We start from the raw sequence: 57,671 nt of genomic DNA on the forward strand, positions 1-57,671 counted from the left end.
CTGCGCCTGGCCGACGGCGTGGCCACCGACCTGGACGTGGCCGAAGCCGCCGCCCAGGTCGCGGCCATCGAAGCGCGCCTGCCGGATTTGCAACAGCGCCAGGACCAGTTGATCAACGCCCTCAGCCTGTTGATGGGTGAGCCGCCGCAAGCCCTGCATGCGCAATTGTCCAAGGATGCTGCCGTGCCGCAGACCCAACGCCAGGTCGCCATCGGCCTGCCCTCGGAACTCGCCGAGCGCCGCCCGGACATCCGCCAGGCCGAGGCCCGCCTGCACGCCGCGACCGCCAGCATCGGTGTGGCCAAGGGCGACTTTTACCCGCGCATCACCTTGTCCGGCAGCCTCGGCTCCCAGGCCATGCAACTGTCGGATTTCGGCTCCTGGGGCTCCCGTGCGTTTGCCTTCGGCCCGCAATTGAGCCTGCCGCTGTTCAACGGCGGGCGCCTGCAAGGCATGTTGAACCTGCGCGAAGCCCAGCAACAGGAAGCGGCGCTGGCCTATCAGCAAACCGTGCTGCGCGCCTGGCATGAGATCGACGATCAACTGACCCGCTACAACGCCAGCCAACTACGCCGCGACAGCCTGGCCGAAGCCGTGCGCCAGAACCAGATCGCCCTGACCACCGCGCAGCATCAGTACGTCGAGGGCGTGGTGGATTTCGTCAACGTACTCACGGTGCAAAGTGCACTGCTGGCCACGCAGGAGCAGTGGGTGGAGAGTTCTACCGGGGTGTCGTTGGCGATGGTGGGGTTGTATAAAGCGCTGGGTGGGGGCTGGGAGTCGGTGTATCCGCTGGTGCAGGCTCAGCGCTGAAAATTGGACTATCCGATGTAGGACTGTTCGTGATTTTTGCTGCAATCATCTTTGGTAAGCCATGATCGTTAAACTTTCAGGCCGATTATTTCCTGTGAGCTTTTCTGATGTCGGTATCGAAAATCCGCGAAGCCTAGCCCCAGGGCTGATCCTCTGCGCCTTCTTGCCTTGCGTACCTGTTTCTTCTAAGACTGCAAAAGCATGAAGGTGACATCGTCTTCTGTTGAGCAACCGTCCAGGGTTTGCCCTGCAATGGCTTTGAGCTGGTCTGCGGCTGACAGTTCGGCCCAAAATCCATCTGTTGCCAGAATCCAAGTCGTCCCCCTAACCGTTTCCACGGAGTTAACCGCTGGCTCATGGGGCCTGCGATAACTCATGCAGTTGAGCAGTGTTTTGCGGGAGGAGCTTTCGGCGATGACTGCGTGGCTCAGGTCTCCTTTCCAGTTGGGGCCGCAATGGGGTGAAGTTAGCCAAATCATGCGCTGATCTTTTCCCAGATAGCCAAGGCAACAGTCACCAGCGTGGATCGTAATGGCCGTTTGACCCATCACCAGCAACACAAGGTAGCTGGTGGAGGCCAATGGAAAACCTGGGCAAAGGTTTGAGTGCGCCTCTCCCAGTGCGTGGAGTACCCATTCAGTCGCTTTGTCTGGGCATGATGTAACTGTCGGTTCTGCGCGAGAAAACGACTCAAGCAGATAATGAGTCAAGGCTCGCGCCAATTCGCCACTGGCTGGCTTGGAAGTGCCATCAGCGATCACGTGGAGATACGCTCCTGTGCTTTGAGCCGAACCGATGACATCGCGGTTTTCGGTTCTTTCAGTTCCTTGCTGACTGAGGCTCAACTGTAGGATCAAGCGGTCACTCCCAATCCCACGAGCGTCTTCAGGCGCTCGTAAATCAACGTTTCCCGATCAGCGTCCTGAGCGCTGCTTTGGATGACGTCCTGAAACGCTGACAGTCTTATCAATGCGGTGAATTGATTGCTCACGAAATGTCGGAGCTCAAAAGGCGCTCGCTTCACTTCTTCGATAAGTTCTTCCCTGCCGTCCAGCAAAGCGATGATGTCTTCGATGTCATTGGACATCAGTACGTCGTCATGACCTCGGCCCTGATACGCCTGAAGTTTTGCGGCGAGAAACCATGGTGCCGCAAATATCTTGATACGTGTTCCTTTGGGGAGTGTGTAGTCGATGGAGTTTTCTAGCCCGCCGACAAACCACGTATTTGAAAACCCCAATACTTTTGCATCGGTCGGCATGAAATCCACTTTCAAACCGCCGAGTCGTAAACGACAGGTGACGGAGTCCTGGCCGGTATTTTTGAAGCCTCTGGGTTTCAGGTTTTCTTCCAACCGATACCAGTCAGGCGTGCCTGTCAGATGAATGACCAGGTCCACGTCATCCGTGCCGCGAATTGATTCAAGGGTGTATTCGTCGGTGATGAGTAAAACAGTGGTGCATCCGCCGACAAAAGCGACTTGTTCACGCAGCTCATCACCCAACGCCTCAGCGACCTCTTCAAGCATTTGCAGCATCATGGTTCTGTTGGACGTCACAAGATCCACTCCCGCAGCATGGCATCGGCCACCTTGGCTTCGCGCGGCCCGCCAATGCGGATGGCATCGACGAGTGCCAGGAAATGATAAAGCAGCTCATCTTTTTTCACTGCGCCGGGGACGGTCTTATACAAAGGCGTTATTTCTTGGCCTTTGCTCTTTCCATATGCGTCCGGCCAGACGGGAATAAGGTCGCCGCCGCTCATTACTTTTCCCGCCAGGACTGGCGCGGCGAAGGCTGTCGGAATACCGCGAACGATAGGGCCTGGTTTAACCGGGAAAATATAGCGAATGCTGTACGTGACTAAATCAAGCAGTGCCTTGCTTCTTACCAGAGGAATTCCGTCGGTGTGGCTCGTATAGATCAAGCCAATTTCCCTGCAACGATTCAGGGATGAGGAAACCTCTGTTTTGCTTAGGCCCAACGCTGAGGACAGCGATCTCACAGAATAGGTTTGTGAGCTGTGTCCTTCAAAGTCTTCGTCTATTCCATCCCAGCCCCGCCAGTCATCAATTGACGAAAGTTGAACAGTTTCGAAGTTTTGAATGTAATCCGGAAGATTTTGAAACCCGAGGCTCGCGCTCTCTTTTTCCACAGAGAACACTCGTTTTTTTACGCGCTCCCCTTTGGCCTGTAGTCCCAGGCTGATCAGTTTGAACAGGATGACGATGTCTTGACTTTTCATGGGGCTCCAAAAGCGAATGTCCTCTGTCCGCGGACAGAGGACACTTTCTTGCATAGAATTGACACCCCTGTCAACGGTTTTGCAAAAACACCACATACCCCCGAAACCACTCACTCCCCTGCAAATACCCAGGCGCCTCCCACTCCCCACCCTGGATCAAACCGATCTTGAACGGCAGCCCCATCCGGTTCATCCGTGGCAAATACGCCGCGTAATCCGGGATGCTCTGGCGTCCCTGGTACGTCTGCACCACCACTTCGTCCACCACGCCCTTGAGCTGGGCGATGGCGGCGGGGTCGGCGTTGCTGCTCCAGTCCATCAGGCCGGTGATGCTCAGGCGCAGCTCAAAGGGCAGGCGTTGGCGCAGGTCGCGCAGGAAGTCGGCGTATTCGTGCAGGTATTGGGTGCGGGCGTCGAAGTCGATCTGGATGCCGACCACGGGGTTGCCTGCGTCGCGCCAACGTTGTACCTGGCCGAGCAGCTGGGTGTAGATCTGTTCGGGCCAGTGCAGGGTGTGGGCGCGGTAGACCACCCAGACTTCGCCGCGGGTGAGGCGCGGTACGCTGATGCCTTGGGCGATCAGTTGCACACCGCGCTGGGGCGCGCGGCGGGTGGAGTTGATCTGGCCCTGGAGGATGTACAGGGTCTTGGCCTGCTTGAGTACCGGCTGTGGCGTGACGCCGCTCCACAGCCAGAAGGCGTCATAGTCACGGGCATCGACGGCGCCGAATGCCGGGCTTGCCAGCAACAGCAGGCCCAGCCACAGGCGTTTCACCAGTAGTACTGCAGCGATTTGCCCCACTGGGTGTCGGCGAAACCACTTTTCAGCTGGCGGAACCAGGCTTTGCGCACGGCGGGTTCGACGTCCTGGCCGCCGCAACTGTTGTAGCCGGCCGGCGCGTAGCAGTTGATGGCGCGGAACAGCGCGTAGGCCTTGTCGTTTTTGGGCGCCTTGGCGTTGCCGATGACCTGCTTGTAACCGTCGAGCCGCGAGAAGGTTTCACCCTTGAAGTCTGAGGCGGTGCTGCCCAGGCTGCCGGCCGCGCGGGCCTGCTCCAGAGGCATGCCGTCCAGGCCGTTGCGCAGGATGAATTCGCCGAAGCAGTTCAGGGCCTGGGGGTTCTTCGCCTCGGTCTGCAAGGTCGCTGCGGTTTGCGCGATGCTCGGGCAGGCGTAGCCGGATTCGGCCTTGTCGCCGTTCCACTGGAACAGCTTAAGCGTCTGGCTGGCGCTGTAGACATAACCCAGGCTGGTGCCCAGCTTGTCCTCGGGGGCCTGGGCCGGCAGTTGCTTGAGGTCCTCGGCGAACGTGGCGAACTGGCCGTGCAGCAAGTCTTTGTAGAGCAGCACGAATTGCGCGGTCTGGCGTTCCAGCGGATCGCTGGCCTGGGCGATCTGCTGGCGCAGCAATTCAGGCCCGGCGACGTTGCGCAGCAGGATGTAGCGCACCTGCCTGGCACTGATCGGCGAATCGCTGGCGAACACCTTGGCCAACTGGCCGCTGCGCTCGTAGTTCATGGCCAGTGCCAACTCCAGCTGGTCGCGTTGCAGCGGCAGTTTTGCCAGTGGCAACAGTTGCAGCCACAAGGCCTCGGCGCCTTTCCAGTCTTGCTTGGCTTCCAGGGCCAGGGCGCGCAGGGTCTGCTGGCTGAAGGCGAAGTAGTTCAGGTTCGACGGCACGCTCTGCGGCAACTGCTTCAAGGCGGCGTCCGGTTGATGCTCGATGTACAGCGCGCACACTGCCAGCAAGTACTCATAGAGCGCTGGCTCGCTGGCGAACGCGGCCTTTTGCTTCTCGAGGTCTGCGCGGCTGAGGGCCGGCTGGTTGCCGCCGCGCATCACCATCAGGTCGCTGACGAGCTGGATCATCGGGGTCTTGACGGTATCGCTGTTGACCATCAACAGCTTGAGGTCGGCTTCTTCTACCAGCTCATCCTCAGACACATTGCGCTGCTCGTCGGTGGCCGTCAGTGCCCAGGCGAACGCGTCGGCGAGCTTGGTGTTGTCGTCGGCCAGCCAGTACACCCGGCGCAGCAGCCCGTGGGCCGAGGCCGCGTATTCGCCCTGTGGATAAGTCTTCAGGTAGGCGTTGAAGCCCTGCTCGGCCGTGGCCAGTGCGGGCTTATCCACACGGTCCAGGTGCGGCACGCCGTCTTCGTCATAGGTGTCGGCCTGGGCCTGGTTGAGCGCTGTGCGGGCGGTCATGTACAGCGCGGCTTCCTTCAACCACGGCGATTGGGCATTGCCGATGCCAGCAAAGCCTTGCGCGGCCTCGGCGAAGCGGCCGCTGTAGAAATCAGCGGCGGCTTGCAGGTAGGTGCGAAACAGTTGGCCGTCGGCGGACTGGATCTGCTGCGGCTCGGCGATCACCGGGCCATCCCAGGTGCAGGTGGTGAGCAGTTGCAGTCGCGCTTTGGCCAGCAGCGCGCGCTCGGTCGCCGGTATGTCGGCCTTGACCACTTGGCGGATAAACGCCGTGGCGCTGTCATCGTCGTTGCTGCGGCAGCGGCTGCCCTCGCCACTGAGGAACGCTTCGCCGGCGGTTTTATACTCCTCGCGCTTGACCCCCAGGGAAGTCAGCAGGGTGTCGAGCTCGGCGGTAGGCGAATCGTCCGAGTCGGGCTCAGTCTCTGCGCTGGAGGCAGCGGCCAGGCGATACACCGGAAACGGCACCGGGCCGAAACCCTGGGACAGGTCATCTTCGCTCAGCGCCTTGGGCGCCAACGGCGCGGCCTTTTTGTCAGCCAGCAGCAGGCGCAGGTTGGCCCGGCTGTCATTGCCTGGGCTGAGGAACGGCAGGTTGTTGCACGGGTCCAGGCTGTCACGCGAGACCCGCCAGTCGGGGTAGCACGAATCGTCGGAGCTGGCCTGGGCCTGTAGGGAAATACCGGCCAGCAGAGCCAGTGCCAGGGGTGACAGAAAACCGATGCGCATGACGTGTCCTTGATCCTGAATCCTTGGGGGTGGCAATCATAGCGTGATCCGACAAAAGCATCGGTGAAGCCCTACACAAATTACTGACTTATCCGATTGGGGCGGTGGCAATTTAACCATGCTGACATAGACTGCAATCATGGTCAGGGAGGATCGTATGGAGCGGTTACGAAGAGGGACGTTGAGTTTTATCTGCCTGATGGGCGTTGCGCCGATGGTCATGGCGGACGATCCGTTGTTGGACCACCCGCTTGCGGCGTCGACCAGCGCCTCCAGTGACGCCCGGGGTGTGCTGCGCGCTCGCGACCAGGCGGTGCTGGCCAGCGAATTGTCGGGGCGCATTGTTGAACTGCCTTTCAGCGAAGGCGAGTCGTTCAAGAAGGGCGACACCCTGGCGCGTTTCGATTGCTCGGCCTATCAGGCTCAATTGAACGCCGCCCAGGCTGCCAGCCGGGGTGCCAGTGAAGAACTGGCCCACAACAAACAACTGGCGGCGCTCAACTCCGTCGGGCGTTTTGAAGTGGCCCGCGCCGAAGCCAAGCTCACTGAAACCCAGGCCCAATCCCAGGTTTACCAAGTGCAGGTCAAGCGCTGCAGCGTGCTGGCGCCGTATGACGGCCAAGTGGTGCAGCGCAAGGTCCAACGCTATGAAAGCGTCTCGGCGGGGGCGCCGTTGCTGGAAATAGTCGACAACCACAGCCTGGAAATTCACCTGCTGGTGCCGTCGCGCTGGATGGGCAAACTCAAGCCGGGCCAGACGTTCAATTTCACCCCCGATGAAACCGGCCAGGCGTTCACCGCCACGGTCAAACGCCTCGGCGCGCGCATCGATGAGGGGAGCCAGACGCTGCTGCTGGTCGCCACCTTACCCAATGCCAGCGGGCTGCTGGCGGGCATGAGTGGCACGGCCCATTTTGCGCAATTGCAATGAACGCACCGATGCCGGGCCACGCTGAGCGCGTATTTGCGCAGTTTCTCGACCTTGAACGCCAGACCCGTGCCGCGCGTACTATCGAGCAACTGGCCTACAGCCTGGTCAACGACAGCCAGCCCCTGTTCGGCTATCGCCACACCGCGCTGTTGATCGCCGGCAAAGTGAGGGCGGTGACGGCGGTGAGCAGCGTCGATTCGAATGCGCCGTTCGTGGCGTTTGTCGAGCAGGCGGTGGCGCAGTTGCACAAACTGGCGTTGAGCCAGACTGCGCGGGTGGTCCTGGCTGAGCAATTAAGTGGCGGGGTGCAAGCCGATTGGCAGAGCCTGTCCGCCGGGCACGTGTTCTGGCTGCCGTTGATGGATCCCCAGGGCCGGGTGTTCGGCGGCCTGTGGCTGGCGCGGGATACCCCGTGGAGCCCGGCCGAACAAGTGCTGCTGGCGCATTTTGGCGACACCTGCAGCCATGCCTGGCACGCGTTGCAGCCACGCCAGCCGTGGCGCCTGCGCCTGACCCGTAAACGCTGGATAGCGGTGCTGGTGGCGTTGTTGCTGATGCTGTTGATCCCGGTGCGCCAATCGGTGCTGGCGCCCGCCGAAGTGGTGCCGCAGGCCGGGCAAGTGGTGGCGGCGCCGCTGGATGGCGTCATCGCCGAGTTTTTGGTCAAGCCCAATCAGTCGGTAAAAACCGGCGACTTGTTGCTGCGCTTCGAAAGCACCACGCTGACGGCGCAGGCCGATGTGGCGGCGCGTGCTCTGGGTGTCGCTGAAGCGGAGCTCAAGGCCAATTCCCAGCGCGCCTTTGCCGATGCCGAATCCAGTTCGAAGATCGACCTGCTGGCGGCCCGCGTCGAGCAAAAACGCGCCGAACGCGACTATGCGCGTGAACTGCTCAAACGCAGCGAAGTGCGTGCCGAGCGCGACGGTATCGCTGTATTCGCTGATGCTGACCGCTGGACCGGCAAACCGGTGCAGACCGGCGAGCGCTTGTTGCAGATTGCCAACCCTGCCCAGGCGGAATTGCGCATTGAGCTGGCGGTGGGCGATGCCATTGCCTTGGCGCCCAATGCCCAGGTAGCGCTGTTCCTCGACAGTGACCCACTGCAACGCCATCTCGCCACCCTGCAACGTGCCGCCTATGAAGCGCAGCCCACGCCGGGCGGGCAATTGGCCTATCGCCTCGATGCACAATTCGATGGCGCGCCACCGCGTATCGGCCTGCGCGGTACGGCGAAGCTGTATGGCGGCCGCGCGCCGCTGGCCCTGTACCTGCTGCGTCGGCCGTTGGCGGGCCTGCGCCAGAGCGTCGGCCTCTGATGAACCTGCCCACACTGCGCGAAGACCTGCAACTGTCCAGTGCCGGCGCGGCGCTGGACGGTTCGCCACGCTGGACCCTGGCCGACCCGGTGCGCGGGCGCTATTTCAAACTCGGCGCCACCGCCATTCGTTTGCTGCGGCACTGGTCCCTGGGCGATCCAGAGAAAGTCCTGCAAGCCGCCAACCGTGAACCGGGTTTGCCCCTGGGCATCAGCGAAGTGGAGGAGCTGCTGAGCTTTTTGCGCGCCCATGACCTGATCACCGGCCTTGATCCGCAGCAGCGCGCCAGTTACCTCTATAAAGCGGCCGCACAAAAGCAGAGCCTGTGGCAGGTGTTGCTGCATCAGTACCTGTTTTTCCGCATTCCGCTGTGGCGTCCGGACGCTTTTCTCAACCGGACATGGCCCTGGCTGGCGCGCTTCGGTCCGGGCTTGCTGCGGTACGGCCTGCCGGCAGTTCTGGGCCTGGGCGTGTTTTTGGTCGCGCGCGACTGGCAGCGCTTTCTGGCGACGTTCCCGCACTTGTTCAGCCTCGGCGGCGCCTTGGCGTTTGGGGTGGTGTTGTGCTTCGCCAAGTTGTGCCATGAGTTCGGCCATGCCTATATGGCCAAACGCGCTGGCTGTCGGGTTCAGAGCATGGGTGTGGCGTTCATGGTGCTGTTGCCGATGTTCTACACCGATGTGAGCGACGCCTGGCGGGTCAATGATCGCCGTGCGCGGTTGATGATCGGTGCCGGCGGGGTGATGGCCGAGTTGCTGCTGGCTTGTATCGCCTTGCTTGCCTGGGCGCTGCTGCCGGATGGCCCGGCGCGCACCGCGGCGTTCATGTTGGCCAGTGCCACGTGGCTGACGACATTGGCGATCAACCTCAACCCGTTCATGCGTTTTGATGGCTACTTCTTGATCAGCGATTTATGGGGGGTGGATAACCTGCAAGGCCGCGCCTTTGCCCTGTGCCGTTGGCGCCTGCGTGAACTGTTGTTCGGGTATGGCGAGCCGGCGCCGGAGCCGTGGTCGCCGACGATGCAACGACGCTTGTTGGCGTGGGGCTACCTGGCATGGCTGTGGCGGGCGGCGCTGTTTCTGGGGATTGCCCTGGCGGTGTATCACCTGTTCTTCAAACTGCTCGGGATCTTCCTGATGCTGGTGGAGTTGGTCTGGTTCATCTTCCTGCCGATCTTCAAGGAATGGCGCGAATGGTGGAGTCGTCGCAGCCAGGCCCATGCGCCGCGTGTGCTGTTGAGCAGCCTGGGGTTGGTGTTGATCGGGCTGGCGCTGGTGGTGCCGTGGCGCAGCGCCGTCGAGCTGCCGGCCATGCTCGAAGCCGGGCGCGCCAGCGCGTTGCACGCGCCGGTGGCCGCGCGGGTCAAGCAGTTGCGGGTGGCGGATGGGCAAACCGTCACCCAGGGCCAGGTCTTGTACGAACTGGAGTCACCGGATTTGGACGCGCGGCAAAGCATCGTGCGCCGTGAAGTGGAGATTTTGCAGCTGCAGATGCGCCGCCAGGCCGGGCGCAGTGAAACGGCTGCGGATGCCGGGATCAACGATCAGCGTCTGTCCCAGGCCCTGGCCGAATACCGTGGGCTGGCCGCCCAGCGCGAACGCCTGCTGTTGCGCGCGCCCCATGCTGGCAGGGTGCGCGATGTGCTGCCGCAATTGAGCGTGGGCCGTTGGCTGTCGCCCAAGGACTCACTGGCCCAAGTGGTGGAAGAGGGCGCACGCCTGCGCGGTTACCTGGCCGAGGCCGAACTGTGGCGGGTGGCGCCGGGTTCCACTGGACGGTTTATCGCCGATGACCCGATGCACGTGGCCATCCCGGTGGTATTGACCGACATCGACGCCAACGGCGTGGCCTATCTGGACCAGGAGGCACTGACCTCCGATCACCATGGGCCAATTGCCGTGCGCCGCGACGAAAATCAGCGACCGGAGCCGGTACAGGCTCAATACGGTGCGCGACTGAAAAGCGTTGAAACGATCCCTACCCCCCATCAACCGCTGCGCGGAGTGGTGATGCTGCAAGGGCGCAGTGAGTCGGTACTGGGCGTGGCCTGGCGACGGGCGGCAGCGCTGGGGGTACGGGAAAGTGGGTTCTGACAAGCGTCAGGAGGACGCCAGCCGCGTAGCGGTAAGCCGCATAAACCGTTGAAACCCCATGTGCGCCGGGCCTTTGCGCAACATCCCGAAGAGTGTGGGCAGGCAGGATGGTCAGGTGACCCCCAGCCGGTAACACAACGCCTGGCGGGTGCAAAACAGCAAGCGAAACCGAGGCTTTTGTCCTAGAGTGGCGCTTGTTTGCGCATGCGCAGGGTTTGCCTTGAAAAGAGGCAGTTTCAGAGGAATTGAGGTGCGACGGTCCGTGGTAGAACAAGACGACAAAGTTGGGGTTTTTCCCGCAGTCAGTCGCCTCTCGGCTGCCTGGGCGGGTGCCGGTTGGCTCAGCCGGCTATGGTGGGTGCCGATTCTGGCGCTGGCCATGGCCGTACGTTTTTATGGCCTGACAGCAGCGGCGATCTGGGGTGACGAAGGTTCGAGCCTGCTGCTCAGCGAATACGCGGTAGACGACCTGTGGTTCCACGCGGCCCATGATGTGCACCCCCCGTTGTATTTTTTCATGCTGCGCGGCTGGATCGGCCTGTTTGGCGACGGCATCTGGTCGATTCGCGGCATGAGCGCGATTCCCGGCGTGGTCGCGGTGGGCCTGGGTATCTGGCTGACGCGGCTACTGTCCACCTATCGTGCCGCCGTGCTGGCGGGTGTGCTGCTGGCGCTGTACCCCACTGCCGTGCGATACAGCCAGGAAGTGCGTATGTACTCGCTGCTGGCCGTGTGGCTGCTGGCTGCGACGCTGGCGCTGGTGTATTGGGTACGCCGCCCCGAGCGCACGCGCTACCTGGCGGCCTATGTGCTGCTGATGGCGGCCGGTTTCTATACCCATTACTTCATGGCCTTGTGTGTAATGGTGCATTGGGCCTACCTGGGGTTGTTGTACTCGTCCCAGGCACCTGGCCGACGGTTGCTCCTGCGCCCAGCGTGGTGGTGCGCCAATGTCCTGATTGTGGTGCTGTACTTGCCCTGGTTGCCCAACCTGGTGGACCTGGTGCAGCACGTCGAACAGCTCAAGACCGGGGGGGATATCGGCTGGGAAGACCCGGTCACGCTGATCTCCGTCCCGTCGATGATCTGGCAGTTCATGCTCCAGGACGAGGGCATCGGTTTCTGGGCACCATTGTTCTGGTCGTTCCCGCTGCTACTGATCGCCGTCGTGGGGGTGACCGCCTGGCGTGATCGCGAAGCCCATCGGCCGGCCTGCCTGCTGGCGCTATTCTTCCTGCTGCCGCTGTTGCTGGTGTATGCGGTATCGTTTATTTCCCCGGTGTTCATCGAGCGCTACCTCACGGCGTATGCCCTTGGCTTGCCGATCATGGTGGCCCTGGCCATCGACCGCCTGCCCAAACGCCTGTCACGCTGGGGCGCCGCGTTCCTGGTGCTGTTTATCAGCGTGGAACTGCTGGGGCTGAAGAGCAATGCAACCGTGGACGACCGCGATAATTTCAACGTGCCGGTGGAGTTCGTCAACCGTAACTATCAGGAAGGCGACCGCATCGTCCTTAGCGACATGCTGTGGTACTTGAGCTACGTGTATTACGACCAGACTGACGCCCAATTGCAGCTCTATACCCCGCCCAAACCGGATGGCACGTCGACCCGGCCTAACGCGTATGGCTTCGGTACGCTGGTGGACCAGGACGGCGGGCGTATCTACCTCGATAGTCTGTCGGCTTTACCGGCGGATACGCGCCGCGTCTGGCTGATCAGCAGCACTGATTTGCCGGACGATTTCGCGCCGATTCCCACCGATTGGCGCGAACTTTTGCGCCAGGATGGCGGTGGAGCCAGGGCACGCCTGTTCGTGCTTTGCCGCGGGCCAGAGCCTTCGCAGCCGGAGGGCTGTCGCTAATCGCGAATTGGCATTGAGAAAATGCCGAAATAGTGGCAAATGAACACTAGTTGACCCTGCAATCCTCTACTACGCTTCCACCATAAATGGATTTGTCCTACAAAGTGGTGAAAGGATTGCAGTATCACTTTATCTCCGGTCTGCCGCGTTCCGGCTCGACCTTGCTCTCTGCAATCCTGTTGCAGAACCCACGCTTTCGCGCCGGCATGAGCAGTCCCATAGGGTCGTTGTTCAATGGTGTGCTGGCGCAGTGCAGCGCCGGCAGCGAGTTTGGCTCGGTCATTGATCCGGACACCCGCCGCCGCCTGTTGCGCGGCTTGTTCGATGCTTATTACGGCGACAAACCCTCCACCCCGGTGGTGTTCGACACCAACCGCCAGTGGTGCGCGCGCATGCCCGCCCTGCATGACCTGTTTCCCCAGGCCAAGGTCATTGCCTGTGTGCGCAACGTGGCGTGGATCATGGACAGCCTGGAACGCCTCTATCGCGCCAATCCGTTCGAGAACACCAAGCTGTTCAACGACGACATCGAGCGCAACACCGTATACAGCCGTGTCGAAACCCTGGGCCAGCGCAATCGCCTCGTGGGCTATGCCTGGTCGGCCCTCAAAGAGGCGTACTACGGTGAAAACGCCGGGTCCATGTTGATCGTCGACTACGACCTGCTATCCCAGGCGCCCGAGCGCGTGATGCGGCTGGTCTACGAATTTATCGAGCAGCCGTGGTTCGAGCATGACTTCGACAACCTCAGCTATGACGCGCCGGACTTCGACGAGGCTCTGGGCGTCAGCGGGTTGCATCGGGTCAAGCCCAAGGTCGCTTTGCAGCCTCGGCGTACGATCCTGCCGCCGGACCTCTTCGAGCAGTTTGCGCATATGGATTTCTGGCGGGATGGCAGCCTGAGCGCCGCCAATGTAATTCGCACCAAAGCCGATGCCGCGATCGGCTGATCGCGGTTTTTTTCATTGCGGGTATCAGCATTCGACAAACGGGTGAGCAGCATGTGGTGGAGCAAAGGTAAGGCACGGCAGACAACAACAGGCGCCAACCCCCTGGCGACGCCGATGATCATGTTCCTGGAACCGCGCATGTTGTTTGACGGCGCGGTGGCCGCCACTGTGGCCGATGCCGCCCAGGCGGACAGCCATGCCACTGCCGACGCGGCCGCCAAGGCGCCGACGACCGAGCATGCCACCGCCAGCAAAGACACCCATGGGCAAACCGACGCGCCGGCCACACCCGCGCCGGTTGCCGTACCGGGGCAGACCGTAGTGTTCGTCGACGCCCGGGTCAAAGACTCCGCCGACTTGCTCAAGGGCGTCGCCCCCGGCACCGAGGTGGTGCAGCTGGACGCCAGCAAAGACGGTCTGCAGCAGATTGCCGATTATCTGGGCAGCCACCAGGGCGTGAGCTCGGTGCAGATCCTCGCCCACGGCAACACCGGCGATTTGTGGCTGGGCAGCACCTATTTGTCGGCCGACAACATCGCGGCCCGCAGCGAAGTGCTGGCGCAGATCGGCCAGGACATGAATGTGGGCGGCGACATTCTGATCTACGCGTGCAACACGGCAGGGGACAGCAAAGGGCTCAACTTCGTCGACTCCCTGGCGCAATTGACCGGCCGTGATATTGCCGCGTCCAGCAACCGCACCGGCGAGGGTGGCGATTGGACGTTGGAAATTGCCACCGGCTCCATCGAGAGCCATACCGCGTTGTCGTACCAGGCGATGTCGGCGTACCAGTACGGGTTGGCCACGATCACGGTGGTCAACAACGGTGACAGTGGCGTCGGCTCATTGCGCCAGGCTCTGAGCGATTCGGTGTCCGGCGATACCGTCACGTTCAGTACCACCATGACGGTTAACCTCAACTCGCAATTGGTCATCAGCAAAAACGTCACCATCGCCGGTGATCTGAACCAAGACGGTGTGGCGGATGTGACCCTCAGCGGGCAGTACAAGACTCAGGTGCTGAGGGTGGGGAGCGGTGTGACGGCGACGCTGGATGGCTTGGTCATCACCCAAGGCCTGGCGGCGGGTAATGGCGCAGCGGCGGGTGTCGACGGCACAGCGGCAATGGGCGGCGGTATTGTCAACCTCGGCAACCTGACCTTGAACAATGTCAGGGTGACCAGCAACGCGGCCTCGGGCGGTGGCGGGGGCGGTGGGGTCACCGCGCCCTATGTTGGCGGCGCGGTGGGTGGTGGCGGCGGCGGCGGCGGTGCTCTTGGCGGCCAGGCCGGCGGCCATGGCGGCACTTCGGGCTTCGGTACCGGCGTTTATGGTGGGACGTCCGGTAGCGCCAACACCGGTGGCAATGGTGGCGGCTACAACCCGAACTATATGGGCGGCCGTGGTGGCAGCAGCAGCGGCGGCGCGGGTGGCGTGGGGGCCGCCAACTACAGCAATGGCGGTGCCGGCGGCACCGCAAACAACGGCACTATTTCCATTGGCGGCGGCGGTGGCGGTTCCGGGTGGGACAAGCCTGGCCGGGCAGGGGCTTCGGCCAGTGGCGGTATCTACAACGCCAGCTCCGGCACCCTGACGGTCGTCGGCACTTCGGTGATCTCCAATAACATCGCGGCCGGCGGAGGTGGCGGTGGTGGCGGTGGCCTGGGGGGTTCAGCAGACTCGGGCGGCGCGGCGGGCAAAGGCGTTGGTGCGATCTGGAACAAAGGCACGCTGTTGATGACGGCCGCCAACTTTGCGGCCATGAGCGGCAACGTCGGTGGCAGCGGTTCCGGTGGCCCGGCGTTGGGTGGAGGCAGCACGGGTGCCTCCGTGGCTGCCGTGAACAATATCTTCAACGACGGCGGTACAGTGAACACCGCCTACGCACCGACGCCGTCCGCGACCATCGTAGTGGCAAACGCTGCCCAGCACATTGGCAGCACTTCGCAGGTGACCATTACCTTCAACCTGGCCGTCACCGGTTTCACCAACGCCGACCTGACGGTCTCCAACGGCACCTTGAGCAGCGTCATCTCCAATGATGGCGGCCTCACCTGGACGGCGACGTTCACCCCAGATGCGAGCGTGACCAGCGCGAGCAACCATATCGTGCTGGACAATACCGGTGTCACCGGCGTGTCGAATGGTCTGGCGGGCAGCGGTACCTCCACCTCCAATAACTACGCCGTCGATACGGTACGGCCGACGGCGACAGTCGCCGTGGCCAGCCCCGGGCTGAACCTCGGTGGCTCCTCCGTGGTGAACATCACCTTCAGCGAAGCGGTGACCGGATTCAGCCTGGCCGACATGACGGCCTCCAACGGCACCCTGAGCAGCCTGACCACCAGCGATAACATCCACTGGACCGCCACCTTCACGCCGACGGCTGGCGTCACCAGCGGCACCAACGTCATTACCCTGGACAACACGCTCTACACCGACACCTCGACCAACGTGGGCACCGGTACTACCACGTCCAATAACTACACCATCGACACCGTGCGCCCGACCGCAAGCGTGGTAATAGCCAACCCTGCGCTGAACATCGGCGGTACTTCCCTGGTCACCATCACGTTCAGCGAAGCGGTCACCGGCTTCACCAATGCCGACCTGACGATTGCCAACGGTACCCTGACATCGGTGACCAGCAACGATGGCGGTATCACCTGGACAGGCACGTTCACCCCGAGCGCCAGCCTCACCGACGCCACCAACCTCATCACCTTGAACAACGCCGGCATCGCCGACCTGGCGGGCAACGCCGGCAGCGGTACGACCGACTCCAACAACTACACCATCGATACCGCGCGGCCGACTGCGACCATCGTCGTTGCCAACCCTGCGCTGAAAATCGGCGACACGTCGCTGGTGACATTCACGTTCAGCGAAGCGGTCACCGGCTTTACCAACGCCGACCTGAGCGTCGCCAACGGTACGTTGAGCGCGGTGACCAGCAACGATGGCGGTATCACCTGGACAGGCACATTCACCCCGAGCGCCAGCCTCACCGACGCCACCAACCTCATCACTTTGAACAACACCGGGATCGCCGACCTGGCGGGCAATGCCGGCAGCGGTACGACCGATTCCAACAACTACGCCATCGATACCGCGCGGCCGACCGCGACCATCGTCGTTGCCGACTCGGCGCTGAAAATCGGCGACACGTCGCTGGTGACATTCACCTTCAGCGAAGCGGTCAGCGGCTTCACCAATGCCGACCTGACGATTGCCAACGGCACATTGAGCGCGGTGAATAGCAACGATGGCGGTATCACCTGGACAGGCACGTTCACCCCGAGCGCCAGCCTCACCGACACCACCAACCTCATCACCCTGGATAACACCGGCATCGCCGACCTGGCGGGTAATGCCGGCAGCGGTACGACCGACTCTAACAACTACGCCATCGATACCGTGCGGCCCACCGCGACCATCGTCGTCGCCGACCCTGTGCTGAGCATCGGCGGCACGTCGCTGGTGACATTCACGTTCAGCGAAGCAGTCACCGGCTTTACCAACGCCGACCTGAGCGTCGCCAACGGTACGTTGAGCGCGGTGACCAGCAACGATGGCGGTATCACCTGGACAGGCACATTCACCCCGAGCGCCAGCATCACCGACGCCACCAACCTCATCACCTTGAACAACACCGGCATCGCCGACCTGGCAGGCAACGCCGGCAGCGGTACGACCGACTCCAACAACTACACCATCGATACCGCGCGGCCCACCGCGACCATCGTCGTCGCCGACCCGGCGCTGAAAATCGGCGAAACGTCGCTGGTGACATTCACGTTCAGCGAAGCAGTCACCGGCTTTACCAACGCCGACCTGAGCGTCGCCAACGGTACGTTGAGCGCGGTGACCAGCAACGATGGCGGTATCACCTGGACAGGCACGTTCACCCCGAGCGCCAGCCTCACCGACGCCACCAACCTCATCACCCTGGATAACACCGGCATCGCCGACATGGCGGGCAATGCCGGCAGCGGTACGACCGATTCCAACAACTACGCCATCGATACCGTACGGCCCACCGCGACCATTGTCGTCGCCGACCCGGCGCTGAACATCGGCGGCACTTCCCTGGTCACCATCACCTTCAGCGAAGCGGTCAGTGGCTTCACCAATGCCGACCTGACGATTGCCAACGGCACATTGAGCGCGGTGAGCAGCAACGATGGCGGTATCACCTGGACAGGCACGTTCACCCCGAGCGCCAGTATCACCGACACCACCAACCTCATCACCCTGGATAACACCGGCATCGCCGACCTGGCGGGCAATGCCGGCACGGGTACCACCGACTCGAACAACTACGCCATCGATACCGTGCGGCCCACTGCGACCATCGTCGTCGCCGACCCGGTGCTGAACATCGGCGGCACGTCACTGGTCACCATCACCTTCAGCGAAGCGGTCAGCGGCTTCACCAATGCCGACCTGAGCGTCGCCAACGGCACATTGAGCGCGGTGACCAGCAACGATGGCGGTATCACCTGGACAGGCACGTTCACCCCGAGTGCCAGCATCGCCGACGCCACCAACCTCATCACCTTGAACAACACCGGCATCGCCGACCTGGCGGGCAACGCCGGCAGCGGTACGACCGACTCCAACAACTACACCATCGATACCGCGCAGCCGACCGCGACCATCGTCGTTGCCGACCCGGCGCTGAACATCGGCGGCACGTCCCTGGTCACCATCACGTTCAGCGAAGCGGTCAGCGGCTTCACCAACGCCGACCTGAGCGTCGCCAACGGTACGTTGAGCGCGGTGAGCAGCAACGACGGCGGTATCACCTGGACGGCGACTTTCACGCCGACCAGCAACGTCACCGACGCCACCAACCTCATCACGCTGAACAACACGGGCGTCAACGACCTGGCCGGTAACGTCGGTACGGGCACTACCGATTCGAACAACTACGCCATCGATACCCAGCGCCCAACCGCCACCCTTGTGGTTACCGATTCAGCCCTCGGCATCGGCCAGACCTCACTGGTGACCATCACCTTCAGCGAGGCGGTCACCGGCTTTACCAATGCCGACCTGACGATTGCCAACGGCACATTGAGCGCGGTGAGCAGCAACGATGGTGGCATCACCTGGACCGCGACGCTGACCCCCGTGAACGGGGTGACTCATGCAAACAACGTCATCACCCTGGATAACACCGGTGTCACCGATTTGGCGGGCAATGCCGGCAGCGGTACCACCGACTCGAACAACTACGCCGTCGACAGCCAGCGGCCGACCGCGACCATCGTGCTCGCTGATACGGCGTTGGTCGCCGGTGAAACGTCGCTGGTGACCATCACGTTCAGCGAGGCGGTCACCGGTTTCACCAACAGTGACCTGAACGTGCCCAATGGCACCCTCACGGCGGTGAGCAGTGCCGATGGCGGGGTGACCTGGACTGCCACCTTTACTCCGACCGCTGGTATCAAGGACACCACCAACCTGATCACCCTGAACAACACGGGCATCGCCGACCTGGCAGGTAACGTCGGCACAGGCACCACCAACTCGGTCAATTTCACCGTCGACACCGTACGCCCAACCGCGACCATCGTGGTGGCGGACAATGCGTTAAATATCGGCGAGACCTCATTGGTCACCATCACGTTCAGCGAAGCGGTCAGTGGCTTCACCAACGCCGACCTGACGATTGCCAACGGCACCTTGACGACTGTGAGCAGCAGCGACGGCGGTGTTACCTGGACGGCGACTTTCACGCCGACCAGCAACGTCACCGACGCCACCAACCTGATTACCCTCGACAACAGCGGCGTTCAGAACGGCTCGGGCAATACCGGCAGCGGCAGCACCGATTCCAACAACTACGCCATCGATACCCAGCGGCCGACGGCAACCATAGTCGTTACCAACGACAGCCTGAACATCGGTGCCACTTCGCTGGTGACCATCACCTTCAGCGAGGCCGTCACCGGGTTTGATCTTTCGGACCTGAGTGTCGCCAATGCCGTGCTGTCCAACCTGGCGAGCAATGATGGCGGCAAAACCTGGACCGCGACCCTGACGCCGACCGCCGCCATCACCGATGCGACCAACCTGATCGTGCTGGATGCCGGCCAGGTTAACGACACGGCGGGTAACGTTGGCACCGGCATCGCGATCTCGAATAACTACGCGATCGATGGCGAGCGCCCTACCGCGACCATCAGTATCGCCAACCCGAACTTGACCGTCGGCCAGACGACTACCGTGACGTTCACCTTCAGCGAGAAAGTCAGCGGCTTTAATCTGGATGCCCTGAGCGTGGCCAACGGCAGCTTGTCCAACCTGGTTACCGGTGACGGTGGCAAGACCTGGACTGCGACCTTGACGCCAACGGCCAACCTCAATGACCCGAGCAATTTCATCACCCTCGATAACCGCTTGGTGAATGACCTGTCGGGCAACGCGGGCAGCGGCTATGCCAACTCCAACAACTATGCGATCAACACGGTAGCGCTGACCGGCGACCCATTGTTCCGCGTCACCGATCCGGCACCGCCTCAAGGCGCACCGAACCCACCCTTGCAACCGATCGTGTTTGGCCGGCCGACGGGCGTCCTCGGTTTACCCGTCGGCTTCCCGCCGTTGTTCGAGCAACGTGAGTTGGGGGCGGGCTTGCCGCCGGTGGGCAGCATCTTTCTGCGCAACGGTGCCTTGGCTCCCAGCTATATCGCCCAGGTATTCGGCACCGATAGGGCCGGTGACAGCAGCGCCAGCGGCTTTTTGGGCTTGGGCGGCGGCGATGGCGGGGTGTTTGGTTCAAGCACCTTGTCGAGCCTGTTCAATCGCGAAACCCACGGTGACGATAGCCCCCTCAAGGCGTCCGACAACCCATCGATCAAAGGCCCGGGCGATCCGGTCCAGGGGGCGCGCGGCATGTTTGGCGCGCCGAGCCTCGGCCAGCAATTGCAGCAGCTCAAAGACACAGAACAGCGCCAAGTGATGGACCTGGCGCACGCACTGCAACAAGTCGGCATCAGCGAAATGCAGGCTTGAACACACTTAACTCCAGGCGTAGTAACAGGGGCATTACAAGGATGAAGACACGTCATAAGTTGTTCGGTGCCAGTGTGCTGGCGCTGGCGATCAGCGGTTGTGCAGTCACCAGCGAACCGATTGAGCGCAGGGTCAGCGAGCAGCGAGCCCGCAACGACCTGCACGGCATGTACAAGGATCAGGAGCCGTTGAGCGGCGCGTTGACGCTGCACCAGGCCATGGCTCGCGCCGTCAAATACAACCTCGAAGGTCGTTTGAAGGTGATGGAAGAGGCCCTGGCCAAACGCCAATCGGATCTCTCCAGCTTCGACATGCTGCCGCGCATGGCCTTGTCCGCAGGCTATGCCGGACGCAATAACACCAACGCTTCCAGCAGCCAGAGCGTGCTCACCGGTACCCAGTCCCTGGAGCCGTCGACCTCCCAGGACCGCGATCGTCGCGTGGCGGACCTGACCATGGTGTGGAACGTACTCGACTTTGGTGTCAGCTACATCAGCGCCAAGCAGCAGGGTGACCAGCGCCTGATCATCCAGGAACGTCGGCGCAAGGTCATCAACACCATCGTCCAGGACGTGCGCTCGGCCTACTGGCGAGCCGTGGCGGCCGAGCGCTTGCTGACCCAGATCGATAGCCTGATGGCGCGGGTCGACAAAGCCCAGGTCGATAGCCAAAGCATGAGCGAGCAGCGCATCGGCGACCCGGTCCAGGCCCTTGGCTACCAACGCTCGCTGATCGAAGCCACACGCCAATTACAGGAACAGCGCCGTGCCTTGTCCCTGGCCAAGACCGAGCTGGCGACCCTGATCAACTTGCCCATGGGGACTGAGTTGAGGCTGGCCACGCCGGACGACTACACCGTGCCCCAGCTCAAGGTCAACCTGGCCAGCCTGGAACAGGAAGCCCTGGCCAATCGGCCGGAATTGCGCGAGCAGGATTACCAGAGCCGCATCAGCGCCGCCGAAACCCGCAAGGCCATGTTGCGCCTGCTGCCGGGCCTGGAGTTCTCCGCCGGTGGCCACTACGACAGCAACTCGTTCCTGGTGGACAATCGCTGGGCCGACTACGGCGCCAAAATCACCTGGAACCTGTTTAACGTGATGTCCGCGCCCGCCGCCATCGACGTGGCCAAGGCCGGTGAAGAAGTCGCCACCGCAAGGCGCCAGGCCATGTCTATCGCGGTGCTGGCGCAGATCTATGTGGCCAACGCCAACTTCCAGGACGCCGTGCGCCAGTTCAAGATCAGCGAGCAACTGGCCAATATTGACGGGCAAATCCTCACCCAGCTGCGCAATCGACACGAAGCGGCTGGCCTGGGCGAACTCGACCTGATCCAGGGCGAGCTCAGTACCTTGCAAGCCGACCTGCGCCGCGACCTGGCTTACGCCGACCTGCGCAACGCCTACGGCCAGATCTTCGCCAGCGCCGGTCTCGACTCGCTGCCGGAGCAACTGGACTCCGACCGCGTGCAAAGCATCGCCACCGCCCTGGCCAGCCGTGAATCGGCCTGGGCCGCCGGCAACATCAGCGCACCGGTGCCGCGTGCCGTCGCCCAATAACCTGGTAGCGCCCACGGCGAGCATCACCCGCCGTCAACGCGAGGCGCGCAATGGCCATCGGGGTGTGGCGATCCTGCTCACCGGCCTGCCCGCCTCGGGCAAGTCGACCCTGGCCCAGGGCCTCCAGGCCGCGTTCTTCGAACAAGGCCGCCAGAGCATCGTGCTCGACGGCGACGCCTTGCGCGTCGGGCTCAACAAAGACCTGGGCTTTGCCGACGGCGACCGTCTGGAAAACATCCGCCGCGCCAGCGAACTGGCGGCGCTGCTGGTGGACAACGGGCAAATCGTGATCCTGGCGATGATTGCGCCCCTGGTGCAATTGCGCGCGGTCTTCGCCCAACGCCTGGGGGCCGATTATCGGGAAGTGTGGTGCAGTGCCTCGCTGGCGGTTTGTGAGCGGCGCGACCCCAAAGGTCATTACGCCCGCGCCCGCAGGGGTGAGCTACCGGGGTTTACCGGCATTGGTTCGCCCTACGAGCCACCGCCCCACGCTTCGCTGGTACTGGACACCGGCGTGCTGTCGACACAACAGAGCGTCGAACGGTTGTTGGCCTGGCTGGCGCCTGAACTAGACTCTGGGGAATTGTCTTCTTAGGAGCCCGCCATGGAATCGCCTGTGCACAGCTTGCCGTCACTGTTCAAACAGCTTGGGCTGGCCGATGACCGGGTCAGTATCGAACAGTTTGTGGCGGCTCATTCACCGCTTAAGCCGGAGCTGCATCTGGCGGATGCGTTTTTTTGGACGGACAGCCAGAGAGCGTTTTTGCGCGATGAAATCTGCGAGGACGCGGATTGGGCGGAAGTGGTGGATGAGTTGAATCTGATGTTGCGGAGTGGGCGAGGGGGGTAAAAAAATCTTTTGAAAGTTGTCTGAAGCCGACACCGATCCAAATGTGGGAGGGGGGCAATCCCCCTCCCACATGGCTTATGCGATTGCTGAACATCCGACCCTCCCACCACCTATCCGCTAAATTGTTTCAAAACTTGACGCAATTTGATCTCTCCGCCATATTGATAGTTAGCAAACTAACAGTATGCGAACTATCCAGTGCCTCAATCCCTCGAACAACTCCAGATGAACCTCAGCAGCAGCATGGTGGTGGGCGCCCGTAACTGGCGCAAAATCTGCCAGAACACGCTGGTGAGCTACGGTATTTCAGAAGCCTGCGCCGTGCCGTTGCTGATGATCGGTCGCCTGGGCGATGGTGTGCACCAAGTGAAAGTCGCCCAGGCGTCAGGGATGGAAAGCCCGTCGCTGGTGCGCCTGCTCGATCAGTTGTGCAGCAGCGGCTATGTGTGCCGCACCGAAGACGTCCACGATCGCCGTGCCAAGGCCCTGAGCCTGACCGAGCGCGGTCGCGAGCTGGTGCAGGCGGTGGAGGTGCAACTGGTGCGCCTGCGGCGCGAAGTGCTGGCCGAGATTGCCCCTGCGGACATGGAGGCTGCGTTGCGTGTACTGCGTGCTTTTGAAGCGGCCCATCAACACCCTGCCGGTGTGACATCTTGAGCGGTTTTTTCACCGGCCTGCCGCCGGCGAAGGACTGGTTCTACGGCGTACGCACTTTCGCGGCGTCGATGATCGCGCTGTACATCGCCATGCTCATGCAAATGCCGCGTCCCTATTGGGCAATGGCCACGGTGTATATCGTCTCCAGCCCGTTTGTCGGCCCCACCAGTTCCAAGGCGCTTTACCGTGCCATTGGTACCTTCATGGGCGCGGCGGCGGCGGTGGTGTTCGTGCCGATGTTCGTACAGTCACCCTACCTGCTGGTGGTGGTGATTGCCTTGTGGACGGGCACCTTGTTGTTTCTCTCCATGCACCTGCGTACTGCCAACAACTACGCGCTGATGCTGGCCGGCTACACCTTGCCGCTGATCGCCCTGCCGGTGGTGGATAACCCGCTCGCGGTGTGGGACGTGGCTGAAGCGCGCACCGAGGAAATATTCCTCGGCATCGCGGTCGCCGCGGTGGTCGGCGCGATGTTCTGGCCCCGGCGCCTGATGCCGGTGTTCGATGGCTCGGTCGCCAAGTGGTTCAGCGATGCGCAGGTCTACAGCCAGCGCTTTCTCACCCGCAACATAACGCCGGAAGAAGTCAGCACTTTGCGCGGTGGCATGGTCGCCACCTTCAACACCCTCGAATTGATGATCGGCCAGTTGCCCCATGAAGGCGCGCGCCCGCAGACGGTACGCAACACCAAGGAACTGCGCGGGCGGATGATTCATCTGCTGCCGGTGGTGGATGCGCTCGACGATGCGCTGTACGCCATCGAGCACCGAGCGCCGGAGTTTCTCGCCGCGCTCGCGCCGTTGCTGGAGGCGACGGAACAATGGTTGCTAAGTACCACCGAGTCCGCGCCGTTGGACCGCTGGCGCGCCCTGCGCGACCAGGTCGACGCCCTGCAACCCCACGGTGAAGCGCTGGACGACCGCCATACGCTGCTGTTTTCCAACGCCCTGTACCGCCTGGGCGAGTGGATCGACCTGTGGCAAGACTGTCGCAGCCTGCAAGCGGCCATCCAGTGTGAAAGCCAGGACACCTGGCGCGCCGTCTACCGCCACTGGCGCCTGGGCCGGCTGACGCCATTCCTCGACCGTGGGCTGATGCTCTATTCGGCGTTCTCCACTGTGACCGCGATCATCGTCGCCTCGGTGCTGTGGATACTGCTGGGCTGGACCGACGGCGGCAGTGCGGTGATCCTGGCCGCCGTCGCCTGCAGCTTCTTCGCCTCGATGGACGACCCGGCACCGCAGATCTACCGGTTCTTTTTCTGGACCGCCATGTCGGTGCTGTTCGCCAGCCTGTACCTGTTCCTGGTGTTGCCCAACCTGCACGATTTCCCGATGCTGGTGCTGGCGTTCGCCGTGCCCTTTATCTGCATCGGCACACTCACGGTACAGCCACGTTTTTACCTGGGCATGCTGTTGACGCTGGTGAATACCTCATCGTTCATCAGTATCCAGGGTGCCTACGACGCGGACTTCCTCAACTTCGCCAACGTCAACCTGGCCGGGCCCGTGGGCCTGCTGTTCGCCTTTGTATGGACCCTGGTTTCCCGGCCCTTCGGCGCCGAACTGGCGGCCAAGCGCCTGACCCGTTTCAGCTGGAACGACATCGTCGGCATGACCGAGCCCTCGACCCTGAACGAGCAACGTTACCTGGCCGCGCAAATGCTCGACCGCCTGATGCAGCACCTGCCGCGCCTGGCCATCATCGGCCAGGACACCGGCATCGCCCTGCGTGATCTGCGCGTGGCGCTGAACCTGCTCGACCTGCTGGCCTATTCGCCGCGCATCCTCGGCGTGCCTCGGGTGCTGCTCAACCAGGTGGTGGACGGCGTGGGTGGTTACTTCAAGGCCTGCCTCAAGGCGGGTGAACGCTTGCCCGCGCCCAGCGGTCTGCTGATGACCCTCGACCGCACACGTCGAGCCCTCAACGGGCAAGGCCTGCAAGACGAAGACGACACCCGCCTGCATCTGTTGCATGCACTGGCTGGCCTGCGCCTGGCGCTGTTGCCCGGCGTGGAATTTATTGGTGGCACGGAGATGGAAGCGCCGTTGCCCGATGGAGCGCCTCTATGATCGGTGATCTGGATATCAGCGGGGTGTTCCTGCCCACGTTGCTGGTGCTGATGGGCATTGCCTACGTGTTGTTCCTGGTGGTGCACGGGTTGCTGACGCGCATTCACTTTTATCGCCTGGTCTGGCACCGGGCATTATTCAATGTGGGGCTCTACGCGCTGTTGCTGGGCGCGGTGGACTCACTCAGTCGATACCTGATGACATGAAAAAACCTTTTTTGACCATCGGCCGTGTAGTCCTGACGTTATTGATCGTGACCTTTGCGGTCGTCGTCGTGTGGCGCATGGTCATGTACTACATGTTTGCCCCTTGGACCCGTGACGGCCACATCCGCGCCGACATCGTGCAGATCGCCCCGGACGTGTCCGGGCTGATCCAGCGGGTCGACGTGCGTGACAACCAGTTGGTCAGCAAAGGCCAGGTGCTGTTCGCCGTCGACCAGGACCGTTTCAAGCTGGCGCTGCGCCAGGCCCAGGCTGCCGTGGCCGACCGCCAGGAAACCCTGGCCCAGGCCCAGCGCGAGTACAAGCGTAACCGGGGCCTGGGCAACCTGGTGCCCAGCGAGCAGCTGGAAGAAAGCCAGTCCCGTGTCGCCCGTGCCCAATCGGCCCTGGCCGAGGCGCAAGTCACGGTGGATTCGGCCCAACTCAACCTCGACCGCTCGGTGATCCGCAGCCCGGTCGATGGCTACGTCAACGACCGCGCGCCGCGTACCCAGGAGTTCGTCACCGCCGGCCGCCCGGTGTTGTCGGTGGTGGACAGTAACTCGTTCCATATCGACGGCTACTTCGAAGAGACCAAGCTCGACGGTATCCACGTCGGCATGGGCGTCGACATCCGCGTGATCGGCGATAACGCGCGCCTGCACGGCCACGTGCAGAGCATTGTTGCCGGGATCGAGGACCGAGACCGCAGCAGCGGCTCCAACCTGCTGCCTAACGTCAACCCGGCATTCAGCTGGGTGCGCCTGGCCCAGCGGATTCCGGTGCGTATTGCGTTCGATGACGTGCCGGCGGACTTCCGCATGATCGCCGGGCGCACGGCGACGGTGTCGATCATCGGCGACAAGCCCGCGGCCAAGGCGCAGCAGGGAGAACAACCATGAAACCGGCGGCGCTGTTGGCCACCGCGGGGCTGGGTGTATTGCTGTCGGCGTGCCAGGTGGTCGGCCCGGATTACCAACTGCCGGACAAGGCCGCCATCAACCGTGGTGACCTGCAAGGGCAACTGTTGGGGGAGGGCAACAACGTGGTGTCGGCGCCGGTGCCGGCGGACTGGTGGAAGCTGTACCAAGACCCGCGCCTGGATGAGTTGGTGCGCCAGGCCATGGCCTCCAACACCGACCTGCGCGTGGCTGCCGCCAACCTGCAGCGTTCGCGTTATCAGACCCAACAGGCTGAGTCCGCCGGCGGCTGGAGTGCCGGCGCCAAGGCCGAGGTGCAGCGCCTGCAGGAATCCGGCGAAGCGTTTTTGCAGGCAGACAAAGTGCCGGTGGATAACATCGGCAGCGTAGGCATTACCACCTCGTATCAATTCGATCTGTTCGGCACCTTGCAACGTGGCATCGAAAGCGCCCAGGCCAGCGCCGATGCGGCCCAGGCCGCCGTGGATATTGCGCGCATCACCCTGGTGGCCGATGTGGTGCGCTCCTACACCCAGGTCTGCGCGGCCAACGAAGAGCTGGCGATTGCCAACGAGTCCCTGGACCTGCAAGCCCAGAGTACCCAGCTGACCCAACGCCTGCGCGACGCGGGCCGTGGCGATGAAACCCAGGTCACCCGTTCGCAAACCGAGTACAAATCCTTGCGCGCCGACATGCCGCGCTACGAAGCGGCGCGCCAGGCCGGGCTGTTCCGCCTGTCGATGCTGCTGGCCAAGCCCGTGGACCAACTGCCGGCGGGTACCGGCACCTGCGCCCAGCTGCCGCACATCGCTCAATTGTTACCGGTGGGCGATGGTGCGGCACTGCTTAAGCGTCGCCCCGACGTGCGCCAGGCCGAACGCCAACTGGCCGCCGCCACCGCGCGTATCGGCGTGGCCACCGGCGCGTTGTACCCGGACATCGCCATCGGCGCCACGGTGGGCACCGTGGGCCTGCTCGACAACCTCGGCCAGCCCGCGACCAACCGCTGGGGCTTCGGCCCGATGATCAGCTGGACGGTGCCGACCAACGGCGCCCGTGCGCGCATCCACGAGGCCGAAGCCGCGACCCAGGGCGCCCTGGCGCATTTCGACGGCGTGGTGCTCAACGCCATCCGTGAAACCCAGACCGGCCTGGCGCAATACACCGCCGTCTTGCAGCGGCGCGAGGCGTTGGCTGACGCCGAGCACTCTGCCCAAGAGGCTGCGGACCAGACCCACCGGTTCTTCAAGGCCGGCCGCGAATCGTTCCTCGCCGACCTGCAAGCCACCCGCACCTACACCGCGATGCGCGCGCAACTGGCGGCGGCGAACACCCAGGTTGCCATGAGCCAGATCGATCTGTTCCTGGCCCTGGGCGGCGGCTGGGAAAGCGGACGAACGCAAGCCTCACAGGCCAGCAAACCCTGAGCGAATGACTATGCTTTGTCAGGTGGAGCGCGGTGACGCTCCCCTGACACTGCTCGCGTTTGCTCATGGGGATTCCAATAATGAAAAACCCTTATGCTCCCGCTTTCTGGTGCGTGCTTTTCGCACTGGTGTTGTTATCGGCCGCGTATTTCTACGGCGTCATGCTCGCCCATCAACTCGACAAGGCCATGGTGTTTCTCGACAGTGCCTGCCTGGTCATCGGCACCTTGTCCATCGGCGTGGTGGCCTGGGCGTCCTACCAGAACCAACGAGTGAAGAAAAAACTCCTCGAACAGGGCAAGACCCGGGTTGCAATCTGGGACACCAAGGTCGCCCTGCGCCGTGTCGAAACCGTGTTCGACCGCTATTTCTGGGGCAGCTACTGGCAGCCCGGGCGTACTTTCCAGGAAGTCATGGGGGACCTCACCGGCACGCCTCTGGAAAAAAGCCTCGAAATCCTGAAGAAACAATGTGTGCTGCTCGACCGGCAGGTAGACGAGGGTAGGCACTGGCTGAATAACGCGCGGGAATTGTCCGATGTCGCCACGCAGATGGCCCGGGAGCGCTATCAGTTGGACTTCTGCGACCCCAAGTCCGACACCCCCGGCAATGCGGTGATTCACCGTGAATTCGAGGTGCTGGTGTACACCTGGACAGCGCGCCTGAAGAGTTTTGACCACCAGTTGGATGAAATCGAGTTGGAGTACTCGTGAACCAAGTGCCGACCTTACCCCTCTGAAAAGCTGGGCCGTTCGCGGCCGCCAGTGCTAATCTTCCCCCCGCTTTTCGGCGGGCTTGAGCCAACCTCACTCGGGGTTCAAGGAAGACAGCCCACTTCTCACAGGATTTGATCAGGTCACTTCATGAATAAGCCAGCAGTCGTTCTTTTGGGTTTTGTGGTCGCCGTTGGCGTCGTCAGTGCAGGCGGCGCCTGGTACACCGGTAAACAGTTGGAGCCGGTGCTGCAAACGGCGGTGCAGGACGCCAACAAGGAACTGCAGCGCTCCATGGCCGGCGTCGACGGCACCGTGGCCCTGGAGCTGGTGTCCCTGGAGCGTGGCGTGTTCAGCAGCACCGCGCACTACCGCCTGAAGGGCCAAGGCTCGGTGTTTGGCGAAGAAAACCCCAACCCCGAATTGCTCTTCGTCGACCATATCGAACACGGCCCGCTGCCGATCTCGCGCCTGGTCACGCTCAAATGGCTGCCGGTCATGGCCACCAGTCACTACGAACTGGAAAAGAACGCCACCACCGAGAAATGGTTCGCCGCCGCCAAAGACGTGTCGCCGCTTAAAGGCGTGGCCAATATCGGCTACAGCCGCTCGGTCAACGGCAACATCGAATTGCTGCCCCTGGCATTCAAGGACGACAAGTCTTCGGTGAGCTTCTCCGGCGCCAACATGAATTTCGACAGCACCGCCGAAGGCCAGAAGGTCAAGGCCGACGGCTTCATGAACAGCCTCAAAATCGCAGCGGTCGATGCCAAGGGTGACGCCTTCGAGGCCGAACTGGCTGGCCTGACCATCGCCAGCAACCTGGAAAAATCCACCTTTGGCTTCTACACCGGGCAAAACACCGTTGAGCTGACCGACAGCAAGTTCACCTTCGGCCCGCAGAAAGCCGTGCTGACCGTCAAAGGCTTCGAGCAGAAAGACTCCAGCGAAACCAAGGACAACAACCTGGCCGGCCGTGTCGACTACAAGATCGACGAGATCGGTTACCAGGGCAAACCCGTGGGCTCGGCGGCCATGGCCCTGAGCATGAAGAATGTCGACATCCCGGCCATGCTGGCGCTGACCAAGCTCTACCAGGACAAGATGCAGCCGGTGCAAGCCGCTGCCGCAGCGGGCCAACCCACACCTGAGCTGCAACTGAGCGAAGCCGAGCAGGCCCTGGCCGAGGCGAACGTCAACCAGGTACTGGCCGCCAAGCCCCATCTCGCGTTGGAAAACCTGTCCCTGAAAACCACCCACGGCGAAAGCAAATTCAACCTGGTGCTGGACCTGGCCAAGCCTTCCTCCATGGAGCTGCCACCGGTTGAGCTGGGCAAGCAGATGGTCTCGCAGCTGGATGCCAACCTGACCTTGTCCAAGCCGATGATCGCCGACGTTTCCGCGTTGCAGGCGCAGTTGGGTGGCGTGACCGATCCTCAAGCCATCGAGCAGCAATCCCAGATGGCGTCCGAGATGGTCAGCGGCATGGCGGTTGGCACTCAGCTCGCCACCCTGGTAGGCAGCGACGTGGTGTCCAAGCTGCACTACGCCAACAATGAAGTGACCTTCAACGGCCAGAAAATGACCGTCGAACAATTCATCGGGTTTGTGATGGCAAAAGTCGGTGCGATGAGCGGCGCGCAGTAAGTATTTTTTACACCAGCCTGAAATAAACAGTGTGGGAGCGGGAGTGCCCGCGGCAGGGAGTCAAGCAGCCGGCGTAGATGCCGGTTGATACCTCCTTTTCGCAGGTAAGTCCGCTCCCACATTCACATTTACGCCGGGCATGGCAATTCTGAACAATTGTTCTGAATTGACCTTTTTCGTACGCACCTCGGCGATAGTTGCGACAGGAAAGCTAGGCCGGGTCATAAGACGCCGACAACCTGAAGCAAATCGCTCAGGACCACCTATCGTTAAAGCTTTCCGTGTGTAAGGAAGCTCACGATATGTTGCGAAACCTCCCTCTCAGTGCATCAGGCCGGTTGCGACTGCTCATCGGGGTCGCCTTGTGCAGCCAATTGCTGATGCCCACCCTCGCCATGGCCGATCCGGCCTATGACGCCCTGATCATCCAGGCGCGCAACGGCAACTTCAGCCCCGCCCTCACCCAACTGCGTCAATTGTCCTCCGAGCGCCAGACGCCGGGCCAGGTCAGCGACCACCTGGTGATCGCCGGTTGGGCCGGCCAGGACGCCGAAGTGCTGCAGGTGTACGAGGCTCAGGGGCAACATCGCAACCTGACCACCCAGGCATTGGCCACCGTCGCCCGCACTTATCGCAACCAGCGGCAGTGGGCACCGGCCGAAGCGGTGTATCGCCAAGCGCTGCTGCGTGAACCGAACAATATCGACCTGCAACTGGGCCTGGCCCTGGCCCAGGCCGACGGCGGCCAAGCCAGTGAGGCCGTGCAACGCATCCGCGCGCTGGTGGCCGCCAAACCCGACGACCCCACCCGACGCATGGCCCTGGGTTACGCGTTGGCTCGCGCGGGGCTGAATTACGACGCGTTGTTTGAGTTCGACCAGGCTTTTATCCGCGCCAGCGACAAACCTGACGTCGCCCGCGAGTACATCGTCGCCCTGCAAAAGGCCCGTCTGCCTGAACCCGCCTTGCGCCTGTCGGCCCAACGCCCCGGCCTGCTCGACGCGGTAACCCAGCGTCGCCTGGAGGGCGACCTTGCCGCTGAACGCGTGCGCATGGCCGAGTTCGCCACTCGCTCCGAACAAGAACGCTACGTCATCGCAGACCGTGCGCTTCAGGACTACGACAAGCTACTCACACGCTGGACCCCTGACCCCACTGCCCACGACGACGTGGTGCGCTGGCGCATCGACCGCCTGGGCGCACTCAAGGCGCGGGCACGCACCGCCGAGGCGATTCGCGAATACGAAACCCTTAAAGGCGAAGGCGTGCAATTGCCGACCTACGCCGTGCGTTGGGTGGCCGCCTCTTACCTTGACCAGCGCCAGCCGGAAAAGGCCGAGCCGCTGTATCGCCAGGCGCTGGCCGCGCCGGATGCTGACCCGGCCGACCGCGTCGAAGACAGTACGGCGCTGTTCTATGCCCTGGTGGAAAGCGACAGAGCGCTGGATGCGCGTGAAGTCGCCGACAATCTGGCCAAGAGCGAGAACCCCCGTGAAGAACTCAAGGGCTTGCCCATCGGCAACCCCAACGACAGCTGGATGGACGCGCAGCAACTGGCGGCCCAGGCGGGCACCTACAGCAATGATCTGCCTGGCAGCGAAGCCGGCCTTGAAGCGCTGGTGCGAAAAGCCCCGGGCAACGTCAGCCTTCAACTGGCCCAAGCCAATATGTACCGGGCCCGGGATTGGCCGCGCCGGTCCGAGAGTGCCCTCAAGGAAACCGAGGCCCAGGCGCCACGAGATATCAGCCTGGAAGTGTCCCAGGCCTATACCGCCATGGACCTGCAAGAGTGGCGGCAGATGGATGTGCTGACCGATGACGTGCTGGCCCGCAACCCGGACAGTCGCCAGGTGCAACGCCTCAGCCGCCTGCGGGATGTGCACGACATGGCTGAGCTGCGGGTCGAGGCCTACACCGGGAAAAGCTACGGCGGCGGCAATAACCAAGACGCCGGCGCGGTGTCCGGCAGCCGTGACTGGGGCATTGAAAGTGTGATCTACACCCCGCCCATCGACGAAGACTGGCGCCTGTTCGCCGGCGCCGGCTATGCCACCGCCGACTTCAGCGAAGGCACCGGCCAGCACCGTTGGCAGCGCGTGGGGGTAGAGCGGCGTACCCGTGACATGACCATCGAAGCCGAGGTCTCCAACCATTCCTACGGCGATGGTTCCAAACAAGGCGCCGCGATCTCGATTGCCCGCGACATCAACGACAATTGGCAATACGGCGGCAGCCTCGGCTACCTGCTGAGCACCACGCCGTTGCGCGCGTTGAATGACGGGGTCACGGCCAATGGCGGCAGCGGGTTTATCCGCTGGCGCGCCAACGAAAGCCGCGAATGGAAACTGACCCTCAGCCCGTCCCATTTCAGCGACGGCAACGACCGGGTCGAAGCCTTGCTCAGCGGCCGCGAAGGCCTCTACAGCTCGCCAAAAGTGCAAGTGGACCTGGGCCTGGAAGTCGGCGCCAGCCGCAACAGCAAGGAAGACACGGTGTACTTCAACCCGAAGTCGGATTTCACCGTGTTGCCCGTCCTCAACATCAACCATGTGCTCTATCACCGCTACGAGACCCAGTGGAGTCAGCAGTTCCAGGTCGGTGCGGGTACGTATAGCCAGCGGGATTATTCCACCGGTGGCATCGGTCTGGTGGGCTATGGCCAACGCTTTCGCTGGAACGATGTCCTGGAAGCCGGCGCCAACCTGAGCCTGATCAGCCGCCCTTACGACGGTGAGCGCGAACGCGATCTGCGCCTGCTCGTCGACCTCACTTACCGTTTCTAGAAGAGCCTGACCATGACCGTCCTCAGCCGTTGCTTGTTGGTCCTGGGTGTATTGCTGGCCAGTGCCTGCGCCCAGCAACCCGCGCCATTCACTCCACCCGCCGAGCGGCCGACCCCGGCCAATGAAGCGCCGTGGCCGAAAAACCATTTCCTGGGCATCGCCTACCACGACGTCGAGGATCGCGACCCCGACCAGGCGGTGGTAGCGGTGCGCACCGAGCGTTTGATCGAACAGTTGGCCTGGCTGCGCGAGAACGGCTACCAGGCGGTCAGCGTCGACCAGATCCTGACTGCCCGCCGTGGTGGAACACCGTTGCCGCCCAAAGCCATCATGCTCAGTTTCGATGACGGCTATTCCAGCTTCTACACCCGCGTGATGCCGATCCTGCGCGCCTATCGCTGGCCGGCCTTGCTGGCGCCGGTGGGTTATTGGATCGACACACCGATGAACAAGCCGGTGGACTTCGCCGGCTCACCACGCCCACGGGGCGAGTTCCTCACCTGGCAGCAGATCCGCGAAGTGTCGCAATCGGGCCTGGTGGAAATCGCCGCGCATACCGATGCCAGTCACACCGGGATCCTGGCCAACCCCCAGGGCAACCTGGAACCGGCGGCGACCTCGCTACGCTATGACCCGGCCACGGGCCGCTATGAAACCCCAGCGCAGTTCGAGGCGCGGATGCGGGCGGATGTGGTGGCGATCTCCAACAAGATCCAGACCGTGACCGGCAAGAAACCACGGGTATGGGTATGGCCGTATGGTGCGGCCAAGGGCACCTCGCTGGCGGTCGTTGGCGAGCAGGGTTACCAGATGGCGCTGACCCTGGACGATGGCCTCGACGACCTCGGCAAGCTGATGAACAGCCCGCGCTTCCTGGTGGCCTCCGACCCGGACGGCGAACATTTCGCCAACAGCATCGTCGCGGTACAGGCCCCTGCGCCGCTGCGGGTGCTGCATGTGGACCTGGACAACGTCTACGACCCGGACCCGGCCCAACAGGCGCGCAACCTCGACCAGTTGGTGCAGCGTGTAGTGGACATGGGCGCGGGGACGGTGTTCCTGCAAGCCTTCGCCGACCCCAAGGGTGATGGCCTGGTGCACGAGCTGTATTTCCCCAACCGTCACTTGCCGGTGCGCGCCGACCTGTTCAACCGCGTCTCCTGGCAGTTGCACACCCGTGCCCATGCCGCCGTGTATGCGTGGATGCCGGTGTTGAGTTTTGCCCTCGATCCCAAGCTGCCCCGCGTAACGCGCTGGGACCCGGAAACCGGCAAGGTAGGCACAGACCCGGATCAATACCAGCGCCTGTCGCCGTTCGACCCGCAGGTGCGCAAGATCATTGGTGAGCTCTATGAAGACCTGGCGCGCAACAATGCCATCGACGGCGTGCTGTACCACGACGACGCGGTGCTGTCGGACTTCGAAGACGCCAGCCCCGCCGCGCTTAAGGCCTATGCCGCCAATGGCCTGCCCGGCACCATCGCCGCGCTGCGGGCCGACCCGGCGGTGATGCAACGCTGGACGCGCTTCAAGAGCCGCTACCTGATCGACTTCACCAACGAACTGACCGCCAAGGTCCGCGCCGTCGGTGGGCCGCAGGTACTGACCGCACGCAATATCTTCGCCGAGCCGATGCTCAACCCCGGCAGCGAAGCCTGGTTCGCGCAGAACCTGGATGATTTCCTCCAGACCTACGACTGGACCGCGCCCATGGCCATGCCACTGATGGAAGGCCAGACGCTGAAGAACTCCAACGCCTGGCTGGAAAAACTGGTCGCCACGGTCAAGGCGCGCCCCGGAGCACTGGAGCGCACCGTGTTCGAACTGCAAGCCAAAGACTGGCGCACCAAGGCTGCTCCCGATATCGACGGGGCGCAGATGGCTGAATGGATGGGTGTGCTCAAACGCCAGGGGGTCACGAGTTTTGGTTACTACCCGGACAACTTCCTGGAGAACTCCCCGGACCTGAACACCGTGCGTCCGGCCCTTTCCAACCAATGGAACCCTTGACCATGTTCGACAGAATCCTGGCGTTATTCGTACTGGCACTGGTGTTAGGTGTGCCCCTGGGCCTGATCTTCCTGGTCACCGGGCAGTTCCTGATGGACTTCGTATTTTTCTACCCGCTGTTCATGTCGGCGCTGTGGATCGCCGGCGGCTTGTATTTCTGGCTGCACTGGGAGCGCCACTGGCCGTGGGAAGAAGACACACCGGCGCCGACCCTGGCCGGCAACCCGCTGATCTCGATCATCATTCCTTGCTACAACGAAGGCGACAACGCCGCCGAAACCATCCATGCGGCGCTGGGCCAGTTGTACCCGAACATCGAAGTGATCGCCGTCAACGACGGCTCCAAGGACAACACCGCCGCGGTGCTTGACGCCCTGGCGCTGGAGCACCCCCGCCTGCGGGTGCTGCACCTGGCGCAGAACCAAGGCAAGGCCGTGGCCCTGCGCATGGGCGCGGTGGCCGCGCGCAGCGAGTACCTGGTGTGCATCGACGGCGACGCGCTGCTCGATAAAAATGCGGCGGCCTATATGGTCGCGCCGATGCTCGACAACCCGCGCCTGGGCGCGGTGACCGGCAACCCGCGTATCCGCACGCGCTCGACCTTGATCGGCCGCGTGCAGGTCGGCGAGTTCTCCTCGATCATCGGCTTGATCAAGCGTACGCAACGGGTGTTCGGGCGGATCTTCACGGTGTCCGGCGTGGTGGTGGCGTTTCGCAAAAAAGCCCTGGACCGCATCGACTACTGGAGCACCGACATGATCACCGAGGACATCGATGTCAGTTGGAAGCTGCAACTCGATCACTGGAGCATCTTCTACGAGCCGCGCGCACTGTGCTGGATCCTCATGCCCGAAACCGTCGGTGGCCTGTGGAAACAGCGTCTGCGCTGGGCCCAGGGCGGCGCCGAAGTGCTGTTCAAGAACATCCGGGGCATCTGGCAGTGGCGGCATCGCTACCTGTGGCCGCTGTTGTTCGAATACTGCCTGTCCACTGGCTGGGCCTTCACCTTCCTGCTCTCGGTGGTCTTCTGGGTCGTGGGTAAATTCATCGTGCTGCCCCCGGCGATCGCGGTGGAATCCCTGGTGCCCCCGGCGTTTACCGGCCTGGTCCTGGCGATGGTATGCCTGGTGCAGTTTGCGGTGAGCATCATGATTGACCGGCGCTACGAAAAGGACCTGTGGAAAACCCTGTTCTGGACCGTGTGGTACCCGATGGTGTTCTGGCTGGTCAGCCTGTTCACCACGCTGGTCAGCTTTCCCAAGGTGCTGTTCAACCAGCACCAGAAGCGTGCGCGCTGGGTCAGCCCGGATCGCGGTATCAAACCTGCCAATGAGGACGCGTAATCATGAAACTGGTGCGAACTCGTCAACACCCGGTGATGTGGGTCATCGATGTGCTGTTGACCCTGCTGGCCTGGGCCGGGCTGATCTGGCTGCTGGCGCGCGGGATCACATCGATGCTGGAGACCCATGGCGGCCCGCGTATCGAGGCGCCGATCTTCGCGGCGCTCAATACCCTGCAGATCTACCTCTGGATCGCGTTGTTCAACGCGGTGATCCTGATCAGCTGGGCGCGTTACCAGCAACGCAAGGGGCGCAAGTTCGCCCAGCGCCGTGCCGAGGCCAATGCGCTCAGTGATAAAAGCCTCAGTGAAAGCTTCAAGCTGGGGGAGGGCGACTTGGAGCAATTGCGCAGGCCGGGTGTGCTGGTTATCCACAACGACGAGGACGGCGGCGTGGAAGAAGTGAAATCCCATGTCTCCCGCGACGTGGAAAAACCAGGGTTGACCCTGGTGCCGGGCAAGGACCAGAACAAAGACGCCGGCTAGTGTTGTCAACCCGATCCAAGGGGGGAGGAACACTGTAACTGTGGCGAGCGGGCTTGCCCTAATGCCGTTCAGTTAAGCGTACATCGCCTTTTGTAGGAGCGAGCTTGCTCGCGAAAAACGTCAACGATAACGCGTGTCTCCTGAATGAACGCGGCGCCTGTGAGTTTTTCGCGAGCAAGCTCGCTCCTACAAAAAAGCCTTAACTGAACGGCATTAGGGCTTGCCCACTCCCACACGGGTGTCTCACCCTGCGGATCCCGACAAATGGGATCCAATTCACAAAACCCCCGCGAACTTTTCGATCTTTTCCGGTACTAACCTAACTCGACGCCAACTTGATGGCCAATTAGTGGCCGTTATTAAGTTGTGCTCGAATAACTATCAAAAGAGTTGCCGTTTGTCGGAATAATAGTTCCGGCGATAGATCGCTCATCTTTTTGATAATTTTTTATTGTTAATAATCAAGCGCTTGCAGGATTAATTAGCCAAAGCATTCGACTAAGCCAGTTTCTTGGATCAGTCGACGCTCGATGTTAGTTTGCGGCCCCTAGATTTTCGACGGATCGAACATGTCTCTGTTATTGCCACGGACTCGGTTATTGCTGTGTACTTTCCTGCTCACTTACTTGAGCCTGAACAGTGCCACTGCCGCCCCCACGCCCGGGGATCAGGACCTGATCCGTGACCGGCAAAGCCGTCTTCTCGAAGAGCAGCGCCGCCGCCTCGAAGAGCTGCAGGATCTGCCGGGTAAGGGCACACGGCCCCAGGCCCCGGCCACACCCGCGGACACGCGTTGCTTCCCGATCAAAACCATCGAACTCAAAGGCGCCGACAGCCTGTCAGCCGCCGATCGCGCGCGCCTGCTCAAGCCCTATATCGGCCAGTGCCTGGGCGTCGCGCAGCTCAATGAACTGCTCAAGGCCATCACCGATGACTACATCGGCAAAGGCCGCGTCACCAGCCGCGCCTACCTGCCACAACAGGACCTTTCCAGCGGCCACCTCCAAGTACTGGTGGTGGAAGGCAAACTCGAAGGCTTGAAGGGCGCCGAAGGCAGCACGGTCACCGACCGCGAGCTGGCCATGGCGTTTCCGGGCAAGGTCGGCGAGTCGCTCAACCTGCGTGAAGTCGAACAACTGGTCGACCAGTTGAGCCGCTTGCCGTCCAAGCAGGCGCAAATGGAACTGACCCCCGGCACCCAGATCGGTGGCAGCGAAGTGCTGGTCAAGAACCAGCCGCAAAAGCCCTGGCGCGCCAGCCTGTCGCGCAACAACGACGGCCAGAAAAGCACCGGCGAACAGCAGTGGGGCGCGGGCCTGGAATGGGACAGCCCGCTGGGCCTGGCCGATCAACTGATCCTGCGCGGCGGCCACGATGCCCTCAGCGACCACCAGAAAACCTCGAAAAACAGCATGCTCTACTACAACGTGCCGTGGGGCTGGTGGAACTTCAGTTACACCTACAGCGAGAGCGACTACCGCACCCTGGCCGACCTCGATGGCTACAAGCTCAAGCAGTACGGCGACAGCCAGAACCACCAACTGCGGGCCGAGCGCGTGATCCATCGTGACGACGTGAGCAAGACGTCGGTCAACGTCGGCCTTGCCCATTTGCGCACCAACAACTACCTGCTCGATGCGCGACTGGACACCAGCAGCAACCGCCTCAGCGAATTCCAGGTGGGGATCAACCACGGGCGCCGTATCGGCAGTGCCTTCGTCAACGTGGACCTGGGCATGCAAAACGGCATCGGCGCGTTCGATGCGCAAAGCAACGACCAGGAACGCGATCGCGAGGGCAACCTCACGCCCACGCCGAACTACCGCAAATACACCGCCACCGTCAGCTACCTGCAGCCGTTCACGCTGTGGGGCGAGTCGTTCAGTTTTTCCAGCCTGGCCACCGGGCAGCGCAGTGAAGACGTGCTGTTCAGCCCGCAGCGCATCAGCCTCGGCGGGTCGGCGTCGGTCCGCGGTTTCAAGGACCAGCAATTGACCGGCGACAGCGGCGGTTACTGGCGCAATGACGTGCGCTGGGCGCGCCCGGTGACTTGGGACTGGATGCGCCCGGCGTTCCTGGAGTACGGCGCCAGCGTCGGCTACGACCAGGGTGTGATCCGCAATGATCGCTACAACGACAACCTCCATGGGCGCGTTTCGAGCAACTCCCTCGAGCTGTTCGCCCGCGGCAAAAACGTCAGCACCAGCGTGACCTTTGCCCACTCCCTGGAACGACCGACGGTGATGAGCGAGCGTGAAGCGCCGATCTATTTCCGCCTGGATTTCTACCTGTAATTCAATGCCCGCAACCTTGAGATTTTGAATATGGACGTTCGCCCCGTTTCTGCCCTGAAAAGCCTGAGCCAACGCGGCCTGGCGCTGATCCTGGCCAACGCGCTGTTCTGGCAGCCGCTGCTGGCCCAGGCCGACGGCATCGTGGTCAGTGGCCCGGGCACCACGCTCGGCCAGGCGGGCAACGGCGTACCGGTGGTGAACATTGCCACGCCCAATGGCAGTGGCCTGTCCCATAACCAATTCAAGGACTACAACGTCGGCCCCAACGGCGTGATCCTCAACAACGCCAGCGGCCCGCTGCAAAACACGCAACTGGGCGGGATCATCGTCGGCAACCCGAACCTCAAGGGCGGCGCGGCGAATGTCATCCTCAACGAAGTCAAAGGCGGTAGCCCCAGCCAGTTGCGCGGCTACACCGAAGTGGCGGGCCAGTCGGCCAAGGTCATCGTCGCCAACCCCTACGGCATCAGCTGCAACGGTTGCGGGTTCATCAACACCCCTAACGTCACCCTGACCACCGGCAAACCGGTGATCGATCAGGCCGGGCAACTGAAAAGCTATCAGGTCGACGGCGGCGCCGTGACCATCGATGGCAAAGGCTTGAACGCGAGCAATGTCGACCGCTTCGAAATCATCACCCGCTCGGCCAAGATCAATGCGCAGATCAACGCGCGCCAGCTGACAGTGATCGCCGGGCGCAATGACGTCGATGCGCAAAGCCTGAAAACCACCGCGCGTGCCGACGACGGCAGCGCCAAGCCTGAGTTGGCCATCGACTCGTCGGCCTTGGGCGGCATGTATGCCGGTGCGATCAAACTGGTGGGCACCGAAGCCGGCGTGGGCGTGAAGCTCGACGGCACGCTGGCCGCCAGTGGTGGCGATATTCAGCTCGACGCCAACGGCCACCTGAGCATGGCCCAGGCCGCCGCCAGCGGTGCGGTGGACATCAAGGCCGCGAGCCTGGAGACCACCGGCGCCGTGTACGCGGGCACCACCCTCAAGGCACAGACCAAGGGCACACTGAAAAACAGCAAGACCCTCGCCGCGCGCGACAGCATCACCCTGGCCAGCAACGGCCAACTGACCAACAGCGGCATCATCGAAGCCGGGGTCAACGCCGACAACACCCGCAATGCTAACGGCGACGTCACGCTCGACGCTCAACACATCACCAACACCGGCACGGTCATCGCCAATCGCAGCCTCACCGCCACCGCGCAAAGCCTGGATAACCAGGGCGCTACCTTGAGCGCCAAACAGGCGCTGAACGTCACCGCCGCCAGCGTCGACAACCGTAACAAAGGTCGCCTGCTCAGCGACGGCGCACAGACCCTCAACGTCAGCGGCCTACTGGACAACAGCCAGGGCGGCATCATCGACAGCACCGGTGCGTTCACCCTGAACGGCAATACCCTGGATAACAGCGCCGGCAGCCTGACCGCTGGCGGGGCGATCACCCTGGATCTGATCGGCGACCTGATCAACCGCAACGGCAAGCTGGCAAGCGTCGGGCCGTTGCTGATCCAGCGCGCCGCGCATCTCGATAACCAGGGCGGCAAGCTCGCCAGCCAGGGCTTGCTGACGGTATTCGCCAACAGCATCGACAACCGTAACACCGGCACCCTGGCCGCCAACGATGGCCTGGCCCTGACCACCAGCGGCCTGTTGCAAAACAGCGGCAACGGCCTGATCCACAGTGAAAAGTCGGGCGTGACCATCACCGCCGGTACCCTCGACAACAACGGTGGCCGCATCGCCGCCAAAGCCGGTGATGCGCGGATCGACGCCACTGACTTCAACAACGGCAGCGGCGCGCTGTTTGCTCGGGATCGCGTGCACCTGACCGGTATGAATGTGGATAACGGCGGCGAGATCGCCGGCAACCGGGTCGACGTCAGCCTCAATGGCGCACTGACCAACCGTGGCCTGATCGAAAGCGCCACGGCCCTCGATGTCCAGACCGCCAGCCTGAACAACAGTGGGCAAATGCGTGCCTTGGGCACCGGCGGCAAAACCCGCTACGCCATCGGCGGCCTGCTCAACAACAGCGGCAGCCTGGAGACCGCCAACGACCAATTGAGCCTGGCCGCCACCCGCTTCCAGAACACCGGCGGCAAGGTGTTGCATGTGGGCACCGGTGTACTCGACCTCAATGGCATCAGCCTTGACGATGTCGGCGGCAGCCTGGTGACCAACGGCGACCTGACCCTCGATAAAGCCAACTGGACCAATAGCACCGCGATCCAGGCCGCGCGCCTGACCGTCAATGTCGGAACCCTGAACCAGACCGCCACCGGCAAATTGCTCGGCACCCGTGCGCTGGTCGGCAGCGGCCAGGACTGGACCGTGGGCGGTAGCGTCGCCAGCCAGGGCAGCCTGGATCTTTCGGTGGGCAGCCTGCTCAACGACCACGGCCTGATCTTCAGCGGCGGCGACATGAGCCTCAAGGTCGACCGCCTGAAAAACCTCGGTGCCGCGATCTATGCCATGGGCAGCCTGCGCGTCGACCGTGATGGCCAGGGAGGCCTGGCCACCAGCATCATCAACAGCTCGGGGACCATCGAGAGTGAGCGCAACCTGATCCTGGCAGCCAGTACGATCCAGAACATCCGTACTGTGCTCACCACCGAATCCGGCATCTACAGCGCCTCCATCACGCCCGCCGCCTGCATCGAAGGGGTGACCGGCGGTGACTGTGACGGCGGCAAGCAAAACCGGCCGTTCCAGATTACCCAGCGTGACCGCTTCATCGTCAGCGACGCCACGGCGGGCTCCAGCATCACCTCGGGCGGCAACATGCTGCTCACCGGCGGCGAGCTACTCAACAGCAGCAGTAGCATCGCAGCCGGTGGCAACCTCACGGCCATCGTCAACCAACTCACCAACGTCGGCGTCGTGACCCACGACACCCAGTACGACCGCATCTTCACCTCCGAGCGCGAGCGCAACCCTGAAGGCTGGTATCGCGAGGCCGCGGCGTTCACCCAACGCTATGCCGCAGGCGGGGACATGAGCGGTGTCGAAGCCGCGATGGCCGCGTTCATCGGCAAGATGGAAAGCGAGCAGACCGGCCTGCGCAAGACAACCCAGTTAAGCGCGCCAGACCAAAGTTACGCCGCCGTGATCCAAGCCGGCGGCAGCGTGGATGTGAAGGCCCAGGCCGGCATCGACAACAGTGTCGTGCGCGGTGGCTACACCTACGTCGGCAGCGGCGCCAACACCCATGCGCCGGGCTACTCGACCCTGGTCAGCCTCAACCCGCAACTGCCACCGGACGTTGCCCAGCAACAGGTCAACCCGCTGGGCCTGCCAGGCTTCGACCTGCCCACCGGCCAGAACGGCCTGTTCCACCTCAACGACAGCGATGGCGCCAAAGGCCTGCCCACCAGCCAGTTCGCGGCCAACCCGCATAAGTACCTGATCGAAACCAACCCGCTGCTCACGGATATGCGTCAGTTCCTGGGCTCGGACTACCTGCTGACCAAGCTCGGCTATGACCCCGACACCGCGCAAAAGCGCCTGGGCGATGGTTTCTACGAACAGCGCCTGATCCAGCAAGCCGTACTCGCCCGCACCGGCCAGCGCTTCATTGACGGCCAGACCAGCGATGCCGACCTGTTCAAGCACCTGATGGACAACGCCATCGGCAGCAAGACCGCGCTTAACCTGTCGGTGGGCGTGAGCCTCACCGCCGAACAAGTCGCGGCCCTGACCCACGATATCGTCTGGCTGGAAAACGCCACCGTCGCCGGCCAACAAGTGCTGGTACCGGTGTTGTACCTGGCCCAGGCCAGCAACCGCCTGGCGCCCAACGGCGCGTTGATTTCCGGCACTGACATCAACCTGATCACCGGCAGCCACCTCAACAACGCCGGCACCCTGCGCGCCACCGGCAGCCTGCTGGCGAACGTCGGCGGCAACCTCAGCAACAGTGGGTTGATGCAAGCCGGTGGTCGCCTCGACTTACTGGCCGGCAACAACCTGAGCAACCGCGCTGGCGGTGTGATCAGCGCGGGCAACGTCAACCTCGCGGCTGGCGCCGACCTGCTCAACGAACGCAGCGTCACCACCCACGAAAGCGCCAGCAGCTACCGCACCGAACGCAGCGACTTCGTCGACAGCGCCGCGCGCATCGAGTCGGCCAACGATTTGGCCCTGCAGGCTGGCGGCAACGTCAACAGCGTCGGCGGTGTGCTCAAGAGCGGTGCCGACACCACGGTCAAGGCCGTGGGCGACGTGAACATCACCGCCTCGAAAACCCTGGACAGCGGCAACATCGGCAGCCGCTCGAACTTCATGACCATCGCCCAACAAGGCTCCGTGGTCGATGCGGGGCGCGACCTGCATGTGGTTGCCGGGCGTGACATCAGCATCGGTGCCAGCCAGGTCGAAGCCAAGCGCGATCTCAACCTGATCGCCACGCGCGACTTCAACGCCGTCTCGGCTGCCAACGAGCAGCATTCGGCGTCGAGTTCGAAGAAGGTCAAAAGCATTGAGGACCACGTCCAGCAAGTGTCCAGCGTGCTCAAGGCCGGCGGCGACGCCACCCTGAGCGCCGGGCAGAACCTGCAACTGGTCGCCAGCCAGGTGAATGCCGGCAACGAGGCGTACCTGGTGTCCGGCAAAAACCTCAGCCTGCGCAGCGCTGAAGACCAGGACTACAGCTTCTACAGCAAGACCAAGAAAACCTCCCAGGGCAAAAAATTCCGCCTGGATGAAACCGACGTCGTGAACAACGTTGGCAGCCTGGTCAGCGCGGGGACGAACAGCACCGTCGTCGCCGGTACCGACCTGCTGCTGGCCGGCAGTGCCGTCACCGCTGAAAAAGGCGCCACACAACTGGTGGCCGGCCAGGACGTGAACATCCTCGCCGTCAGCAACGCCGACAGCGCCCGTCACGAACGCAAGGAAAGCAAAAGCAGCTGGGGCGGCCTGAAGTCGAGCAAAGTCCAAGACAAAGTCGACGAAAAACGCACCACCGCCCTGGGCAGCATGGTCTCCGGCGAAACCGTCACCGTTGCCGCCAAACGCGACGCCACGGTCACCGGCTCGTCCCTGGTCAGCACCGGCGACCTCGCCGTCCAGGCCGGCCGCGACCTGACCATCGACGCGGCGCAAAACACCTTCGCCCGCACCGACATGCACAAGGAAAAGAATCGCGACCTCACCGGCGTGCTGACCGGCAACAAGCTCGGTCTGGATGACATGACCGGCAACCAGAAGCTGTACATCAACAGCTCGAAACACAACGGCACCGCCAATGAAATGACCTTGACCGGCAGCACTATCGGTTCGAGCGCGGGCAATGTGTCGTTGACGGCGGGGCGTGAGTTGAAGGTGGTGGCCAGTGATCTGGTGAGCACCAAGAACATGGAGTTGAGTGGGGCTGACGTCACCCTTACTTCGGGGATGGAGACGGCCAGTCAGACCAGTAAGGACAGTTCCAAGAGCTTGGCGGTTGGGCGGGTGATCGCGGGCTCGGTAGTGGACACCGCCACCAGCATGCGCGACGCCGTCAAAGCGGCACGTAGTGCTGATGACCCACGACTCAAGGCAGTCAAAATCGCCCAGGCAGCCCTCGCCGCCTACAACCTGAATGGCCAGGCTTCGGACGCCAATGCGCAAAGCTCCGGCTTCAAAAACAAAACCGGCGGCACGCCCGGCAACGGTTCGCTGATCAAAATCGGCACCGAACTGGCCAATAACCGCAGCAAGAACAGCAGCGAATTCAACAGCGTCACCGCCAAGCAGAGCACGCTCAACGCAGGGCAAGACTTGTCGATCGTTGCCACGGGCGCAGCGGCGGGTACTCAGGGTGATATCCAGATCACCGGCAGCAGCTTGAAAGCCGCCAACACCTTGTTGTTAGCCAAAAACGATGTGCTGATGCAAAGCGCACAAAACACCACCGACCGCAAAAACGAAGGGTCGAAAAATAAAACCGCTATTGGCGCCAGCTTCAATATTGGCGAGCAAAACGGCTTCACCCTCGACCTCGGAGCGCAGGGTGCCAAGAACAATGGCAACGGTAACTCCGTCACTCAGGTCAATAGCACCCTCGATACAGGCAGCCTGTTGTTACAAAGCGGTGGCGATACCACCCTCAAAGGCGCCCAGGTTCGTGCGGACCGTATCAAGGCAGATATTGGCGGCAACCTTAATATCATCTCCCTACAGGACACCGAGTCGTCGCGCAGCAAACAGAGCAGCGCAGGCTTCGGCGCCAGTATCTGCGTCCCGCCGTTCTGCTACGGCTCTACCGTAGCGGGCTCGGCGAACCTTGCCGCCGCCAATATGAACAGCGACTACAAGGGCGTGACCGACCAGAGTGGTTTGTATGCGGGCACGGGCGGCTACGACATCAATGTCGGCAAGAACACCACCCTGCAAGGCGCGGTGATTGCCAGTGAAGCGTCAGCTGATAAGAACCGGCTCAGCACGGATCGGCTGATCGTCAGCGATATCAAGAATGTCAGCGAGATCAAAAGTCAGTCTGCCGGTATTTCGGTGTCTTCCAGCAGTACCAGCGGTGCGTCGATGGGCGGCAGCATCCCGATAGCGCTCAAGGAGAAAGACCATAGCTACACCCGTAGCGCGGTCAGCGAAGGCACGATTGTGGTTCGCAGTGCCGAAGGTGCCAACGACCTGGTGGGGTTGAATCGCGACACCGCCAACGCCAATCAGAAACTTGACCGGCCTGATGAAAAGGCCATGCAAGAGCGTATTGACCTGATCCAAAGCTCGGCGCAGTTGGCCAGTGGGGTGATCAGTGCGGTAGGCAAGGCGAAGGCGGATGAAGCGAAAGCACTGGCCGATAAAGCCAAAACCCAAACCGAAACCGGTTCGCCGGATGCCGCTGGAACGGTGCTTGCAGCGAATGCCGCTTATACGGAAGCCCAGCGCTGGCAGGTCGGTGGCGACAAACGCTTAATGGCCGATATCGCGTCCGGACTAATCGCCGCAGGGCTGGGTGGCGCGCCTGTAGGAACGACGGTTGGTATTGTCGCCAACACGGCCTCCAGCGATATCTTCAACAAGATTGGCGATTATGCCCAGTCGCGTGCTACTGATCCGAAGTCGGATGCGGCCACCCGGGCGGCTTGGGCTGAAGGCGGTGCGGCACGTGTGATGTTGCACGCGTTGGCGGGGGCGGCTATTGGGTTGTCCAGTGGCAATGTGCAGAGTGGTGCGCTGGGTGCGGGAACATCGGCTGCATTGATGCCGACCATTGCCGACGCGTTGGGGAAAAATGGCATCAAGGGTGTGGATCAAGATGCAATGGCCGCCTTGATCGCGGCAGGCGCCGGGGCCGTGGTTGGCTCTGGGAGAGGTACCTCAGGTGCTGTTGTCGCGGGAGGAAACGCGATGTCGGTGGACGTCTATAATCGAGCAGCTCATGAGGCGGAGGTGGCGGCGATCAAGGCTGAGGCGCAGAAAGGTGACTTCACGGAAGCGAACCTGGAGAAGGCCATGTGTTACATCATCAAGTGCTGGGCTCATCTGGAGCGAGGGACTAAGGAGTATCACGATGCATACTTGAGTGAAGCCGATATGGTCGGGCTGAGTAATGAGCTTGAATGGGCAGATGCGCAAAGGGATAAAGGTCTGTTTAACTATTCGCTCACTGACTCGGTTTTTGATGCGGGAACGCGTGATGTCATTCCTGTGGTAGCTAACACCGCCAAGACTGTCACGGGAGGGGCAAGTGTTTACTCGGGGGGCACATTATGCGGCACAGTGGCCGGGTGCTTTTTCGGTGGGCCTATGATTGTATTCGGATTGGGGAATATTGAGGAGGGCACCTCAGCACTTTATAACCATGTTAATAATGAAGAGGGCAGTTATAATCATGTTAAACAGACTTTTGATCAGATTCCTGGCGGATATGGGCCGGTGATATATAGTGCCGCAGATTTCGCGTTGTCAATTGGTTCGGGGTTTGTAAAAGTGCCTCTGAAGATGGGGGTGGCTGATGGTTTGAACAAGAAAAAATCAATATTTGATGTGACGGTCAGAAAGTTTGATAATAACCAATTTATTCTTGGTAAAAAGGCGCCGTATGGTGGTGCAATGTTGTTATATTTTCTGTCCGTGGGCGCGAAAGGCAATAGCCTTTACAATGAGGCGGTCGATGCGAGCAAGTAAACTTATAAATACCCTGCTGCTGATAGTTTCATTGTTGGCGGTGGTGTGTGGGGTGAGTACGTTTTTCGGCATGATGGTCGCCATAGTGATTGGTATACTGCTTCGCACAGATTCGAACTGGGTGTTCATCTGGATTGGATTTCCCTTGTCAGCAATATTTGCTGTGTACTGGATAGTTACACGGTGGGATTATGTGAAATCTTTTATGTCCGGGCGTGATGGGTGGTAGAGCGGGTAATCGAGGTCAGATAACGTTTGTTTGAGTGTCTATGGAATTGAGCTTGCAATATTACGATCTTTAAAAATTAGTTTTTATTTTTATCTATTTGAAATTTTTAAATAAGGCGGTTATGAAAATAACCGCCCATTTTTACTTATGAAATTTGTGAATTCAACTTCCGCCCAATCACATCGAGCAAATCACAACCATCTCTCAGCGGAATGGCCAGCAACAGCGCAAAGTCGTGAAGCACTATCGCATCACTGCTGATATCCTCCCGAAATGCGAGGTTCTCCAAAAACTGAGTCACCGCACGAATGCGATACGCGGCGGCGTCAAAGAGAACATCAAGGGGCGCTTGTGTGTCGATCACCAGAGGGAAATAGGGGGCAGACCACGATTAGTGCACCAATGTATATTGGTGGTCTGACCCCTATTTCTCGGGGGCAGCAATGAGCATGGAAGACATAGTGGCTGACAGACTTGGAAGAGTAGTTGCTGATGGATTTGATATTTTTAAAATATCAAAAGAGGCACTTGATATTTACCAAGATCCAAAACTTTCTCTCACAAAAGCTTTAGACATTGCGTTGTTGTCACTAATGGCAATGGTCGAAGGGCCAGAGTTTGAGGTGACAGAAAAAGAATTTTATGATTTTTTATCTGATACTCGATAGATGTAATTTTCATATACCAAACTTGATCAAGCGGTAATCGGGGTCAGACCACATTTTTATAAAGCCCCCAAATAAGCGGGGCGAATTTCTCTTGGTTGCGTGGCGCACGTAATGGTTTCGGTTGGCAATGAAAAGAAATGAGTCTTGGTGGATCGCCATTTATCTTCCTTGTGCCTGTGCGTTCGGCCTGTTGTTTATGTGTGTGTTCTTTCAGGTTTCCGGGTATTGGTTGAGTGGTGGTGAAGACGTTGTCGGGCTTCTAAAAGAGTATATGACGCTCTATCTGGAAATAGCTGGGGCTGGCTTTATTCTAGGTCTCGTTCTTTGGTTTTTTAATGTTCGTTGATCCGCCAAGAATTGGGGACAGACCACGATTAGTGCACCAATGGATATTGGTGGTCTGACCCCTATTTCTGCTCCCGACCAATTTATGAGCAGATTGAGAAAGATCTTTATCTTCGAGATACAGTGAAGGGTTATCAACCCAGGTGGATATTTTTAGAAGCGCCCCCGGCAGAAAATCTTTCGAGATTGCTGGAGCTGAACAAGATTGATGTAATTATTCATAATTAGTTTTTGAGGTAGACAATGGCGAATACTGGCGAAACGCCCGATATGCTGCTGGCCCGACGCGCTGCTGAATTCCCGGCATTCAGATCTGAGCGTCTGCCGGTACTGCATAAGTTTTGTGAAAGTCTCGGATTTGATCAGCCACATGAAGTATTGATTGAGCCAAAAAGGTTTTTATTCCAGCTGGACAGTGGTTTTCAACGCGCTGACATCAATGAGGAAGATCGGGTTTGGTTTGTTACCCGTATTGGCTACTACATCGGCGAATACCTGATCTCCCTGTTTGGTGGCTATTGGCTACTTGATGAGGACCAGTCGTCCCCCTCTTTTGCCAGATACGTGGTCGGCGACTTTTCAAAACCAGGTGTTAAAACTAAAATCGTCGACCCATTCGAAATAGCACAACGCTATGCAACTACGTCGGCTCCGCGCTTTTTAAGACAAGAGATCGAAACAGTTCTGGACTAAATGGAACGGGGAATCGGAAAAATAGGGGTCAGACCACGGTTTTGCGCTTTTTAGAGTTCAGCAGAATTGCTCTTTTAAAATATTATTTATTTTTTGTAATTATTCGATTTTGTTGGCCTAGTGATGGAGAAAAGTGGACAGATTTATTTAATACCGACCAGCGCCAAACCTAAATAAATCCGTCCCCTTTTTTGCTGGCTGGACATGGGAGCATGCGTCGTCGTCGACTGCTTTCAATCAGGAAGGAATCATGCGATTAGTACCGACCGCCCAACACACACCTGGTTCTCCTTGGTGGCGCGTACTGCATCCCGATGCGGGGGCTGCGGGTGGATATTCTGAATGGGCAATTCCAAGAGGCGCCCCAAAAAATTAGGTGGAAGAATGAATATTGCTGAGTTGAACATCAATGTCGGGGGACGCCCCAGCGTGGGTTTCAGTGGTGATGACTCAAGCGTGCGCGCCCTTGAGGCTCGGCTGGGCCGTAGGCTTCCAGAAACCTACCTTCAATTCATCCGAAGTGCCAACGGTGGGCATCCTGAAGCCGGAAGTTTCTTTTTGAACGCATCACCAGATGCTAGCGTCAGCGTTGATTGGTTTTATTCACTAGGAGACGCAGGTATCGACAGCCTGGATAAGGCTCTTGATGACTGGGCTCAAGTGTTGGGGCCATTCATGTTGCCCATTGGGCGCGACGGAGGTGGCAGCCAGTTTTATATTTCGCTGGATTCGCCATCCGGTTCTGTTTGGTATTACTCACATGAAGGCTCAGAACGCACCCAACTTGCCGAAAGCTTCGATGAGTTTTTGCAGCAGTTGCAAGTTCACCTGGATTTTATTTGAGAGCCGTTATGAATGGCGGTTGCAGAAGCTGAGTGCAACACGGTTATTGATTTGAAGCTGGAGCATGATGCCGCATAGCCATGGCTTCCTGCATCACCTCGCCCATGACTTCGATCGGGCACTTGAAATCGAAGCGTTTACGGGGGCGCATATTCAGCTCCAAGGCGATGGCATTCAATTGCTCTTGACTGTGTACCGACAAGTCAGTCCCCTTGGGCAGGTACTGGCGGATCAGGCCGTTGATGTTTTCGTTGCTACCGCGCTGCCAGGGGCTGTGCGGGTCGCAGAAGTAAATAGCGACCCCTGTCTGCTGGGTGATTTCAGCATGCCGCGCCATCTCCCGGCCCTGGTCGTAGGTCATGCTCTTGCGCATCGCCAGCGGCATGCTGTTGAGCGCTGCACTGAAGCCCTCCATCGCCGAGGTCGCCGTTGCGTCGTTCATCTTCATCAGCATCAGGTAGCCACTGGTGCGCTCCACCAACGTGCCTACCGACGAGGCGTTGGCCTTACCCTTGATCAGGTCGCCCTCCCAATGCCCCGGCATCAGCCGGTCTTCGATCTCTGGCGGGCGAACATGAATGCTGACCATCTCAGGGATCTGGCCGCGCCGATCCACGCCACCAGAGCGCGGCCGGCGCGTCGTCTTGCCTTGGCGCAGGCAGACGATCAGCTCCTTGCGCAACTCGCCGACCGGCAAGGCATAGATCGCGTTATAGATCGTCTCACGACAGACGTAGGCATCTCTGAGGTTGGGTATGGTCATGCTGCGCAGCTTGCCGGCAATCTGCTCGGGAGACAAACGCTTACGCAGCATGTGGGCCACCAGTTCGAAGCGCTCGCTGCCCGGCACAAGCTTGCGCTTGGGGCGACAAACCTGGCGCCGAATGTTCATCTGTTGCTGGGCGCAGCGGGCCGAGTAAGCACCACTACTGCCTCGATTGCGCTTCAGCTCTCGGCTGATGGTCGAGGGCGACCTGTCAATCAGGCGAGCAATGCCGCGCAGGCTGAAGCCTTGAGCTTGACTGAGTTGAATGATGGCGCGCTCTTCGACGCTGAGTTCGGAATAGGACATAGGGGCAGCACCGTACCGGAAAGGTCAGGTGTTGCACTCAGTTTTCGCGGCCGCCAATCGATATGAGGGGAAGCCTTTTCTCCGGCTACTGGAATGCTACGTGCTTTCGGCTATTGATGAGCTGACAGACGAGCAGTGTGCGGCGTTAAGTGCGCTGGAGCCCAAGTTGCACGAGCTGTACGGGGTGCAAGGCAGTTGGAGTGATGTCGTCGCGTCTCAGATGGATTTTCCGGAATCCCTGGTGGAGAAAATAAAAGAAGTGTGGCGCGTGAATTCGGAAAAATTTGCGCGAGCTGGTGTAAAAATAAACGCAGAAGATTTTGCTAGAGACTTTGTGGATACCAATTTTCCTTGATGATGATAAAAGGGACAGATTTGAATGGCACTTACTTAGCAGCTAACTAGCTAGTGTGACTGGAAAAAAGAAAAAACAGAAAATAGGGGGCAGACCCTGAGGAGTCCCCACCGACCGGCGCCACGATTGAGAAAGGGAAAGGCTGGGAGCAAATCTGCGCCCGTTCACATTCAGCGGAGAAAAGTGGACAGATTTATTTAATACCGACCAACGCCAAACCTAAATAAATCCGTCCCATTTTTTTGCAATTCTAATCTCAGAGATAAAGTGTGTTCAGGTGTTTGCTTTATGTTTAGCATCGCTGGGAATCAAAGAGCATGCTTCCTCGATATGGCTTGAGCTGGTAAATGAGGAATTTTACTAGGGGGAAGAGCTCAGATTACTTTCTTGCAGTGGGAATTCCAGCGACGTGCTATATGCTTTCGATGCCTATAATAACTGGCAGGTCGTCGGAATTAGTTCTGAAGTTGATGTGTTATTTAAATAAATCTGTCCCCTTTTTTACTCCTTTTTTACTGAAGTCCAACCGATTCCGCCAATAAAGTTATCGCTGCCTCGCGATGTTCATCGGTAGCAGGTAACTCCTTGGTGGAACCAATTGCAGAAAGACTTAGGAAAATAGCTATGGAATATCATCTAACAGAGGGGCAGCTCAATGGCCCGGCTGAAATTTCGGCTGTTGATGGTCTGTCAACACACTTGGGAGTCGAACTTCCTCAGAGTTATATTGAATTCCTTAAGACGCACGACGGTGGCGAAGGACTCATTGGCGACAGCTACATTATTTTTTGGAAGGTAGAAGAGCTAGTCGCATTCAATCGTGAATATGAGGTCGAGACATATGCGCCAGGTATATTTTTGTTCGCTTCTAACGGCGGAGGGGAGGGGTATGGGTTTGACACATTGGATGCAGCAATGTCGGTAGTTCGAATTCCGTTTATAGGTATGAATCGTCAGTATGCTATATCGGTAGCGAGCGACCTTCCCGATCTATTTGCTCGATTGGCAGACCAAAATGAGTGAGCTTAATAAGCACTCACGCCCTAAAGGCATGGAGCTATTCGAGATTAAACCCGCTATCGCTGGTGGTGATCCAACCAGTCCTGAGAACAAAACTTGGTTGACGAGACAGCGGCACTTTGAGGCTGTACGCTACTGGAATCGGATTATCAGCAGTCTGCGTAATGAACGGAAGTAACTAGGGAGAAAAGCGGAGAAAAGGAGACGGAGAAAAGGGGACAGATTTATTTAATACCGCATTTCCTTACGGGGCAGCGCTGGGAGCGCTGCCTGAAGTCTGTTGTTGATCAAGGGTATACGTTTTACGAGGAGGCTTCGGGTGAGAAGAAATAAATGGATCGGTGGGTTTTTCTTATCGATCTCACTGTTTTCCATGATTCTGGCGGCTAGCCTGCTACTCGCGATGATCATCGCTGCGGTGATTTCACTTGCCCTGCACACTGACTCGCCTTGGGTATACAACTGGATCGGCTTTCCTCTTACGTTTGTATTCTCGGCGTATTGGATCCTCACTCGATGGACGTATGTGAAGTCTTACATATCCGGTAATGGGGGAATGTAGTGACCCCCTGCGATAAACCCCGACAGGTGCACTGCCGGGTACCTTTACCTGTTCAAGGACAATCAATGAAACCCGGAGAAAAGGGATTTATTTAGTACCAACCAGCGCCAAACCTAAATAAATCCGTCCCCTTTTTCCACAGAACAGCCACAAACACCATGACGTTAAAGCCACAGCGTATGGACGCGAACGGGCACGTACAACATGTGCCGGCCTCAATGACATCTCTTCGACTTTTGGATAAATGACTGTATGAGCGAATCAGTATCGACCGCAGGCACCTGGAACCTCGCCAGCCCAGGCAAGCGCCTGCTCGGCTATTTCATCGATATAGCGGTGGTGCTTTTCCTGCTGTTTTTGAACAGAAACCTCGACTATGCCTATTTCTATCTGGGTTCTGCAGGAGGCCCGGCATTGTTTGATGGCCTCCACTATGTGCTGCTGTTTTCAGCCTTCGGGTACTACTTGTTTTGCGATGCCTTGCCCAATGGCCAGAGCCTGGGCAAGCGGGTGTGCCGCACGGCCGTTGTGGGTTACCCGTACCCCACGAACTGCACGCTGTTCCAGTCGTTCCTGCGCAATTTTCCGAAGATGCTGTTCATAGTGCTGGACGGTCTTATTGTACTGTTCGGCCTGCGCCGTCGCTTGGGCGATATGTTGGCCAAGACGATCGTGATCAATCTCTGAGATCTACCGTCTACTGCATCCCGTTGACTGTATGGAAACCTGTCTATGACGCTGAAGTCCCTCGCCTTGATCAGTTCACTTTTGCTGTTGGGCGCTTGTAATCGTCAACCCTGGGTGGCCTATGTCGAGCCTGCCAGCGGTACTGACACCGCCCGGTTACGCGTGATCACCAACGGCGAAGTGCGTGGCGGCAGCTATGTGGGGTGTGTGGGCAATGAGCAAGGCTTGGCCAAGGCCGGGCGTTTTTATGACGGTGACAAGCCGAGCATCAACTACCCACAGTCACCCCTGATACCTCCTCGGTTAGGCATGGCGCCGCGCGTGCTGCCGAAGATGGCCGAGTACCTGGGGATGACCCGCATGGCCGAAGGGGTGTATGCCGAGATCGTGGCCGAGTACCGGGTGCCGGCGGGCAAGCCGTTCCTGTTGGTACGCGAAGAATTGGGGGTGGGCAGTTACGGCAGCACCTACAGCAAATGCCCGGCGCTGTCGCGGGTGTACACCTTTGAAAAGGGCAGGCAGTACGAGGCCTATGTCGGCATGGTCTATGGCGGTGATGTCGAGGGCAAGATGGGCGTGCGTTGCCCGTTCTTTGTCTACGAGTTGCAGGCGCCGAACCAAGCCATTCCCCAGGCGATGCAGTCGACACCGGCGGCGGATCGTCCTTGTCCTTGAGAGGCGGGTCAATCTCGTAAACGTGCATTAACCCGAACCGCCCTAAGCTTGCGTCTGACCTTGTGAACGGATTATTCATTCACGAGGTTCAGCTCATGTCCCACACTCTGCTGTTGTTGCGTCCTGCGGCCCAGGGCTTTGCCGTTACCTTGCTGGTTACACTGGCCGGGTGCGGGCTGTCGTCAGCCCCTGAGGTCGCCCAGCCGATTGAGCCTGCGCCCATCGCCGAGCTGCACAGCGCGCAGGTGCAGGGCGCTTTGGTCAAGCGCGTGGCGATGCCTGCGCCGATGCTCGTGCAGGAATCCGCCGTGCTGGACTATCGCAGCGAGCCCCGTGAGCAATACGAAAACCTGCCGGACAACCCCGTGCACCGTGTGGCGGAAACGCCCGTCTCGACGTTCAGCGTCGATGTCGACACCGGCAGCTACGCCAACGTACGACGTTTCCTCAATCAAGGCAGCCTGCCGCCCGAAGGCGCTGTGCGATTGGAGGAAATGGTCAACTATTTCCCCTACAGCTACGCGTTGCCCACCGACGGCTCACCCTTTGGCGTGACCACCGAAGTCGCCGCCACCCCATGGAACCCCCGCACTCAACTGCTGCGCATTGGCATCAAGGCCTCTGACCGCGCTGTGGCCGACCTGGCGCCGGCCAATCTGGTGTTTCTGGTGGATGTGTCCGGCTCCATGGACCGCCGCGAAGGTTTGCCTCTGGTGAAAAGCACCCTGAAAGTGTTGGTAGATCAACTGCGCGACCAGGACCGTGTGTCGTTGGTGGTCTACGCCGGCGAGTCCCGCGTGGTGCTCGAACCGACTTCCGGTCGCGACAAGGCCAAGATCCGCAGTGCCATCGACCAGCTCACTGCCGGTGGTGCCACCGCCGGCGCATCCGGCATCGAACTGGCCTACCAGATGGCCCGCAAGGGGTTTATCGACAAGGGCATCAACCGCATCCTGCTGGCCACCGACGGTGACTTCAACGTGGGCGTCAGCGACTTCGACAGCCTCAAGCAAATGGCCGTCGACCAGCGTAAAAGCGGCGTTTCGCTGACCACCCTGGGCTTCGGTGTGGATAACTACAACGAACACTTGATGGAACAACTGGCCGATGCGGGCGATGGTAACTACGCCTACATCGACAACCTGCGTGAAGCCCGCAAAGTGCTGGTGGATCAACTCAGTTCGACCCTGTCGGTGGTGGCGCGGGATGTGAAGTTGCAGGTGGAATTCAACCCGGCGCGTGTCAGTGAATATCGCCTGCTGGGCTATGAAAACCGTGCGCTGAAGCGTGAGGATTTCAACAACGACAAAGTCGACGCCGGCGAAATCGGCGCAGGGCACACGGTTACCGCGCTGTACGAAATTGTGCCGAAGGGCGAGAAAGGTTGGTTGGAGCCTTTGCGTTACACCCGCGAGCCGAAGGCTGAACACAACACGGGCGAACTGGCCATGGTGCGTGTGCGCTACAAGCCTGCTGCGGGAGGTGACAGCCAACTGATCGAACGGCCCGTCAGCAACGTAACCACCAAGGCCAGTGACGACCTGCGCTTCTCCGCGGCCGTGGCGGCCTTCGCCCAACAGCTCAAGGGCGATGGCCGCTACACTGGCAGCATGAGTTTGCAGGACACTGCCGCACTGGCGCGCTCGGCCCGTGGCGATGACCCGTTCGGGCTGCGCAACGAGTTCGTGCAACTGGTGGAACTGGCCCAAGGTCTCAAACCCTGATCTCGAACATGACACTGATCAAATGTGGCAGGTCCCGATAAATCTCCGGCTTGGCGCTGTGGCGCAGCAAACTGGAATCGCCTGTGGCGAGCGGGCTGTTGTGGCGAGCGGGCTTGCCCCGCGTTGGGCTGCGCAGCAGCCCCAAAACACAGCCCCGGAGCTGCCTGACACACTGCAGCGCTTTTATTGGGGCTGCTACGCAGCCCAACGCGGGGCAAGCCCGCTCGCCACAAAAATGCGGTTGTTTGAGGAAAAGTTTTGATCCTTCCACATTTAGATCGGGTTCAACTTTAAAAAGGAGTTCGCCCCCTACATGGCTGTTCCAGATGATTCACCCAGCGACGAATCGCTGCTGGCCCGCTACCGAACCGGTGACGCCGCCGCATTCGAAGCCTTGTACGCGCGGCACCGCCAAGGTCTCTATCGCTTCCTCGTGTCCCTGAGCAACAAGGCCGAGCTGGCCGAGGAAATCTATCAGGACACCTGGCTCAGCCTGATCCGCAGCACCACCCAGCCACAAGGCCGGGCGAGTTTTCGTACATGGCTGTTTCAGATCGCCCGCAACCGCCTCATTGACCATTGGCGCAAGCACGGCATCCACAACCCGTTGCACGACAGCTACGATGAGCAGTTGCACGCTCAGCCCGACGACACGGCCGGCCCCGAGCAGCAACTGAGCCTGAGCCGCGACCAGGCGCGCCTCGAAGCCGCGCTGCAAGACCTGCCCGAAGACCAGCGCGAAGTCTTCCTGCTGCGCTTGCATGGCGACCTCGAAGTGCCGCAAATCGCTGCCCTCACCAAAGCCCCGCTGGAAACCGTAAAAAGCCGCCTGCGTTACGCCCAGCAGAAACTCCGGCGCCTGCTGGCCGAGGAGATACCCGCATGACCGACTCCCGACACACCCCGGATCCCGACGACTTGCTGCTCCAGCATTTTCGTCAGCACAGCGGCGGCGAACCGCCAGCGTCCATCGACGCCTTCATCCTCAACGCCGCGCGCCGCGAGGCCCCAGCGCCGCAACCGAGCTTGTGGCAACGTTGGTTGCAAGCCTGCCAACGCCCGCGCTGGCAGATGGCATTCGCCACCGTGGCCGGCCTGGCGCTGATGATCGGTGTGGTGATGCGCTCGCCAGTGCCGCAACCCGAAATCTCCACGGCGACCTTTTCCGCCTTGCACGAAGAAGCTGCCCGTCCTGCGCCGCAAGCGTTGCCTGCACCTGCGCCGATGGCTCGAATCGCCGCCGCGCCCCAGGCTGAGCGTGCGCCGGTTCAGGCTGAGATTGCCGGAGCGCTGGCGGATCAGTCGGCGGTGAAGCTGAGCAAGCGCGCGCCGGTGGCAGTGCCTTCGTTGGAGGAAGGGTTGCAGGAGATTGTGAACCTGCGTCTGGCAGGGGAAACCAAGGCGGCGGATGAGAAGCTGCTGGCCTTGCATGAGCGATTCCCCGAGGAAGACCTGCCGGCGCGGTTGGAGGCGTTGCGCAAGCGTTGATCCACAAATAATGCCAGCCAGTTAAGCGTAC

41 protein-coding genes (1 of these 41 cut by a window edge) are annotated in these 57,671 nt (G+C 60.8%); 34 read left to right on the top strand and 7 right to left on the bottom strand.

Going from position 1 to position 57,671, the window contains the following annotated elements; translation table 11 throughout:
• A protein-coding gene (locus tag P2T68_RS01790) for an efflux transporter outer membrane subunit (RefSeq protein WP_024072673.1) crosses the window boundary here: on the top strand, positions 1-813 show its 3' portion. The gene continues 633 nt to the left of window position 1, outside the view; only the last 813 of its 1,446 coding nucleotides appear in the window; its start codon lies off the left edge, out of view; it ends in the stop codon at positions 811-813.
• A 185-nt stretch (positions 814-998) separates the two neighbouring features.
• Here the strand turns inward: P2T68_RS01790 and P2T68_RS01795 are convergent, their stop codons facing one another.
• From P2T68_RS01795 to P2T68_RS01815, 5 genes are all read right to left on the bottom strand, one after another.
• The gene (locus P2T68_RS01795; RefSeq protein WP_081730312.1) at positions 999-1,670 is read right to left on the bottom strand and encodes a protein phosphatase 2C domain-containing protein; all 672 of its coding nucleotides are present in this window, start codon (positions 1,668-1,670) and stop codon (positions 999-1,001) included.
• Positions 1,667-2,350 carry a hypothetical protein gene (locus tag P2T68_RS01800; RefSeq protein ID WP_081329274.1) on the bottom strand — a complete coding sequence of 228 codons (684 nt, stop codon included), beginning with the start codon at positions 2,348-2,350 and terminating at the stop codon, positions 1,667-1,669. Before P2T68_RS01800 ends, P2T68_RS01795 begins: the two co-directional genes overlap by 4 nt.
• Before the next feature lie 17 nt (positions 2,351-2,367).
• Positions 2,368-3,057, bottom strand: coding sequence for a hypothetical protein (locus P2T68_RS01805; protein ID WP_024072676.1), 690 nt, complete (start codon positions 3,055-3,057; stop codon positions 2,368-2,370).
• Positions 3,058-3,127: 70 nt separating this feature from the next.
• Entirely contained in the window at positions 3,128-3,832 is a 705-nt protein-coding gene (locus P2T68_RS01810; protein ID WP_102625069.1) for a DUF3142 domain-containing protein, read from the bottom strand.
• Positions 3,829-5,991, bottom strand: a complete 2,163-nt coding sequence (locus P2T68_RS01815) for an outer membrane assembly lipoprotein YfiO (protein ID WP_277378942.1) — start codon at positions 5,989-5,991, stop codon at positions 3,829-3,831. The genes P2T68_RS01810 and P2T68_RS01815 overlap by 4 nt, the downstream gene beginning before the upstream one ends.
• Positions 5,992-6,190: 199 nt before the next feature.
• Between P2T68_RS01815 and P2T68_RS01820 the strand changes: the two genes are divergently transcribed.
• The 22 genes from P2T68_RS01820 to P2T68_RS01925 all read left to right on the top strand — a co-directional run bounded on the left by P2T68_RS01820 (position 6,191) and on the right by P2T68_RS01925 (position 47,279).
• The gene (locus P2T68_RS01820) at positions 6,191-6,922 is read left to right on the top strand and encodes an efflux RND transporter periplasmic adaptor subunit (RefSeq protein ID WP_223817822.1); all 732 of its coding nucleotides are present in this window, start codon (positions 6,191-6,193) and stop codon (positions 6,920-6,922) included.
• A complete protein-coding gene (locus P2T68_RS01825) occupies positions 6,919-8,238 on the top strand; it encodes an HlyD family efflux transporter periplasmic adaptor subunit (RefSeq protein ID WP_277378943.1) in 1,320 nt (439 codons plus the stop codon). The genes P2T68_RS01820 and P2T68_RS01825 overlap by 4 nt, the downstream gene beginning before the upstream one ends.
• Positions 8,238-10,334 (top strand): efflux RND transporter periplasmic adaptor subunit, encoded by a 2,097-nt coding sequence (locus tag P2T68_RS01830; RefSeq protein ID WP_069074969.1) that lies wholly within the window; start codon positions 8,238-8,240, stop codon positions 10,332-10,334. Before P2T68_RS01825 ends, P2T68_RS01830 begins: the two co-directional genes overlap by 1 nt.
• Positions 10,335-10,584: 250 nt before the next feature.
• A complete protein-coding gene (locus P2T68_RS01835; protein ID WP_168233360.1) occupies positions 10,585-12,198 on the top strand; it encodes a glycosyltransferase family 39 protein in 1,614 nt (537 codons plus the stop codon).
• An 86-nt stretch (positions 12,199-12,284) separates the two neighbouring features.
• Positions 12,285-13,148 carry a sulfotransferase gene (locus P2T68_RS01840; RefSeq protein WP_024072683.1) on the top strand — a complete coding sequence of 288 codons (864 nt, stop codon included), beginning with the start codon at positions 12,285-12,287 and terminating at the stop codon, positions 13,146-13,148.
• A gap of 51 nt (positions 13,149-13,199) precedes the next feature.
• Positions 13,200-20,171, top strand: coding sequence for an Ig-like domain-containing protein (locus P2T68_RS01845; protein WP_277378944.1), 6,972 nt, complete (start codon positions 13,200-13,202; stop codon positions 20,169-20,171).
• Between the two features lie 41 nt (positions 20,172-20,212).
• A complete protein-coding gene (locus tag P2T68_RS01850) occupies positions 20,213-21,727 on the top strand; it encodes a TolC family protein (RefSeq protein WP_277378945.1) in 1,515 nt (504 codons plus the stop codon).
• On the top strand, positions 21,711-22,322 hold the full coding sequence (cysC, locus tag P2T68_RS01855; RefSeq protein ID WP_024072686.1) for an adenylyl-sulfate kinase: 612 nt from the start codon (positions 21,711-21,713) through the stop codon (positions 22,320-22,322). The genes P2T68_RS01850 and cysC overlap by 17 nt, the downstream gene beginning before the upstream one ends.
• A 9-nt stretch (positions 22,323-22,331) precedes the next feature.
• A complete protein-coding gene (locus tag P2T68_RS01860) occupies positions 22,332-22,577 on the top strand; it encodes a DUF2789 domain-containing protein (RefSeq protein WP_024072687.1) in 246 nt (81 codons plus the stop codon).
• Positions 22,578-22,802: 225 nt separating this feature from the next.
• The gene (locus tag P2T68_RS01865; protein ID WP_024072688.1) at positions 22,803-23,234 is read left to right on the top strand and encodes a MarR family transcriptional regulator; all 432 of its coding nucleotides are present in this window, start codon (positions 22,803-22,805) and stop codon (positions 23,232-23,234) included.
• Positions 23,231-25,309, top strand: a complete 2,079-nt coding sequence (locus P2T68_RS01870) for an FUSC family protein (RefSeq protein ID WP_102625409.1) — start codon at positions 23,231-23,233, stop codon at positions 25,307-25,309. Before P2T68_RS01865 ends, P2T68_RS01870 begins: the two co-directional genes overlap by 4 nt.
• Positions 25,306-25,515, top strand: a complete 210-nt coding sequence (locus P2T68_RS01875) for a DUF1656 domain-containing protein (RefSeq protein WP_150053821.1) — start codon at positions 25,306-25,308, stop codon at positions 25,513-25,515. The genes P2T68_RS01870 and P2T68_RS01875 overlap by 4 nt, the downstream gene beginning before the upstream one ends.
• A complete protein-coding gene (locus P2T68_RS01880) occupies positions 25,512-26,414 on the top strand; it encodes an efflux RND transporter periplasmic adaptor subunit (RefSeq protein WP_024072690.1) in 903 nt (300 codons plus the stop codon). The genes P2T68_RS01875 and P2T68_RS01880 overlap by 4 nt, the downstream gene beginning before the upstream one ends.
• Positions 26,411-27,859, top strand: coding sequence for an efflux transporter outer membrane subunit (locus tag P2T68_RS01885; protein ID WP_024072691.1), 1,449 nt, complete (start codon positions 26,411-26,413; stop codon positions 27,857-27,859). Before P2T68_RS01880 ends, P2T68_RS01885 begins: the two co-directional genes overlap by 4 nt.
• A gap of 80 nt (positions 27,860-27,939) precedes the next feature.
• Positions 27,940-28,572 (top strand): NADH:ubiquinone oxidoreductase subunit N, encoded by a 633-nt coding sequence (locus P2T68_RS01890; protein ID WP_069074964.1) that lies wholly within the window; start codon positions 27,940-27,942, stop codon positions 28,570-28,572.
• 150 nt (positions 28,573-28,722) lie between these two features.
• Positions 28,723-30,219, top strand: coding sequence for a YdgA family protein (locus P2T68_RS01895; RefSeq protein WP_024072693.1), 1,497 nt, complete (start codon positions 28,723-28,725; stop codon positions 30,217-30,219).
• A gap of 302 nt (positions 30,220-30,521) precedes the next feature.
• Positions 30,522-33,002 (top strand): poly-beta-1,6 N-acetyl-D-glucosamine export porin PgaA, encoded by a 2,481-nt coding sequence (gene pgaA / locus P2T68_RS01900; protein WP_277378946.1) that lies wholly within the window; start codon positions 30,522-30,524, stop codon positions 33,000-33,002.
• A 12-nt stretch (positions 33,003-33,014) separates the two neighbouring features.
• Positions 33,015-35,012 (top strand): poly-beta-1,6-N-acetyl-D-glucosamine N-deacetylase PgaB, encoded by a 1,998-nt coding sequence (gene pgaB / locus P2T68_RS01905; protein ID WP_024072695.1) that lies wholly within the window; start codon positions 33,015-33,017, stop codon positions 35,010-35,012.
• 2 nt (positions 35,013-35,014) lie between these two features.
• Positions 35,015-36,355 carry a poly-beta-1,6-N-acetyl-D-glucosamine synthase gene (gene pgaC / locus P2T68_RS01910; protein ID WP_069074961.1) on the top strand — a complete coding sequence of 447 codons (1,341 nt, stop codon included), beginning with the start codon at positions 35,015-35,017 and terminating at the stop codon, positions 36,353-36,355.
• Between the two features lie 2 nt (positions 36,356-36,357).
• A complete protein-coding gene (gene pgaD, locus P2T68_RS01915) occupies positions 36,358-36,840 on the top strand; it encodes a poly-beta-1,6-N-acetyl-D-glucosamine biosynthesis protein PgaD (RefSeq protein ID WP_024072697.1) in 483 nt (160 codons plus the stop codon).
• Between the two features lie 569 nt (positions 36,841-37,409).
• On the top strand, positions 37,410-39,134 hold the full coding sequence (locus P2T68_RS01920) for a ShlB/FhaC/HecB family hemolysin secretion/activation protein (RefSeq protein WP_024072698.1): 1,725 nt from the start codon (positions 37,410-37,412) through the stop codon (positions 39,132-39,134).
• Positions 39,135-39,164: 30 nt separating this feature from the next.
• Positions 39,165-47,279 carry a hemagglutinin repeat-containing protein gene (locus P2T68_RS01925; RefSeq protein WP_277378947.1) on the top strand — a complete coding sequence of 2,705 codons (8,115 nt, stop codon included), beginning with the start codon at positions 39,165-39,167 and terminating at the stop codon, positions 47,277-47,279.
• Positions 47,280-47,653: 374 nt separating this feature from the next.
• Here P2T68_RS01925 and P2T68_RS01930 read toward each other — a convergent pair whose 3' ends face one another.
• Positions 47,654-47,875, bottom strand: coding sequence for a hypothetical protein (locus P2T68_RS01930; RefSeq protein WP_102625238.1), 222 nt, complete (start codon positions 47,873-47,875; stop codon positions 47,654-47,656).
• A gap of 76 nt (positions 47,876-47,951) precedes the next feature.
• On the opposite strand from P2T68_RS01930, the gene P2T68_RS01935 reads away from it, so the two are divergent.
• The 4 genes from P2T68_RS01935 (at position 47,952) to P2T68_RS01950 (ending at position 50,057) form a co-directional block, all read left to right on the top strand.
• On the top strand, positions 47,952-48,176 hold the full coding sequence (locus P2T68_RS01935; RefSeq protein WP_024072701.1) for a hypothetical protein: 225 nt from the start codon (positions 47,952-47,954) through the stop codon (positions 48,174-48,176).
• A gap of 127 nt (positions 48,177-48,303) precedes the next feature.
• Positions 48,304-48,522: a hypothetical protein gene (locus tag P2T68_RS01940; protein WP_143036975.1), complete on the top strand. Its 219-nt coding sequence runs from the start codon at positions 48,304-48,306 to the stop codon at positions 48,520-48,522.
• Between the two features lie 242 nt (positions 48,523-48,764).
• On the top strand, positions 48,765-49,214 hold the full coding sequence (locus P2T68_RS01945; RefSeq protein ID WP_102625237.1) for a hypothetical protein: 450 nt from the start codon (positions 48,765-48,767) through the stop codon (positions 49,212-49,214).
• 342 nt (positions 49,215-49,556) lie between these two features.
• Entirely contained in the window at positions 49,557-50,057 is a 501-nt protein-coding gene (locus P2T68_RS01950; RefSeq protein WP_081329136.1) for an SMI1/KNR4 family protein, read from the top strand.
• A gap of 43 nt (positions 50,058-50,100) precedes the next feature.
• Here the strand turns inward: P2T68_RS01950 and P2T68_RS01955 are convergent, their stop codons facing one another.
• Entirely contained in the window at positions 50,101-51,129 is a 1,029-nt protein-coding gene (locus P2T68_RS01955) for an IS30 family transposase (RefSeq protein ID WP_019818564.1), read from the bottom strand.
• A gap of 100 nt (positions 51,130-51,229) precedes the next feature.
• On the opposite strand from P2T68_RS01955, the gene P2T68_RS01960 reads away from it, so the two are divergent.
• The 7 genes from P2T68_RS01960 to P2T68_RS01990 all read left to right on the top strand — a co-directional run bounded on the left by P2T68_RS01960 (position 51,230) and on the right by P2T68_RS01990 (position 57,640).
• Positions 51,230-51,484 (top strand): hypothetical protein, encoded by a 255-nt coding sequence (locus P2T68_RS01960; RefSeq protein WP_231808977.1) that lies wholly within the window; start codon positions 51,230-51,232, stop codon positions 51,482-51,484.
• A gap of 624 nt (positions 51,485-52,108) precedes the next feature.
• Positions 52,109-52,507, top strand: a complete 399-nt coding sequence (locus P2T68_RS01965; protein ID WP_024072706.1) for an SMI1/KNR4 family protein — start codon at positions 52,109-52,111, stop codon at positions 52,505-52,507.
• Between the two features lie 811 nt (positions 52,508-53,318).
• Positions 53,319-53,753, top strand: a complete 435-nt coding sequence (locus tag P2T68_RS01970) for an RDD family protein (RefSeq protein ID WP_277378948.1) — start codon at positions 53,319-53,321, stop codon at positions 53,751-53,753.
• 45 nt (positions 53,754-53,798) lie between these two features.
• Positions 53,799-54,428 (top strand): amidase, encoded by a 630-nt coding sequence (locus P2T68_RS01975; RefSeq protein WP_277378949.1) that lies wholly within the window; start codon positions 53,799-53,801, stop codon positions 54,426-54,428.
• 95 nt (positions 54,429-54,523) lie between these two features.
• Positions 54,524-56,152, top strand: coding sequence for a VWA domain-containing protein (locus P2T68_RS01980; RefSeq protein ID WP_069074986.1), 1,629 nt, complete (start codon positions 54,524-54,526; stop codon positions 56,150-56,152).
• A 313-nt stretch (positions 56,153-56,465) separates the two neighbouring features.
• Positions 56,466-57,038, top strand: a complete 573-nt coding sequence (locus tag P2T68_RS01985; protein ID WP_024072715.1) for an RNA polymerase sigma factor — start codon at positions 56,466-56,468, stop codon at positions 57,036-57,038.
• On the top strand, positions 57,035-57,640 hold the full coding sequence (locus P2T68_RS01990) for a hypothetical protein (RefSeq protein ID WP_069074988.1): 606 nt from the start codon (positions 57,035-57,037) through the stop codon (positions 57,638-57,640). The genes P2T68_RS01985 and P2T68_RS01990 overlap by 4 nt, the downstream gene beginning before the upstream one ends.
• Positions 57,641-57,671: the final 31 nt, after the last annotated feature.

The sequence above is a fragment of the Pseudomonas sp. G11 genome, from assembly GCF_029457515.1.
Taxonomy (GTDB): Bacteria; Pseudomonadota; Gammaproteobacteria; order Pseudomonadales; family Pseudomonadaceae; genus Aquipseudomonas; species Aquipseudomonas gorinensis.

Excerpts from the sequence above, each read along its gene's own strand:
- P2T68_RS01830 (WP_069074969.1), top strand. The coding sequence starts at position 8,238 with ATGAACCTGCCCACACTGCGCGAAGACCTGCAACTGTCCAGTGCCGGC.
- P2T68_RS01925 (WP_277378947.1), top strand. The coding sequence starts at position 39,165 with ATGGACGTTCGCCCCGTTTCTGCCCTGAAAAGCCTGAGCCAACGCGGC.
- pgaC (WP_069074961.1), top strand. The coding sequence starts at position 35,015 with ATGTTCGACAGAATCCTGGCGTTATTCGTACTGGCACTGGTGTTAGGT.
- P2T68_RS01955 (WP_019818564.1), bottom strand. The coding sequence starts at position 51,129 with ATGTCCTATTCCGAACTCAGCGTCGAAGAGCGCGCCATCATTCAACTC.
- P2T68_RS01895 (WP_024072693.1), top strand. The coding sequence starts at position 28,723 with ATGAATAAGCCAGCAGTCGTTCTTTTGGGTTTTGTGGTCGCCGTTGGC.
- P2T68_RS01980 (WP_069074986.1), top strand. The coding sequence starts at position 54,524 with ATGTCCCACACTCTGCTGTTGTTGCGTCCTGCGGCCCAGGGCTTTGCC.
- P2T68_RS01975 (WP_277378949.1), top strand. The coding sequence starts at position 53,799 with ATGACGCTGAAGTCCCTCGCCTTGATCAGTTCACTTTTGCTGTTGGGC.
- P2T68_RS01945 (WP_102625237.1), top strand. The coding sequence starts at position 48,765 with ATGGCGAATACTGGCGAAACGCCCGATATGCTGCTGGCCCGACGCGCT.
- P2T68_RS01860 (WP_024072687.1), top strand. The coding sequence starts at position 22,332 with ATGGAATCGCCTGTGCACAGCTTGCCGTCACTGTTCAAACAGCTTGGG.
- P2T68_RS01985 (WP_024072715.1), top strand. The coding sequence starts at position 56,466 with ATGGCTGTTCCAGATGATTCACCCAGCGACGAATCGCTGCTGGCCCGC.
- P2T68_RS01805 (WP_024072676.1), bottom strand. The coding sequence starts at position 3,057 with ATGAAAAGTCAAGACATCGTCATCCTGTTCAAACTGATCAGCCTGGGA.
- P2T68_RS01840 (WP_024072683.1), top strand. The coding sequence starts at position 12,285 with ATGGATTTGTCCTACAAAGTGGTGAAAGGATTGCAGTATCACTTTATC.
- P2T68_RS01825 (WP_277378943.1), top strand. The coding sequence starts at position 6,919 with ATGAACGCACCGATGCCGGGCCACGCTGAGCGCGTATTTGCGCAGTTT.
- P2T68_RS01875 (WP_150053821.1), top strand. The coding sequence starts at position 25,306 with ATGATCGGTGATCTGGATATCAGCGGGGTGTTCCTGCCCACGTTGCTG.
- pgaA (WP_277378946.1), top strand. The coding sequence starts at position 30,522 with ATGTTGCGAAACCTCCCTCTCAGTGCATCAGGCCGGTTGCGACTGCTC.
- P2T68_RS01935 (WP_024072701.1), top strand. The coding sequence starts at position 47,952 with ATGAGCATGGAAGACATAGTGGCTGACAGACTTGGAAGAGTAGTTGCT.
- P2T68_RS01965 (WP_024072706.1), top strand. The coding sequence starts at position 52,109 with ATGGAATATCATCTAACAGAGGGGCAGCTCAATGGCCCGGCTGAAATT.
- P2T68_RS01940 (WP_143036975.1), top strand. The coding sequence starts at position 48,304 with ATGAAAAGAAATGAGTCTTGGTGGATCGCCATTTATCTTCCTTGTGCC.
- P2T68_RS01890 (WP_069074964.1), top strand. The coding sequence starts at position 27,940 with ATGAAAAACCCTTATGCTCCCGCTTTCTGGTGCGTGCTTTTCGCACTG.
- P2T68_RS01950 (WP_081329136.1), top strand. The coding sequence starts at position 49,557 with ATGGGCAATTCCAAGAGGCGCCCCAAAAAATTAGGTGGAAGAATGAAT.
- P2T68_RS01820 (WP_223817822.1), top strand. The coding sequence starts at position 6,191 with ATGGGCGTTGCGCCGATGGTCATGGCGGACGATCCGTTGTTGGACCAC.
- P2T68_RS01815 (WP_277378942.1), bottom strand. The coding sequence starts at position 5,991 with ATGCGCATCGGTTTTCTGTCACCCCTGGCACTGGCTCTGCTGGCCGGT.
- P2T68_RS01970 (WP_277378948.1), top strand. The coding sequence starts at position 53,319 with ATGAGCGAATCAGTATCGACCGCAGGCACCTGGAACCTCGCCAGCCCA.
- P2T68_RS01885 (WP_024072691.1), top strand. The coding sequence starts at position 26,411 with ATGAAACCGGCGGCGCTGTTGGCCACCGCGGGGCTGGGTGTATTGCTG.
- P2T68_RS01920 (WP_024072698.1), top strand. The coding sequence starts at position 37,410 with ATGTCTCTGTTATTGCCACGGACTCGGTTATTGCTGTGTACTTTCCTG.
- P2T68_RS01880 (WP_024072690.1), top strand. The coding sequence starts at position 25,512 with ATGAAAAAACCTTTTTTGACCATCGGCCGTGTAGTCCTGACGTTATTG.
- pgaD (WP_024072697.1), top strand. The coding sequence starts at position 36,358 with ATGAAACTGGTGCGAACTCGTCAACACCCGGTGATGTGGGTCATCGAT.
- P2T68_RS01990 (WP_069074988.1), top strand. The coding sequence starts at position 57,035 with ATGACCGACTCCCGACACACCCCGGATCCCGACGACTTGCTGCTCCAG.
- P2T68_RS01865 (WP_024072688.1), top strand. The coding sequence starts at position 22,803 with ATGAACCTCAGCAGCAGCATGGTGGTGGGCGCCCGTAACTGGCGCAAA.
- P2T68_RS01845 (WP_277378944.1), top strand. The coding sequence starts at position 13,200 with ATGTGGTGGAGCAAAGGTAAGGCACGGCAGACAACAACAGGCGCCAAC.
- P2T68_RS01850 (WP_277378945.1), top strand. The coding sequence starts at position 20,213 with ATGAAGACACGTCATAAGTTGTTCGGTGCCAGTGTGCTGGCGCTGGCG.
- pgaB (WP_024072695.1), top strand. The coding sequence starts at position 33,015 with ATGACCGTCCTCAGCCGTTGCTTGTTGGTCCTGGGTGTATTGCTGGCC.
- P2T68_RS01800 (WP_081329274.1), bottom strand. The coding sequence starts at position 2,350 with ATGCTGCAAATGCTTGAAGAGGTCGCTGAGGCGTTGGGTGATGAGCTG.